The organism is Pseudomonas sp. 10S5, assembly GCF_035019745.1.
Classification (GTDB): Bacteria; Pseudomonadota; Gammaproteobacteria; order Pseudomonadales; family Pseudomonadaceae; genus Aquipseudomonas.
Genome location: NZ_JASJVL010000013.1, coordinates 115,344 through 161,511 on the forward strand (window position 1 = coordinate 115,344; position 46,168 = coordinate 161,511).

Sequence of the window (46,168 nt, forward strand, 5' to 3'; positions counted from 1 at the left end):
GTGACGCGATTTCCGAGGCTTACACCATCACCGTCAAGCACGAGCGTTATTCTCGTCTGGGCGAGTTGCGCGATCAGATCGTTGCCAAGCTATCCGGCGAAGAAGGCCAGCCTTCTTCCAGCGAAGTCAAAGCAGCCTTCGGCGAAATCGAATACCGCACCGTGCGCGAGAATATCGTCAACGGCAAGCCACGTATCGACGGCCGTGACACTCGCACTGTGCGTCCACTGAACATCGAAGTCGGCGTGTTGCCGAAGACTCACGGTTCGGCACTGTTCACCCGTGGCGAAACTCAGGCGCTGGTTGTAGCGACCCTGGGCACCGCACGGGACGCACAGCTGCTCGACACCCTGGAAGGCGAACGCAAAGACCCGTTCATGCTGCACTACAACTTCCCTCCGTTCTCGGTAGGTGAATGTGGTCGCATGGGTGGCGCTGGCCGTCGCGAAATCGGTCACGGTCGTTTGGCTCGTCGCAGCGTACAGGCCATGTTGCCTGCTGCCGACGTGTTCCCTTACACCATCCGCATTGTGTCGGAAATCACCGAATCCAACGGCTCCAGCTCCATGGCGTCGGTGTGCGGTGCTTCCCTGGCATTGATGGACGCTGGCGTACCGATGAAAGCACCGGTGGCCGGTATTGCCATGGGTCTGGTTAAAGAAGGTGACAAGATCGCCATCCTGACCGACATCCTTGGTGACGAAGATCACTTGGGCGACATGGACTTCAAAGTAGCCGGTACCGCCAAGGGTGTTACCGCGCTGCAGATGGACATCAAGATCAAGGGCATCACCGAAGAAATCATGGAAATCGCTCTGGGCCAAGCCCTGGAAGCGCGCCTGAACATCCTTGGCCAGATGAACAAGATCCTTGCCGGTTCGCGTACCGAGTTGTCGGAAAACGCACCGACCATGATCGCGATGAAAATCGACACCGACAAAATCCGTGATGTTATCGGTAAAGGCGGTGCGACTATCCGTGCGATCTGTGAAGAAACCAAAGCTTCTATCGACATTGAAGACGATGGCACCATCAAAATCTTCGGCGAAACCAAAGAAGCGGCTGAGGCAGCACGTCAGCGCGTTCTGGGCATCACTGCTGAGGCTGAAATCGGCAAAATCTACATCGGTAAGGTTGAGCGCATCGTCGACTTCGGCGCATTTGTTAACATTCTGCCAGGCAAAGACGGTCTGGTTCACATCTCCATGCTGAGCGATGCTCGCGTTGAGAAGGTGACCGACGTACTGCAAGAAGGTCAGGAGGTTGAGGTGCTGGTATTGGATGTCGATAATCGCGGCCGTATCAAGCTGTCGATCAAAGACGTAGCAGCAGCAAAAGCTTCCGGGGTTTAACTAACCCGACGCTAAACATGGACTGAAGGCCTGTTGCTAATACGGGCTCTTGGTTCTGCTGAAGAAACCGTTTTCTCTCATGGAGGAAGCGGTTTTTTTTTGATTTTGCGCTGCTATGGGTGGCCTAAGTTTCGCCAGCCACAATGGCGGCATGACTTACTCGCATCGTCAGGAGCTAACCCCCAATGACCGCCCAAACAACATCTACAGTATCAAGCTGGCTAAATAAGGTTCCCGAAGTAACCCTATCGTTTTGGATCATCAAGATCATGTCGACCACTGTCGGTGAAACCGGCGCCGATTATCTGGCTGTCGACGCCGGATGGGGGCAGGGGTTGACGAGCTGGGTGATGGCCGGGCTATTAACTGTCGCCTTGATTCTGCAACTGCGCACACGACGCCATACGCCTTGGACTTACTGGCTGACGGTGGTGTTGGTCAGTGTGGTGGGTACACAGATTACCGATCTGCTGACCGATGGCTTGGGCGTGAGTTTGTACACCAGTACCGGAGTATTTGCCGTGACATTGGCGGCGATTTTCGCGATTTGGTATCAGGTCGAACGAACCCTTTCTATCCACGAGATATCCACACTGCGTAGAGAGCTATTTTACTGGGCAACTATTCTTTGCACGTTCGCGTTGGGCACAGCCGCAGGTGACCTGGCAACTGAGGCGCTAGCGCTCGGGTTCACGCTGGGTGCCATGATATTCGGTGCTTTGATTGCGCTTAGCTACATCGCTTGGCGCCTTGGTGGCAACGCCGTCTTGACGTTCTGGATTGGCTATATTCTGACTCGCCCATTTGGCGCATCTCTCGGCGACCTGCTGACTCAAGCGAAAACCTATGGCGGTTTAGGTATGGGCGCCATGTGGACCAGCGCACTGTTTTTGACCGTAATTGTGATACTGGTGGCAGTAGCGCAAATCACCGTTGGCAGCCGCACCTCTGCAAAAATCACGAAATAACCCACTTAAATTAATTCAGGTAAAAATTATGTACAGTTTTAATTCGCTAGTCCGTTCAGCCTCGATTGCCTCAGCTATTGCTCTTTTAGCCCTTGCTGCCGGATGCTCGAAACCGGACGACAAGGCAAAACTAGGCGCTGTTCCTGCGGCGACGTCGGTTCAGACCTCTTCAACCAGCCAGGCCAAGCTGCCTTCCAAACTGGGCGATTTGTCAGCGTTTCGTAACATCGCCGCCGATGTGGCAGTTATTGTCGACAAGGGTGACCTACCCGCTGCTAAAACGCGCATTAAGGATTTGGAGCTCTCTTGGGACTCCGCCGAAGCAGGTTTGAAACCTCGCGCAGCAGATGATTGGCATCTTATTGATAAGGCTATCGATCGCTCCCTGGAAGCGCTGAGGGCCAATACCCCAAGTCAAACCGACTGCAAAGCAGCGATGACTGATTTGGTTAAGGTGTTTGATTCAGTTCAAGGTAAGTAGGCGCCGCAGCTAGTACTCGCTACTATCGAGTCTGTTGAAAAGACAGGGGCGTAGGTATGCGGGTACTGCTGGTTGAAGATGACGTGATGATCGGAGAAACCATTCAGGCGGCGCTAAAGGATTCGTCCTATGCGGCAGACTGGGTGAAAAATGGTCAGACAGCGCTTACGACACTTGCAAGCCAGCACTACGACTTGGTGCTACTGGACCTAGGGCTGCCTGGTAAGGATGGGTTGGAGGTATTGCGCAGCATCCGCGGCAGTAACAATCCAGTGCCGTTGCTAATTATCACTGCACGAGATGGCCTTGATGATCGGTTAAGTGGTTTGGACGGAGGCGCTGATGATTACGTGCTTAAGCCGTTCGAGATGGCCGAGTTACTTGCACGCATGCGTGCGGTGCTTCGGCGTAAAGGCGGCAGCGCGATTCCTATACTCAGCAACGGCACGCTGTCACTTGACCCGGCTACGCGCGAGTCTGTAGTGAGTAACGGTGCCCCGGTGCAACTTTCCAATCGTGAGTTCGCCCTGCTGCATGCGCTACTGGTGCGGCCGGGTGCGATTCTTTCTCGTAGCGATCTTGAGGACCGCATCTACGGTTGGGGGGAAGAAGTTGAAAGCAACGCGGTTGAATTTCTAATCCACGCCCTGCGTCGCAAACTTGGGAGCGAAGTGATCAAAAACGTCAGGGGGGTTGGATGGATGGTTTCAAAAAGCGCTTAAGTGACTCGGTTCAGCTCAGGCTGTCTTTTTCTTTGGCAGTGGCGATTCTAGTGGTGGCCTTTGCAGCTGGCGTTTTTTCATTTGTGTCCGCGTTTGACGAGGCCCACGAACTGCAAGATGACGTGTTACGTCAGGTGGCGTCGATCTATGACCGGCAGCATCTCCCCATAGCAGGTTTCAGTAAAGACAGCCAGGCCAAGGATGAAGTCGCTGAGTTTCGCGTTATCGTCCAATATCTCGCGGATGGCGACGCCAAGGTTCAGGGAAGTGATGCCTACGCGCCATTACCGTTGCCCACCACTTTGTCGGATGGTTTGCATACCTTAGATGTTGCGGGCGAACCTTTCCGAGTGCTGGTTAAAACCTTGGCCACTAAACAGCGAATTGCACTGGCGCAAGAAACAAGTGTTCGCGATGAAATAGCACGCGACAGCGCGTTGCGCTCTGTTATTCCACTTCTAATTTTGGTGCCGATCTTACTGCTGGTAGTCGCCGACCTTGTACGCAAGATTTTCCGCCCGATTGCGGTCTTGTCCCTTGAAATAGATCAGCGCGCCGAGCAAGAGTTACATCCGGTTAAAGAAAGCCACCTACCGCTAGAGATCCGCCCCTTTGTTATCGCAATCAACCGTTTGCTAAGCCGTGTCGCGCAATCAATGGATTCTCAGCGGCGCTTTGTCGCGGATGCAGCGCACGAACTTCGGTCGCCGTTGACAGCACTTTCGCTGCAGGCTGAACGCTTGGCTGAGGCTGAAATGTCTGCGGAGGCAAAAACGCGGTTGGTGCTGTTACGTCGAGGCATTGAGCGAAGCCGGAACCTTCTCGATCAGCTGCTAACCTTCGCTAAAGCTCAAGCAGCTCTAGACCTGCCAAAGTCTGCGGTCTCTGTTTTAAGCCTTTATCGGCACGTCTTGGAGGATCTGCTTCCTTTGGCCGAAGCCAAGCATATTGATATTGGGGTGGAGGGAGATCAGGACGTATGGGTGATGGTTCATGAATTGGATCTGGTCACTGTGATCAAAAATCTGGTTGATAACGCCATTCGTTACACGCCCGTTGATGGACGAGTCGACTTGTCAGTCTCTTTTGATGGTCATCGTGCGAGGTTGCAAATCAAGGATTCAGGCCCAGGGATTTCGGCTAAGGAAAGGCTTCGAGTATTCGACCCGTTTTACCGAACGCTCGGGAGCGATCAGGTGGGATCAGGTTTGGGCCTTTCCATAGTTAATGCAATCGCGCAGCGGATCGGTGCAGAAGTCCAACTGGAATTCTCTGATCAGAAATCGAAAACGGGATTATGTGTTTCGGTACTTCTGAACGAGGCTGGTCCCTTGCTTGCCTCGGAAATATCAGACTAATTTACTAATACTTTTAGAGAGTTAGGGTTTCAGCCAATAATTCAGCTATGAAAACATGCATCCTGCACGCAAGTTAGGGGTGGAACGTGCAAATTGCATGATTAAAGCCTTTGAATTATTACGTAACTGTATGTTTTTAAGATGCTTTTTTTATATTAAAAAATGGCACAGCGCTTGCGATACAACCTGTAACCCTGCTGTCAGCGAGACTGGCGCAGACTTTGAGAAAAACAGGAGTGACTCGTATGAATATGAATAAGTTCGCTATTGCTGCCGCTGCTGCCACAGCTATTACATTGTCTATGGCTAACTCGGCTTTCGCCCAAACCACAACAACTCAAGCTCCAATGGTTGTTGCTGGCGAAATGACCAAGGCAGGGGAAGCGACATCGGACACTTGGATCACCACCAAGGTTAAATCCGATTTGGTGACTGAGAAAGGCATTCCTGGTACCGACATTAAGGTAGAAACCAACAAAGGCGTGGTCTCCCTTTCATCAACTGTAGCCATCACCCAAACCCAGAAAGATATGGCTGTTGCGATCACTAAGAAAATCAAAGGTGTCAAAGCCGTGTCCGCCGCAGGCCTTAAAGCTGAGTGATGTCCAGCCGCTCGCAATGACTATTGATAGTACCAGCGGATAACGAAGGACGGTGTCCGGTGAGGTATCGAAATTAACGCGAGGCTATACGGGTGTGTTTATTACAGGTCTCGACGTAGTTGTCGGGGCCTGTTCTATTTTAAGTTCAGTCATTGAGCAGCGTCGGAAATCAGTTGCCGCGCTTACTGTTAATTCCTACCAGACGGCCCCCTTCGAATCGCAGGTACTGATACATACCGTTGCTAGGTCCGTATATCCACTCATCAATTTTGACTTCTTCTCGCCGGTTGGGGCTACGTAGATAACCAATTAGGTTACGCGCAGCAGGTTCGCCGCATTTTTGCTGTACCTCAAACTCGTGATCCCCACTATTTATCAGCTGACTCCCACAACGCAGGGAGTCGGCCTGCGCTTGTCCCATCACACCGGCCACTATCAGAAGCAAAACGTTGCTCGTTCGCATGGTTTAATCGCTGTCCAAATGTAATTGGCTGATTACTCGACCATCCGCTTCTGCTTGGCCCAAGCTGGCATCCACAAAGAAAATTCGCTCATCTGCCAGTTTCGCTTTATCAACGAGATAATCCTTGATGCTGCTGGCGCGTGCTTGCCCCAACTGGCGAAGTAGCACCGCGTTGGAACTCCAGGATTTGATCACTGCGGCACGCATTTTTGCCGTACGGTCTTCTTTGCCCTGATTGGTCCACTCAACTGGCGGCTGCTGTTTCAAGCGGTCGCGGTAGATTGCTTCCAGCATTGGCGGTTTTTCACTTTCCGGTACTTGCAGCAGTGATGCCTGTGCTGGAACCTTGTCGCCGCGTCGCTGAAGAATCTTGTAAAAGGTACTTTGGTATTCCCGCTGAAGACGTTGTTCAGCAATTAACGGACCGTCACTGCTTTCCGCGCTGGTGCCCTCTATCTCCAGGCGTAGCGTTGGGCGCTCTTTCAAGGCGGCTGAAAGCTTGTTGAGGGCTGACTGAGCATCTGGGCTCAGGTCTGTGGCGCCAGGCGCAAACGCTACCGTACCGAGGTCTTGAGAGTCGCCGCCACTGATGAGTCCGCCAATGAACTTAAAGGGCGCCTGAGCGGCACGTAATACCAAATTACGCAGTGTTTGCCAGACAATGGGCATCACGCTGAATTGCGGGCTGTTCAAGTCACCGGATATCGGCAGTTCAATGGAGATCTTGCCATCGGTATCCTTGAGCAGGGCGATGGCCAAACGAATGGGTAAATCGACTGCATTTGGGCTGTCGACTTTTTCGCCCAGTTGCAGTCCTTCGACTACCACTTTGTTTTCGGCCTTGAGCTGGCCTTTGGCGATCATGTAATGCAGGTCGAGATTAAGGCGGCCCTTACGGATGCGAAAGCCCGCAAATTTCCCTGAGTACGGTGTCAACGTGGTCAATTCCACGCGCTTGAAGCTGGTGGCAATGTCCAGGCTTGCCAAGGGGTCGAAGGGATTCAGGCTGCCCTTGATGGTGACTGGCGCGTAACGGTCAACCTTGCCGTTGATATCGACGGTCGCAGGCTTTGACTGACGATTATCGAGGGTGCCAATTTTGCCATTGAGCTGCTGAATCGCGGTGGCGAAGTTCGGCGTGAGGCTTAAATCGGCGAAGTTGGCCGAACCGTCTTTGATATTTACCTCGCCGATGCGGATACCCATTGGCTTGACACCTTTCTCTGCAGCGGTTGCCGCAGCATTAGCGACCGTTTTAGCGCTGTCTGCAGGTTGTTTAATCAGCAGGTCATCAATGTTAGTGGTGCGGTCGTCGTTGATCATGAATCGTGCATACGGTTGCAGCAGGTTGACTTTGGCAATCGTCAGGTGATCGCCGAGCTCGAAGTCCAGACCTTCAAGGGCCAGTTGCTGCCATTTTAAAAAGTCGCGCTGTTTGATCGTGTCGAGGGTGTGCAGTTGGTCTATTTGAGCCTTGCCGGTAATACCGAGGGCCAAAGGCTCGGTACTTTTCAGGTTGACCGCTAAATCACTACCGAGCATACCGCTGCGCAATTCAAGGCGGATAAGCGGAGTGATATAGGATTGCGCCAAACGCAGGTCGATGTCTTTGGTATTGACCTGTAGTTTGGCGCTGACCGGGCTCAGATTGACGTCGCCAGTTGCGGTAATGTGCCCTTGCTTACCAAGCCCTGTGTCGAGCTTAAGCGTAAAAGGTGATTTGTTTAGACTGTCGAAATTTTGTATGTCCACATTCAGTGGGCCTACATCTAACATTACCGGCTCTTTTGGGGTGCGGTCTGCCAGATGAATTTGGTAATTGCGTAATTGCGCATCACGTAACAGCACTTGCCAGGGTTTGCTCGGTGCTACAGGTTGTGCTGCGATTTCAGGTGCATTACCTGCCGCGGCGGCGGGTGCCTTTATAGCCGCAGGTGTTGGTTTTTTTGGCTGGCTGGCGAACAGCTTCTGCCAATCGAGTTGGCCGTCGGCTTCGCGAGCGGCCCAGGTTTCGAGTTTATTACTGCGAATATTGCCAATCTTGACGAGCTGCTTAGCCAGATCAATGGACGTGTCGCTTATATCGAGCCGTTCAAGGCGCACCAACGGCCTGCCATCAGGAGTATCTATCGCCAGAGGGGCAATGCTCAGCGCGGTATTGCTTAATAGAAGTTCGGTTTCCTTTGCCAGACTCAGCGTGTAATCGGTGCTGAAATTGAGAACGCCATCCTTTAGCGCCAGCGGCAAGGCGTCGCGTACATACGGCCACCAGACTTTCATTCTGCCGTCAGTGACTTTGAGTTTGCCTTGCGAGGTAATCGGAACCAGGCTGATGTGTCCAACCCAATCAATCTGACCGCCTTCAGGGCCTGCTGCGACCAAGGTCATGTCGGCGTTGTCTTCGGGCAGAGTGCTGAGATTCTTCAATTCGAAGTTGAGCGCGTTATACAAAAATTCGATCGGTTTGCTGGGCCGCAGATCTTGGAAATGAACATAGCCATCGGCAAGTTTGATTTGATCGATGCGGATCGGGAACGGTTTGCTGGGCGTTTTATCCTTGGCAGGTTCACTTGGCGGAAGTTTGAACAGCTGCTCCACGTTCAGCGATCCGTCCTTGGCGAACAGCAACTGGGTCTTGGGTTTATCCAGTTCAATGTCGGACAAGTGCAGGGCGCCGGTCCAGATGCTGTCGATTTGCAGGTTGATGTACAGGCGCTCAAAGCCAATCTGTTCCTGACCCGGCGTACCGATGTTCAGGCCCCACAGGTTCACTTCCAGGCTGAAGGGGTTGAGTTCCAACCGATCCAGCTTTGCTGGAACCGTAGAGTAGTTGGCCAGTTGTTGGTTGACGATACGCAGTGCGATGCCGGGCAAAATCAAAAAGCCCAATACGCTGTAAAGTGCGATGACGGTCAGCAAGGCGCCAATGGCGCGTATCAATCCTTTGGACATGTGAGGCGTCGTCTCTCTATCGGAGGTGTTTGGAGTATGGCACGCGAAACTGGTTCAGAAGAAATAGCCTCGTCTGCTGTAGGAATCGTCCTGGGTTGTGCTTGGTTAAAACTGCAAAATCAACGTTTTGAGTGGCGGTTGCTGGTCCATAGACGGAAAGTCGCTGCCCGGTGTCAGTACTTGCCATTCGCGTACCGGGCGCCCGGCTTTAGTCGCGCAGCGTAGAACCTGTTCGCGCCAATCCTCCATGCTGACTTTCGCCAGGTTATTGCAGCAAATCAGCACCCCATTAGCGGCAGTGGTGAGTACGGCAGGTTTGAGCAAGCTTTGGTAATCACGAAGCAAATCCACGGTGCCGAACGCACTTTTTGCCCACGCAGGCGGATCGAGAAAGACGAAGTCGTATTGTCGCTGTGTTAAACGCGGGTAGTCTGGCAGTTTGTTTGCACGACGGGGCGCGATGGGCAGCCCTGCCAGTTGACGGATGGCAGGAAAATAGTCGGATTGCACGAACTTCATCGGTTTTAGTGCGGGGTTCAACAACCCATTTTCGCGGCCGACGGCGAGATTGCCTTCTGCAAAATCTAGGTTGCACACCTCTCGCGCACCACCGGCAGCCGCACTCAGGCCAACACCGCAGGTGTAGGAAAACAGGTTGAGTACGGTTTTTCCGGCGCTATGGTGTTTGATCCAGCCCCGGGTGTTGCGCAAATCGAGAAACAACAGCGGATCTTGTCCTGGATGGCGCCCGCGTACGCGATAGTTTAATCCCCACTCATGGCCAATCAATTCACCTAGCGCCGCATCTTCTGCTGTAAAGACAGCGTCGTTGCGGTCGATGCGTGAATTGCCGTGTGAGCGGTCGTTGTAGACCAATAGCGTATCGAGCCTCAGACGGGTATTAACGGCGGCATGCAACGCTAGCAGTTCGTCGCGTTCGAGCGTGTGGTGAAAGCTCTGCACCAGTAATTGCGGGCCATAACGGTCGATAGTCAGGCCGCTGGCGCCTTCTTGGCTGCCGTGAAACAAGCGATAGCAATCCGTGCCCTGTTCATGCAGCTCGGCGAGCAATGACTGACGGTTATCGAGGGCGACGCTCAGCGCCTGGTTCAGGGAGGACATACACCGCGCCTTGGATTGGAAATGGGCGCGGCAGTTTAGCAGTTAAGCGACAGATCGCCCCGATGCATCCTGTGGTAGCGATTTCATTTGTGAATGAATTCACTCCCACAGGGGATCAGGATTTGCCTGATCTGAACTCCACAAGTTGGCTCTTTCAGTTGATTTTATTAGCGGGACAATGCCAATGCCACGCCCTGACCACCGCCGATGCACAGGGTTGCCAAGCCTTTTTTGGCATCGCGCTTGATCATCTCGTGCAGCAAGGTCACCAGTACGCGGCAGCCTGACGCGCCAATCGGGTGGCCCAATGCAATGGCGCCGCCGTTAACGTTGACTTTGTTCATGTCCCAGCCCAACTCTTTGGCCACCGACAACGATTGAGCGGCGAAGGCTTCGTTGGCTTCGATGAGGTCCAGTTGGTCAATCGACCAGCCGGCCTTTTCGAGGCAGCGGCGGGTGGCGCTGACTGGGCCAATGCCCATGATTGCCGGGTCGACGCCTGCGTTGGCGTATGCCGCGATGCGTGCAAGCACCGGCAGCCCGAGTTTCTCGGCCTTAGCTGCGCTCATCAAAATGACCGCAGCAGCGCCGTCATTCAGCGACGAAGCATTGCCCGCCGTCACGGTGCCGTCTTTTTTAAACGCAGGCTTGAGTTTGCCCAGCGATTCGGCAGTGGTGCCCGCGCGTGGTTGCTCGTCAGTAGCGAACGATACAGGGTCGCCTTTGCGCTGCGGAATTAGAATCGGGGTGATTTCATCAACGAAACGCCCGGTTTCGATGGCCGCTACGGCTTTCTGCTGCGACGCGGCAGCGAACGCGTCCTGTGCTTCACGGGAGATGCTGTATTTGTCGGCTAGATTTTCGGCGGTAATGCCCATGTGGTAATCATTGAATGCATCCCACAAACCGTCGCTGATCATGGTGTCGATCAAGGTGCTGTGGCCCATTCGCAGACCGGTTCGTGCGCCAGGTATTACGTAGTTGGCCAAGCTCATATTTTCCTGGCCGCCAGCGATTATTACGTCGGCATCGCCACAACGAATGGCCTGGGTTGCTAAATGCAACGCTTTCAATCCCGAGCCGCAGACCTTGTTCAGTGTCATGGCTGGAACGGCGAAGGGAAGCCCTGCCTTGATTGCGGATTGACGGGCAGGATTCTGTCCTGCGCCAGCTGTCAATACGTGCCCCATGATCACCTCGTCGACTTGCGCCGGATCGAGGCCGGTTTGTGCCAGCAGTTGGCGAATGACGGCAGCGCCTAGATCGACTGCGGAAATATTTGCCAAAGCCCCCTGAAATGCACCGACTGCGGTACGGGTAGCGGCAACAATTACGACGTCTTGCATGGCAGGTCCTCACAGTTGATAAATGTGCGTCAGCCCAGGTCTGTTCGGCCCGATTCGCTGCGGTAGCGGCGATGACAACGGTGGCATATGGTGTCACACATCCGCGGGTGGGTTCCAACGATGGCTTAAGTTCGCCTATTTGTAAGCCAGGCCCATTCGCCGATGGGCGCGGTGGACCGAGCTGTCACGCATTGCCCAGCGCAATATCGGCGAACTACGGTTAATGCTTGCGCGGATAAACGAGCGCTGCAATGGATGTTGGCTCAGACCAAGCAGACTGCAGGCCCAGAGCGGCAATAACTCGATACCAGCTTGCATCATCAACACGCCAAATGGCTTGGCCAAGCGGCTTGGTGCGGGCGCGGCCCTTAGTAGCCTTAGCACTTCAAGGCTGCGTTCATCGCATACGAGCTGGGGGCGCATTCGTTCAAGGTAATCGGCAACCGCTTGACGTGAGCGGGGTATGTCACGTGCACCAAGCCGTTCGGCGATGGAGGCGACTTCTGCGTAATACCGATCCTGATCGGCTATGGACAGATCGGGGTTGCGGTAGCGCAAATGGGCACCTAAAAAGCTGCTGACCTCAGCGACATGCACCCATGTCAGCAGGTCAGGGTCACTGGCCGCATACGGCCGTCCGTCGAGCGCGGTTCCGGTCACTTGCAGGTGAATGGTGCGGACCTTCTCAATCAGCCAGTTAGCGTCTTGAGTCGAGCCGAACGTGGTACCGGCGATAAATTGTCCCGTGCGGCGCAAGCGCCCCATCATGTCCTGGCGAAACGTCGAGTGGTCCCAGACCCCGGCCAAGGCTAGCGGGTGCAAAGCTTGCAGTAATAAAGCGCTAATGCCTCCGATCAACATGCTGCTGAAGTCGGCATGTACTTGCCAGCAAATAGCTTGAGGTCCGAACAGACCTGGATCGCCCTTTGGGTTCTCTAGGTCCAATTGGCCAAGAGACAATCCGGTCAGGCTCATGACTTGGGTTTCGATGCGGCTACGAATGAATTCCATGGGTTCTCGTCAAGTCAGCGGTTCAGACGTTTATTAATCAGGTCTTCGACCACGCTCGGCTCGGCTAACGTCGAAGTATCACCCAAGCTGTCGAGTTCATTGCTGGCGATCTTGCGCAGGATGCGACGCATGATTTTGCCCGAGCGAGTTTTCGGCAATGCTGAGACCCACTGAATAAAATCGGGCTTGGCAAAATTGCCAATCTCCTTAGTGACGTGCGCCAGCAATTGTTTCTTCAGTGCATCGTCTGCCTCAACTCCCTTTACGGGCGTGACGAACGCGTAAATGCCTATTCCCTTAATATCGTGGGGATACCCGACCACCGCAGCTTCGGCAATGGTGTCATGCAGCAGCAGAGCGCTTTCAACTTCCGCCGTGCCGATGCGGTGTCCCGACACATTAATGACATCGTCCACACGACCGGTGATCCAGTAATCGCCGTCGTCATCGCGGCGTGCGCCGTCGCCAGTGAAATAGTAACCGGGATAGGGCTTGAAGTAGGTTTCAACCAGGCGCTGTCGGTCACCATAAATACTACGGATCTGCCCCGGCCAACTGGCTTTGATAGCTAAAAGACCGTTGCCAGCGCCACTGATTTCCTTACCTTGCTCATCCAGTAGCACCGGTTGTACGCCAAACATCGGGCGCGTAGCGCAGCCGGGTTTGAGGTATTGAGCGCTGATCAGTGGGCTGAGCATGATGCCGCCGGTTTCGGTCTGCCACCAAGTATCGATGATGGGGCAGCGTTCTTTGCCGACTTTATGGAAATACCATTCCCATGCTTGCGGGTTGATGGGTTCTCCGACGCTACCCAACAGGCGCAGGCTGTCACGGGAAGTGCTTTGCAATGCTGCCGGGCCCTCACGCATTAGTGCGCGCAACGCAGTAGGTGCAGTGTAGAAAATATTGACCTGATGCTTGTCGATGACTTGCCAGAATCGCGAGGCGTCGGGAAAGTTGGGAGTGCCTTCGAAAATCAGCGTGGTCGCGCCGTTGGCCAGTGGGCCGTAAACGAGGTAACTATGGCCGGTGACCCAGCCTACGTCGGCGGTGCACCAGAAGACTTCACCGTCACGGTAGTCGAACACGTATTGAAACGTCATCGCCGCCTGGAGCAGGTAGCCGCCAGTGGTATGCAAGACGCCTTTGGGTTTGCCGGTGCTGCCCGACGTGTAGAGAATAAACAGCGGGTCTTCGGCGTCCATCGGTTCGGGCGGGCAATGGCTACTGATGCCACTAACGGCTTCGTGGTACCAGATATCGCGACCGGTCACCCAGCCGATTTCACCTTGAGTGCGTTCCACCACCAAAACGGTATGAACGTCCGGACAACCCAGCAGCGCAGTGTCGACGTTTTCTTTAAGTCCACTATATTTACCGCCGCGCACGCCTTCATCCGCGGTGATCACCATACGGCAGTCAGCATCTAGTATTCGATCACGCAGGGCATCCGGTGAAAATCCACCAAACACCACTGAGTGCACTGCCCCGATACGCGCGCAGGCCAGCATCGCATAGGCGGCCTCGGGGATCATAGGCATGTAAATACACACCCGATCACCCTTTTGTACACCACGGCCTTTGAGTACGTTAGCCAAGCGCCCAACGTTGTGGTGCAGTTTTTTGTAGGTGATTTCAGCGGACTCGGATGGGTTATCGCCTTCCCAAATGAGCGCTATCTGCTCGGCTCGGTCTTTTAAATGGCGGTCGATGCAGTTATAGCTGACGTTCAGCTCACCGCCCTTGAACCAGATGGCGTCTCCGGTTTTGAAGTCCGCCTGCTGCACCTGTTGCCAGGGTTTTGACCAGTATAGAAAGCGCTTGGCCTGCTCGGCCCAGAATGTATTCGGGCTATCAATCGATTGTTGATACAGCGTCTGATAGTCGTCTTCGCTGAGCTGCGCGGCAATACGCACGGCATTGGCGATAGGGAATTGGCTGATATCGAACATGGGCACATCCTAATTCTTATTGGCCTTACATTTCATCAGGGTGCGCTTTGGTGGGAATGGGTTCAAGGGGCATGGCGCCGCCGTTACGATGCGTCAGACAGCAAAAAACCCGCCGCTTTATCCAGGGGCGGGTTTTTCATTATCGGAGAAAGATCAGCCGCGATGACGACCACGGAAGTAATTGATCAAGCCTTGGGTCGACGCATCGTCGGCGGGCTCTTCGATGGAACCGGTTAAGCGGTTGAAGACGCCTTTACCCAATTCCTTACCCAGTTCAACGCCCCATTGGTCAAATGCGTTGATCCCCCAAATGACGCTCTGTACGAACACCTTATGTTCATACATCGCCACCAAGGCGCCTAAACGACGAGGGCTGATGCGCTCAACGACCAATGTGTTGCTTGGGCGGTTACCCGGGATCACTTTGTGCGGAGCAAGTTTCTGCACGTCCGCCTCGGCCATGCCTTTGTCGCGTAGCTCAGCCTCAGCTTCGGCGTGGGTTTTGCCCATCATCAGTGCCTGGCTTTGTGACAAGCAGTTGGCGTACAGCCACTGATGGTGATCGGCAACCGGGTTGAAGCTGACAATCGGCACGATGAAGTCGGCCGGAATCATTTGGGTGCCTTGGTGCAGCAACTGGTGGTAAGCATGCTGGCCGTTGCAGCCGACGCCGCCCCAGATAACCGGGCCCGTGTCGGTTGATACCGGCGTGCCGTCCTGGCGCACGCTTTTACCGTTGGATTCCATGTCCAACTGTTGCAAATGCTTGGTGATGTTGCGCAGGTAGTGGTCATACGGCAGGATCGCGTGGCTTTTTGCACCCCAGAAGTTCCCGTACCAAACACCAAGCAGCCCCAACAGCACCGGCATGTTTTGTTCAAACGGCGCGCTTTGGAAATGTTGGTCCATGGATGAAGCGCCGGACAGCAATTCTTTGAAGTTGGACATGCCGATGGCCAACGCGATCGGCAAGCCGATGGCTGACCATAGCGAGTAGCGACCGCCAACCCAATCCCACATCGGGAAGATATTTTCTTCGCGGATACCGAAGGCGACGGCTGCGGCGTTGTTGCTGGAAACCGCGATGAAGTGCCGATAAAGCTCTGCCTCTGAGCCACCTTGGGCCAAGTACCAAGCACGAGCAGCTTGTGCGTTCTTCAGGGTTTCCAGGGTGTTGAATGACTTGGAGGACACGATGAAAAGTGTGGTCTCGGCGCGAAGCTTCATCGTCAGTTCATGAAACTCACTGCCGTCGATGTTGGCTAAATAATGGCAGCGCACGCCTTTTTGCGCGTAGGACAACAGCGCTTCGGACACCAACTCAGGGCCGAGGAACGATCCACCGATACCGATGTTTACCACGTCGGTAATCGGTTTTTCGGTATACCCGCGCCATAAACCATCGTGGATACGGCCCACCAGGTCGGTGATTTGATTAAGCACTTTGTGTACTTCGGGCATCACGTTGACGCCGTTCACCGACAGCTTGTCGCCTACTGGTCGGCGCAGCGCGGTGTGCAAGGCTGGACGACCTTCGGATGCGTTAACGATTTGGCCGTCAAACAGCGCTTTGATTGCGCCCTTGAGGTCGACTTCGTTGGCCAGATTTACCAGTAAATTGCGGGTTTCAGGAGTGATCAGGTTTTTAGAGTAATCGAGGAACAGCCCACAGCTACTAAGGGTGAACTCATTAAAACGCTGCGGGTCTGCACTGAACGCTTCACGCATGCTGAAATTCTGCATGGTTTTACGGTGTTCGGTCAGCGCGTGCCAAGCGGGTAGGGTGGTCACGTCGAGAGGAGTGCGGTAGTACGCCATCGCTGCGGATTTCCTTGTACTTAAACTGCCTTTTGGGCACTAAAAAAGCCCGGACGGGATTAATAATCGAAGCACGATTGCTAAGCGCATCCAGGTAGCCGAACACTAACCCCAGTCTGCTCGACTGTCTGCGCTTTGCCTGACCGTTACTCGGTACTATTTCGTACCTCTGTCGCCGGGTTTTCCAGTGGGTTGTGGTCTGTGATTGTTTTTAAACTATCAGGCTACCTGTACCGGTATGGCATTGCTCGTGTGGCTTAGTTCATTGCCGGGCGCCATGTACAGCATGCGCGGCTTGAAAGTGATCAATTCGACTTCACTGTAATGAGCATAAGCGGCGATGATGACACGATCACCTACTTTCGCTTTATGCGCTGCGGCGCCGTTGACTGAAATCATTCGCGAGCCCTCTTCACCTCGAATGGCATAGGTGGTGAAACGTTCGCCGTTGTCGATGTTGTAAATCTGGATTTGTTCGTACTCACGAATTCCCGCAAGGTCGAGCCATTCGCCGTCGATGGCGCAAGAGCCTTCGTAGTCGAGTACCGCGTGCGTAACCTCGGCTCGGTGCAACTTGGCCTTGAGCATGATTGCGTGCATGTTTATTCCTTGGTCAGGTGCAAGTTGTCGATCAATCGGGTGGAGCCTTGGTACGCAGCGGCCATAATCACTAAATCCTGATCTTCGGCGCAGGCGTGGCGCAAGGTGGATGCTTCGCAAATTTCCATATAGTCAAGGCGAAAATGGGCCGCTTCAATGAGCGTCAGCCCTTCAGCACGCAAGCGGTTAAAGTCTTTTTCGCCATTTTGGATGCCGTCGGCGATTAGCTTGATGGCGCGGTACAGGGCTGGTGCCGCAGCGCGTTGGACCTCGCTAAGGTACATATTGCGCGACGATAGCGCTAGGCCATCGGTGGCGCGCACCGTTGGTTCGCCAATGATCTGTATAGGCATGTTTAGGTCGCGAACCAGTGCTTTGATGACCGCCAGTTGCTGAAAATCTTTTTGGCCAAACACTGCTAAATCAGGCTGCACCATGTTGAAGAGTTTGCTGACGACGGTGGCCACGCCGTCAAAATGACCGGGACGACTGCCGCCGCATAAGCCTTCAGATAGATGCGGGACGCTAACTCGGGTCTGGTTGTTCATGCCATGGGGGTACATTTCATCCACCGAGGGCGTGAACAGCAAATGGCAACCTGCTTGCAACAGGGTTTCCTGATCGGCAGGCAAGGTTCGCGGGTAAGTCGCAAGGTCCTCGTTAGGGCCAAATTGCAGTGGATTGACAAAAATGCTCGCCACCACGAAGTCAGCGCGTTGAGCGGCTTTGAGTACCAATGCGGCGTGACCGTTGTGCAGGTTGCCCATGGTTGGTACAAGCCCGACGCGTTTGCCTTCACTGCGCGCCCGAGCTATTGCAGCGCGTAGCTCGCGCACGGTTTTTACTGTGTTCATGCGGAAAATCCGTGTTCTGTTGCCGGGAAACTCACTTCTTTTACCGCAGTGACATAGGCCTGTAACGCCGACTGGATATCCGGCTGTCCAGTCATGAAGTTCCGGACGAACTTGGGCACTCTGCCGGTGATGGAAAGGCCGAGCATGTCGTGCAGGACCAGCACCTGGCCGTCGGTCGCGTTGCCTGCACCAATGCCGATCACCGGCACTTTGACCGCGTGGGTGATTTCCTGTGCCAATTCACTCGGCACGCACTCGAGCAAAATCATCGCCACACCTGCTTGCTCCAGGGCGATGGCATCAGCGCGCATTTGCCGAGCTTGGGCTTCCTGACGGCCCTGCACTTTATAACCACCCAAGATGTTCACCGATTGCGGGGTCAGGCCCATGTGTGCACACACAGGAATACCGCGCTCGGCCAACAACTTGATCGACTCGGCTAACCAGGCTGCGCCCTCGACTTTGATCATGTGCGCACCAGCTTGCATCAACTGCGCACTGTTGGTGAAGGTCTGCTCGAGCGTGGCATAGGCCATAAAGGGCAGGTCGGCGAGAATTAGCGCGCCTTGGTTACCGCGTTTAACGCAGGCAACGTGATAGGCCATTTCGGCATTGGTCACTGGCAGGGTGCTGTTGTGGCCTTGCAAAACCATGCCTAGCGAGTCGCCGACCAGCAATATTTCGACACCGGCCTGGCTGACAGCGTGAGCAAAGGTCGCGTCATAGCAGGTCAGCATGGTGATTTTTTCACCTTTCTGCTTGAGGCTTTGCAAGGTCGTCAGGGTTATGTCTGGCATGAAAAAAATCCTCGTTCAGGCGCTGTGAAACTACTGCGAGCAACGCATGAGATCATCTGGAAAAACAGGCACACCGTCGTATGCGGTGTTTTGCAAAGGCCTGATTCGCGCCCTTTTGCCATGTGATCGGCAGCGGGACGCCTATCTTCGTGATGAGGGGGCGTGAAGTCAATTACAGGTGTTACCGTTTGAGCAGGTGTTACCGCTTATGGATTTCGGGCGGTACCGTAGTTGTCCCTTAGCGCAGAAGTTTGTAGAACCGCTAAAGATGTTCCAGACCAACGAAAGGGCAGTCTGCCAGCAGTTGATCAAGGGAGCGGCCGTCGGCCAATTGCAGGTGGGGCGCGAGTTCAGACAAGGGATACAGGACGAAGGCGCGAGCATGCAGGTGGTAGTGAGGGACTTTGAGTCTAGGTTCGTCTATTAGCCGGTCACCGAAGACGATAATGTCCAGATCCAGCGTTCTTGGACCCCAGCGCTCATGCCGCTCGCGGCCCTGATTACACTCGATAGCCTGTAACGCATCAAGCAATGCCAGCGGCTCAAGCGCCGTATTCAGGGCGGCGATGGCATTGGTAAAGCGCGGCTGGCCGGGTAGTAGCGAGTCGCTGGCATAAAACGACGAAACGCCGACCCATTCGCAAGATGGCAACTGCTCCAGTGCTTTGAGGGCAAGGCGCAATTGGTCGGCCGGGTCAGACAAATTGCTGCCCAGACCAATATAGACGCGTTCCACGATCAGTCGCCTGAGGTAAGCGGCGCGTCGGAGGCATTGCGTTTACGCTTGCTGCCACTGCTGCGACGGCGTTTGCGCGGGGCTGCACCTGTTGCGTCGGGCTTGTTGCCCAGGTCGCGAATCATGTTGCGGCGCTCGCCTTCGTTGCTTTGCTGATAATCGGTCCACCAGTCGCCAAGGCCTTCGGTTTCCTCGCCTGCGAGTTCGCGCAATAGCAGGAAATCGTAGCCGGCACGGAACCTGGGGTTATCGAGCAACAAATCTGCGCGTTTGCCGGTACGCCTTGGCAGACGCTCCTGCATGTCCCAGATCTCACGGATCGGCATGGTAAAGCGTTTGGGAATGGCAATCCGTTGGCATTGCTCAACGATGAGCTCGTGCGCCGCTTCTTGCATGGCCGGAATCGGCGGCATACCGCGTTCCTGCAAGCGAAGGACTTTAGCTGGCAGCGCTGGCCAGAGCATGGCGGCAAACAGGAAGGCCGGGGTGACCGGCTTGTTTTGCGAGATACGTAGATCGGTGTTAGCCAGGGCTTCACTGATCAGCGTATGGGTGTAGGTCGGGTTCATTTCTAGTGAGTTGGCGCTGGCCGGGAATAGCGGCTCGAACAGCTCAAGATCAACCAGCATCTCAAACGTGGGTTCGGCATAACCGGACAAAAACAGCTTCAGCACTTCCTCAAATAGACGTGCAGAAGGAATATCGCGCAGCATTGGCGCTAACTGTTGAATCGGCGTGGCGCTGTGTTTTTCTATACCGAAATCCAGCTTCGCAGCGAAACGCACCGCACGCAGCATCCGCACCGGGTCTTCTTTGTAGCGCTGCTCGGGATCACCGATCAGGCGGATCAGACGATTGCGAATGTCGTGTACGCCGTTGGCATAATCGAGAACGCGTTCAGTGACGGGGTCGTAATACAACGCGTTGATGGTGAAGTCGCGACGTTGGGCGTCCTCTTCAAGGGTGCCGTAGACATTGTCACGCAGGATGCGTCCGCTTTCGTTGCGTGAGGACTGATTGCTGTCCTCTTCTTCATCATCTTGAGGATGATTGGCGCGGAACGTCGCGACCTCAATTATTTCTCGGCCGAAATGAACATGGACCAGTTTGAAGCGCCGACCGATTACTCGGGCATTACGGAACTCGGCACGTACTTGTTCCGGCGTGGCACTAGTGGCAACGTCGAAATCTTTTGGTGTGATATGCAGCATCAAGTCCCGCACGCAGCCGCCGACCAGATATGCCTGGTAACCGGCGGTCTGCAAACGCTCAACGATATTTACCGCGTAACGACTGAACTGGCCGCGCTGCAGCGAATGTTGGCTGCTAGTGAGCACTTCAGGCGTAGTACGTATGTGTTGCGTTTGTTGCGGCCGACGCAATGGGGAGCGGAATGACTGGAACAGCTTTTTCAGCATGGGATGCACTGTTTAAAGGAATATTCGGCCAAAAACGAGAATGACCGCATGATGGGCGGGGATTCTAGCATTTAGTCAGGGGATGGTGTAGGAAGCTGCACAAGCGGCTGGCGTAGTCGGCGCCAGGTGGTAGGGGGAATAGCAGAAGCTACTGGGGGAGCCGAAGCTCCCCCAAAGTTGTTTGCGCTTTTATTTTTATTATTCACTCGGGCTTTTTGTTTTTATTAAGTGCCCCGTTCTCGGGCTTTCGCCTGCGAACCTCCCAAATCGGGAGTCAAGAGCAAACGGATTGCTTTGGTCGCTGCGTTGCAATGATCATTCGATCCAACCAGTTCAGGCGCTACTTTGGGGTAGTTTTTATAATTCTCAGCCTGGTCATGGGGCAAGCCCCAAATACAACTCCTCTCCAAAAGAATCAGTTAGCTGCGCCTCCGCCGTCTTGTTTTTATTATGCGTGAGCCGATTCGTCTTATTTTTATTGTGTTGTTTACACTGCTTTTTATTGTTCTTGTACTAGAGACATAGCAGGAGCTGTGCCAACTTTTAAAAATCCTTTAAAACCGGGGCGTGGGGCGAAATCGAGAGTTTTAACGGGCGTTAAAAAACCGGACTTTCGTTACCTTAAGACCCGGCATTTGTTACGTGATTGATCGGGGTAACAGTTGTTTGGAGCATTCGAGCAGCACGGGCCAGAGCCTCGCGCGCTCGTACTACTCAGCTTTCACTGGCGACACTGGTTTTGCGCCGTGGAATACCTAAGCGCTGACGGCGTTCCCAGAGACATTTACGGCTGACGCCAAGCTTGCGGGCCAGTTCTGTTTCGGTCATATGGTCCTGATGCTCGAGCACGAAGTGCTGGAAGTAGTCTTCCAGCGACAAATCTTCAGTGGGCTCATGACTGGTGGCGCTGGTCGAATTCTGCTGCGGACCCAAACCGACGAAATCCTCGTCATCCAAATCACTCAGCTCGATATCAATACCCAACAGTTCGGCGGAGATTTCCGGGCTCTCGCACAGGATCACGGAGCGTTCGACTGCGTTTTCCAGTTCTCGAACATTACCCGGCCACGTGTAGTGACGAATTGCCTGCTCGGCATCGGGCGCGAACTTCAGGTCCGTGCGGCCAACCTTGGCACTTTGTCGAGCCAAGAACGAATGAGCAATTTCCAGAACGTCGGCGCCACGTTCGCGCAGCGCAGGCAATTTCAGAGCAATTACGTGCAGGCGATAATACAAGTCTTCACGAAACTGGCCGACTTTGGCCAAACTCTTGAGGTCGCGGTGAGTTGCAGCGATTAGACGCACGTCGACTTTTTGCGATTGCACCGAACCGACACGGCGAATTTCACCTTCCTGAAGCACTCGTAGTAATCGCGCCTGGGCTTCGAGCGGGAGTTCACCGATCTCGTCAAGGAACAGCGTGCCACCGTCCGCGGCCTCAACCAAACCTGCGCGGCCAGCGCTGGCTCCGGTAAAAGCACCTTTCTCGTGTCCAAACAGTTCAGATTCTATGAGGGATTCCGGTATCGCGGCGCAGTTGACCGAGATCATCGGTGCCTTGGCCCGTTTGGACAGGTTGTGCAGCGCGCGTGCCACCAGCTCTTTGCCGGTGCCCGACTCGCCTTGGATCAGCACATTGGAATCGGTTGGCGCTACCTTACGGATCTTGACGTACAAATCCTGCATCGGGGGACATGAGCCGATAATACCGATTTCGCCGTTGCTGTTATCCACCACGCCTTTATCGGACACGCTAGCCGGCTTCGCGCCTGCGGCCGAAAGTTCGGCTTGCAGGCTTTGAATCGTTTGCCTGTCGCGCAAAATGCGCGCAACGGCCTGGAGCATTTCGTCGTGGTCAAAAGGTTTGGCGATGTAATCAACCGCGCCCATTTTCATTGAGTCTACGGCAGAGCGCAGGCTGGCATAGCTGGTCATGATCAGGACGGGTTTGCCCTGACCGAGCTTGATCAGTTCAGTGCCAGGCGCACCGGGCAGGCGTAGGTCGCTGACGATCAAGTCAAACGAGGAGATGCTGAAACGTTCCTGTGCTTCCTGCACTGAACCGGCTTCGCTGACCTGATACTGATTTCGTTCAAGGAGGCGTCGCAGGGCCGAGCGAATAATTGTTTCGTCTTCGACGATCAGAATGTGAGGCATGTGATTCGATACTCTCGACGGTCTCAGTTAGTAGCGGACGTCGCTTCGACATGACGCGGCAAAGTCACCCGGATACGGGTGCCGCGTTGATGCTCGGGGTCGGCCGGGCTGTCGATGGTGATTTGTCCATAATGCTCTTCAACGATGGAATAGACCAGTGCAAGGCCCAGTCCGGTACCTTCCCCCGGGTCTTTGGTCGTGAAAAACGGTTCGAATAATCGGTCCATGATTGATTTTGGAATCCCACTGCCTTCGTCTTCTACGATCAGATCGACCGTGTGTTCGGAAATTTCTGTTTTTACCCGCACGGCGCTGCCCGATGGTGAAGCGTCACGGGCGTTGGTAAGCAGGTTTATCAACACCTGCGCGAGTCTTTGTGGGTCTCCGTCCACCCAGTGTTCCGGGTTGCACAGATTGAAGAATTGCACCTCGTAATTGCGTCGATTCAGCGCCAGTAAACCGATAGCATCTTGGGCTACTTCAGCCAGGCATACCGCTTCGTCGGAATGTTGGTGACCGCCGGCATGAGCAAAGCTCATGAGTGACTGAACGATGCGTGAAACACGTTTGGTCTGTTCAAGAATCTGGCTACTGATTTCCGTCAGTTCGCTGTCGTCTTCGCGTTCTTCGCGCAGATTTTGCGCCAGGCATGCGATGCCGGTAATCGGATTACCAATCTCGTGGGCGACGCCCGCTGCAAGGCGACCGATGCTGGCCAAGCGCTCGGAATGCACTAGCTTATCTTCAAGCATCTGGGTATCGGTCAAGTCTTCAACAAGCAACACCAAACCGCTGTTACCCGGCGCGAGGGGTTCGTCGATGGCGGCTTTGTGCAGGTTTAACCAACGTGTCTGGCCATCCAGCCCGAGACGTTGTTTGTGCAAGTGTTCGTCAGGCAGGTCAATAAAGCCCTGCAGCAGTTCTTTCCACGGGTCGGCGATTGTTTCCAGTCGAGAGCCCACCACTCGCTGCGCCCCGATGCCGGTTAACTCTTCCATGGCTTTATTCCACATCAGGATTTCCTGATCCTTGGCCAGTGAGCACACGCCCATGGGCAATTCCTGCAATGTTTGGCGGTGGTAGCGGCGCAACGCATCCAGTTCGGCAGCCAGGCCTGTCAGCCGTGAGTGATAGTCCTCGAGACGACTTTCGATGAAGTGGATGTCTTCGGTGACATAGTTTTCACTGCCGGATTTGTATGGCAGGAAGGTTTCAACCATGTCCTGTGCGACGCTCGGTCCCATCAATCCCGAAAGGTTGGCTTCGATCCGATCACGCAGGCGGCGCAGTGCGTAAGGGCGGCGCTCATCAAACGGCAGGTAAAGGTCGCGCAGTGCTTGTTCGACTTCTTTTTGTGCGGCTTTTGCGCCCAGGGGTTTGGCCAATTGCGTGGCGAATTCCTGAGGGGACGCAGCGTGCAACTCTCGCCGTTGCGGACGTCGCACGTTATCCACAGCGCAGGCTTCCGCGGCGCTGGCTTCTTCCGGGCTGGCGTCACTGAACAACGAGATCAGGGTGAAAATCAAAACGTTGGCCGCCAGTGAGGCGATGGCTGCCATGTGCCAACTGGTGTCGTCAAGCACGTAGATCATGTTCAACATCGGGATATAAAAGCCGTGGAAGTTGCCAATCAAGGGCAACAGCATGCTCACCATCCAGACACCGATCCCCGCTATCAGCCCGGCAATGAAGCCGCGACGGTTAGCGGTGGGCCAGTACAGCACCGACAATACCCCAGGCAGAAACTGCAACGTGGCGACGAAGGCCACGATGCCTAAATTCGCTAAATCCTGCTGTTTACCGAGTAGTAAGTAGAACCCGTAACCCAGCATGATGATGGCGACAATCAAGCCGCGACGGGTCCATTTCAGCCAACGGTAAATATTGCCTTCGGCAGGCGGTTGATACAGCGGCAATACCAAGTGATTGAGTGCCATACCCGATAAGGCCAGCGTAGTGACGATGATCAGTCCGCTCGCCGCTGATAAACCGCCGACATACGCCAACAATGCCAATGCTTTGCTGTTGGCGGCGATACCGACGCCTAACGTGAAGTACTCCGGGCTGGTCTGAGCGCCCAGTTTAAGTCCGGCCCATAGAATCAGTGGCACTGCCAGACTCATCAGCAAAAGGAACAGTGGCAAACCCCAGCTGGCGCTGACCAGCGAGCGCGGATTGAGGTTTTCGGTGAAGGTCATATGGTACATATGCGGCATGACGATGGCTGAGGCGAAAAACACCAACAGCAGCGTGCGCCATGGGCCTTCTTGCAGTGGGGTGTGAAGCGCGGCGAGGGCGGCCTGGTTTTGCAGTAACCACTGCTCTAACTGCGTCGGGCCGTCGAACACCCCATATAGGGCGTACAAACCTACGCCGCCCATGGCCACAAGCTTGATGACTGATTCGAAAGCGATGGCGAATACCAGACCCTCGTGTTTCTCCCGAGTCGCAATATGTCGTGAGCCGAAGAAAATTGTGAACAGCGTGATCAAGGCGCAGAAAGCCAGCGCAACACGGTTCTGCACGGGTTCGTGGGTCAGGATACCGATAGAGTCTGCGACTGACTGAATCTGCAAGGCGAGTAACGGCAACACGCCGATCAGCATGAAAATGGTGGTCAGTGCGCCGGCCCATGTGCTGCGGAAACGAAAGGCAAACAAATCCGCCAACGAAGACAGTTGGTAAGTACGGGTAATCTTGAGAATCGGATAGAGCAGTACCGGTGCCAGCAGAAACGCCCCGGATACGCCCAGGTAGCTGGATAAAAAACCGTAGCCGTATTGATAGGCCAACCCCACAGTGCCGTAAAACGCCCAGGCGCTGGCGTATACGCCAAGCGATAGGGTGTAGGTCAGCGGGTGGCGAATGATCCAGCGTGGGACTAGGCCACGCTCACTGACCCAGGCGACGCCGAACAGCACCAGCAAATAGGCGGCGCTGATCAGTATCATCTGGGTCAGGCTAAAGCTCATCGGCATCTCGTTGACTCTGCAGGATAAAGGTCACGACGATCAGAATCAGCCAGAGCAAATAGGGGCGATACCACGCGCCTGTTGGTTCAATCCACCAGTCCATAATGGCTGGGGAAAACAGGTATATCCCTACCACCAGGAGCAGGACCAATCGATAGATGTACATGCTGGCCTCACTAAAAAGGTCGGGCGATGGTACTGGATGGCGGCGAAGCTGCAAGCGGCGTTTTACGGGCTGCCATCGCGGCACTGCGCCGAAGGCTCTAACTCAGCTTAATTTAGCTTCTTCAAGGCTCTGGATTCTTGGGATCAAGGTTGCATCCCACTGCTCGATTCCCCACTTCAATACCTCGCGAGGGCTTGCGTAGTTAAGCCCATCGTCCGTTGGTTGGCCCAAGGCCCGTAAAGCACGAAGCAACAACAAGGTCGCTTGATCGTTTTGCAGCGGCGCAGATCGATACGATTTGCCTAGCTTGTTGCCGTCTGGTTGGGTGATCAGAGGCACGTGCAAATAGCGAGGTTGTGGCAGGCCGAGCAGCTCCTGAAGATAGAGCTGGCGGGGGGTAGAATCGAGCAAGTCCGCGCCACGAACAATATCGGTAATACCTTGCCAGGCATCGTCAATGATTACCGCCAGCTGATACGCATACAGACCGTCGCGACGACGGATAACGAAATCGCCGACATCGCGTCCCAAGTGTTGGGCAAAGAGGCCTTGTACCCGATCCTCAAAACGATAGTCCAGTTCGGGTACGCGTATGCGTATTGCGGCGTTTTCAGTAGTGTGTCCGAGGTTGCGGCACCTGCCGGGATACACCCCATTTGAGCCTTCCAATTGTTTGCGCGAACAGGTGCAGGCATAAGCCAGGCCGTGACTCAACCAGCGACGGATGACCTGCTCGTAGTCTTCGTGCCTTTGGCTTTGGCTGATCAGTTCGCCGTCCCACTCGAATCCGTAGCTTTCCAGCGTTCGCAAAATAGCTGTTTGCGCGCCAGCGACCTCGCGCGGGGGGTCAAGGTCTTCCATGCGCATCAGCCATTTTCCGCCCACCGAGCGGGCGTCGAGATACGACGCCAGTGCCGCAACCAATGATCCGAAGTGCAGATAACCGCTGGGAGTTGGCGCAAAGCGCCCGATATATGAGGGGGAATTCATGGTGCGATGGTAATGGAACAGTCAGCAATGATATACGGGATATTTGCGCTCCAGAACTGTAGGAGGGGCCGCTGGCATTGACGCTTTCGTCGGCAACCAACTCTCACAGAGACTTTGGCAGACACGAAAGGGAAGGCACTGAAAAATCTTTATCGCACGCTCCGACAGTAAGGTTCAATGCTGCTACGCCGCGCGTTAGAAACAACAAGGGGCGCCGAGGCGCCCCTTGTTGAAGATCATTTACCGACCTGTTTTTCTTTAATTTCGGCCAACGTTTTGCAGTCGATGCAAAGGTCAGCGGTAGGGCGGGCTTCAAGCCGGCGAATGCCGATCTCTACGCCACAGGACTCGCACCAGCCATATTCTTCTGCTTCTATCAATTGCAACGTCTTGTCTATCTTCTTGATCAGCTTTCGCTCGCGATCGCGGGCGCGCAGTTCCAGGTTGAATTCTTCTTCCTGGCTTGCACGATCTGCGGGATCGGGAAAGTTGGCTGCTTCGTCCTTCATGTGATCCATGGTCCGATCGACCTCTTGCATCAACTGCAGCTTCCACTTGTTGAGGATGCCGATGAAGTGGAAACGCATAGGCTCGCTCATGTATTCCTCACCCTTACTGATTACGTAAGGTTCGAAGTCACGAACGGGCTGGCTGCTTTGCTGCTTTTCTTGGGTGGGCATGAATGGACCGCCTCTCGCTTTTCTCTATCCATTGCGCAGGATTTTTTCTTCACCGACACCTGCCGGCCCTGCGGCTGCAAGCGGGCGAACTTACCAGATCAAATCGGAGCGCGCTACTCCCGGTTGTCGAGCCTGTTAGCACCTTTTTATCTTTGTAGGCTGTGATACTTGAGCAGGGTATGAAAAATCGTTCGCAAAAGTTGATTTTAGTCTTGGCGAAAGTACCCGTTCGATTTTTTTTGCGCAGGGGGTTGTTGGCAAGCGTAAGCGTCATAAACCGGACTGTAAGACCGCAGGTTGGGTAGAATCAGGCGATTGATACTCCGACTCTCCTTTAAGGAAGGCTCATGGCTCACCCCTACAGTGCGCGTAGTCGCGCTATCGAACCCTTTCATGTCATGGCCTTGTTGGCGCGGGCAAACGAGTTGCAGGCGGCAGGCCATGATGTCATCCACCTTGAAATCGGCGAGCCAGATTTCACGACCGCTGAGCCCATCATCGCCGCAGGTCAGGCCGCGTTGGCGGCAGGTAAAACTCGATACACCGCTGCTCGGGGATTGCCTGAACTGCGTGAAGCTATTGCCGGATTTTACGCTCAGCGTTACCGGGTGACCGTGGATCCAGATCGGATTCTGATTACGCCCGGTGGCTCTGGCGCTTTGCTGCTCGCCACCAGCTTGTTGGTAGACCCTGGTAAACATTGGTTATTGGCCGATCCGGGTTACCCCTGCAATCGCCATTTTTTACGACTGATAGAAGGCTCCGCGCAATTAGTGCCGGCTGGACCGGACGTACGCTATCAGTTGACGCCGGACCTTGTGGCCCGGCATTGGGATAAAGACAGCGTCGGCGCATTGGTTGCTTCACCTGCCAATCCTACCGGCACGATGTTGAGCCGTGATGAGTTGGCGGCGTTGTCTGCGGCATTGAAAATCCGCCATGGACATTTGGTGGTGGATGAGATTTATCACGGACTAACCTATGGCTGTGATGCGGCAAGCGTGCTCGAAGTTGATGACGATGCCTTCGTGCTGAACAGTTTTTCCAAATACTTTGGCATGACCGGCTGGCGGTTGGGCTGGATAGTCGCGCCGCAAGATGCGGTAGCAGACCTGGAGAAGCTTGCGCAGAATCTCTATATCAGTGCCCCGAGCATGGCTCAACACGCTGCGCTCGCGTGTTTTGAACCGCAGACCCTGGAGATTCTCGAAGAACGGCGCGCAGAATTTGGGCGACGACGCGACTTTTTGTTACCCGCGCTGCGCGAATTGGGTTTCGGCATTGCAGTCGAGCCGCAAGGTGCGTTCTACCTCTACGCAGACATCACCGCGTTTGGCGGCGACGCATTTGCTTTCTGTCGGCATTTTCTTGAAGTCGAACACGTCGCAATCACCCCTGGACTAGACTTTGGCCGCTTCCAGGCCGGTCATCATGTTCGGTTTGCTTACACTCAAAGTCTGCCGCGGTTGCAGGAAGCGATTGAGCGAATTGCCAAGGGTTTGCGGAGTTGGCAAGGCTGATGCGCTTCTCTCCTGAGCTTGAAAATGGTCGTCTGCTGGTCCGCTACAAACGCTTTCTTGCCGACATTGAAACCCCAGGCGGTGAAAAGCTGACTATTCATTGCCCTAATACCGGGTCGATGTTTAATTGCATGGCGCCAGGCGGGCGCGTTTGGTTCAGTCGTTCCAGCGATCCAAAGCGCAAGCTTCCTGGAACTTGGGAAATTGCCGAAACTCCACAGGGGCGTTTGGCCTGCGTCAATACCGGTCGGGCGAATAATTTAGTAGAAGAAGCCCTGCGCGCGGGTGTGATTACTGAATTAAGTGGTTTCACGGCGCTCAAGCGCGAAGTGCCCTATGGGCAAGAAAACAGTCGTGTGGATTTTCGCTTGGACTATCCGAGCGGGCCAGCATTCGTGGAGGTCAAAAGTGTCACTCTGGGATTTGACGAGTCCACGATCGCTGCTTTTCCGGACTCAGTGACACAACGGGGTGCGCGACATCTTCGCGAGTTGGCCAGCCTTGCGCGCAATGGCGTGCGTGGGGTGTTGGTATATTGCGTCAACTTGACGGGTATCGACGCGGTACGCCCGGCCGAAGAAATAGACCCGGTTTATGCGGCGGCCCTGCGTGAAGCCGTGGCGGCCGGCGTAGAGGTTTTGGCTTACGGCGTGCAGCTGACTCCGGAAGAAATTCGCATTGATCGTCGGCTTGACGTGCATCTGGCGCCAGTCAAGCCTATTTGTCAGAAGGCGGGCTGATCCAGATTCCGCTTGAATCTTCGCGGCAAGGGATTGCACGCAGTGACTGACCGGCGCAAGGTCCAGCCACACACTCCCCGCTTTCAATAAGAAACAGTGCGCCGTGTGTGGCGCACTGGATAAGGCTTGCACTCGGATCGAGAAATTGATCTGCCTGCCATTCAAGCGGCACCCCACGATGCGGACAGCGGTTGTGGTACACAAATACCTGCCCCTCTCTGCGTATTGCCAGTAGCTCAAGCCCCTCGATTTCGAAACCCCGGCTTTGTGCTTCGGTCAGATACTCTGCGTTGCAGAGAAATTTCATGCTTGGCTCCATCGCCATTACGTGGCTAGTGAGTGTCGCAGATCCGGCAGCTGGACGCTGCCCATCGCGGAAATTGACGCCGTGTGTCACTTCGGCACTTAAATTCAAGAAGTTGCCGACCAAGGGCGCTGTGGTGGCAATCATCCCGCATGACGTGAGTCTTGCGGCACGTTAATGTGGCCGTGTGCTGCTACAGAACTATTCGCATGGGTTAGCACTGTTATGCGACGGAGTTGGCAGGCACTCGCTGAGGCAGATCCATTGATTCGTTTGCAGTTGATAGCACTGCGGGTGGGGTGGGGGGCGTCGGGCACTTGCAGTGCGGCCTCTCGGTCAAAAAATATACCGGCTTGGCAAAGTCCTCTTGGGCATGAGCGTGTGGATGTAGGCATGATCCGTGATTTAAACAGTGGGCAAAAACTGACGGCGCAGCAACTGGGTGACCGTCTCGCGCAGGCCCCCCGGGTGTTGGTCGGCGAGCAACATGACAACCCAGACCATCACGCGTTGGAGTTATGGGTTTTACAGGTACTGGCTGATCGACGCTCCCAGGGAAGCCTGCTCTTGGAAATGCTTGATCCGAATCAACAATCCAGGGTCGATGAGGTCAAAGCGGCGTTCAAATCTGTTGCGCCGGCTGATCTTCCTGCTCAATTGGCCTGGCGGGATGGTTGGGACTGGGCGTTATACGGCCCCATCGTTCGTTATGCATTGGGACAGTCATATCCCTTATTGGCTGCAAATTTGGCCCCTGAAGAAGTCGCTACAATTTATAAGCAACAGCCCCCGCTCACGGGAACCCATTCTACGTGTCTGGCTGTACGTGAGCAGTTATTGGCGCACATTCGCGATTCTCATTGTGGACAGCTCCCAGAAGAGCACATACCCGCGATGCTGGCGGTCCAGCAACAGCGTGATCGACGTATGGCTCATCAGCTACTCGCCGCTCCGGTTCCGGCGCTGTTGTTTGCCGGGGCGTACCGCGTGCGTAAGGACATCGGCGTGCCAACACACCTTCGCGATCTGGGCACGGGAGACGGTACCGTTGTTCTGCTCCTTGCAGAAGTAGGTGTCCATGTAACCTCTGCTTTTGCCGATTACGTTTGGTACACCGGCGCAATGTCCAGAAAGAACTGACGCACTCAGTGGCTTAATAACGCCTTGTAGACTCGCGTCCCCCTTAGGACACTTCCTGCAAATGCGTAGTCCCTTTCTCTGTTCTACGGCCGGAAACATTTGTTGCTTCGGTCTCGTTTACTGTCTGTCCTGTTACTGAGCGGTCGAACGGGATGAGAGACATGAATTCGCAAGAGGAGCAGTTAGCGCTTCAAATGATAGGGTTACTGGATTTAACCTCGCTTAATACAGATGATAACGAAGCGCGCGTCATTACCCTTTGCCGACGAGCCATCACGCCCGTTGGCGAAGTCGCCGCAGTGTGTGTTTTTCCACATTTTGTTAAATTGGCGCGCCGCACGCTGGACGATTTGCGTGCCGATGCTGTACGCGTCTCTAGTGTCGCCAATTACCCCTATGGTGGGTCTAATCTTTTGTCGGCTGTGTCTGAAACTCGCGCCGCTTTGGCATCGGGCGCTGATGAAATCAGTCTGGTGTATCCCTATCGCTTGCACCTCACTGGCAACAAGCAGGGGACGAAGGATCTGGTGGCGGCCTGCAAAGAAACATGTGGAGATCGGGCTGTACTCAAAGTTATTTTGGAAACCGGCGAGTTGAGAGACCCGCAGATCATCCGTAATGTGTGCATGGACATGTTTGCGGCGGGTGCAGACTTTGTCGAAACCAGCACGGGCAAGGTCATCGTCAACGCCACGCCGCAAGCCGCGCGGATAATTCTGGAAGTGATCGCAGAAGCAGGTGGACAGGGGGGATTCAAAGCCGCTGGTGGTATTCGAACGTTCGATGAGGCGAGGGTCTATCTTGACTTGGCGAAGGCCCGTTTTGGCCCGCATTGGGTTAGTGTCAATAGCGTAAGGTTGGGCGCAGGAAGCTTGCTTGACGATCTGCTCACTCACTTGGGTGTATTAGCGCCGGGTCGTTGACCGTTGCCCGGGGAGCGCAGGTCGCACAAAGGTCGCGTATCGTCACGGAGTTAACTGTTCGATGCTTGTATTCCTGCACCCATTTCCCGGCTTGGTACAGGCATAACTCGCTTGTGGCGCATGAATTTTTCGAAGCAGTCGGGCCAAGCGCTCAGCTGAAGATGAGGTTGCTAAAATCCAGCGAAACCAGCAACGGGTCAGAAATCTTCTGCCCGGCCTCGTCGTAGGCAAAGATACGACGTTGAGTCGGCATCATCAGGCCCTGCACCTCGCGGTAATCACTAACGTAATTGGCACCTGTCGCACCGCCAAGAATGTCTACGGTGTAATCATGGCGGCGCATGAGGCCGTCTGGGCCGAAGTGCGTGATCTGCTTGCGAGTGTGGCTCTCGATATAGTCAGGAAAGATGACTTCCAAACGGCGCCACTGCTCGCCGTTTTCCTGCCATGGTTCAATTTCTCTGCACTGGAAACCCCGGTAGGTGTAGAGGAAAGGCGAGGTCAGGTATGTCCACAACGCTTCGCTGGCAAAGTAAGCCACATGTACTAAGTCCCAAGGGCTTTCCCGTGTATGAGAAGCGAAGGAGTCGGCTGGGTGGTCGCGTTGCTCGGTAACTATTGCGTCCACAGGCAACTCCCCAAGGAGCAGTGATATCGCCGTAACTGGCAATATCTACCTTCTCCACGGTTTTGGATCTGTGGGCAAGGCAGTGGCTTTAACGCCACTCCGGTGGCGATGTGATTGTTTAACTTCCCGGGTTTCACACGCTGTTGTAGTTCCAACAGTAACCTTGGCTTCAAATACTGCGTCTGTTTAGCGGATTTCGTTTAACGGTGTGCCTTCTCTGGCGGCAAGTACTCGAGCGACGCAGTCTGCGAAATAGACTTCAATGGTCCCTTAGACCTATCAGGAGAAATCTAAGATTGCGAAATCATGGTCCTTCAAATCTCAGACCAGTCTGGCCAATCGTAGAGTTTCTCCCGTTTGCATATCGGCGCCATCATTCACGTTTTTACTGGGCTGACCTAGCGTCTATATCCAACGCCTTTGGTCGCAGCGAAAGAGCATCCAGTTCCTCATTCAACGCTTCTTTACGTTCGGCAGATATGTCGCTCCAGTGGATGTCCAAAAGTGCCCCCTCAATGGCATAAAGCAAAACTTTTGATGCGCGGAATCCTCGCCTCCGCACCGCCCGGTAAGCACCCACTGCGCCCAGCCGACGTAAGTCGGAAACGCTATGAATACCCACTGCGTGTAACCACTGCGAAGACGTTTTGCCGAGATTTTTCAAATGTTGCAGTTCATCGTTCATCCTGCCTCCTTGCTATGGCTGAGCACTGCACTGCGCTTGCTGTGTTGGCAAACATTAAAGAAGTGTAGCGGGGAGTGAAAAAAGCGCTCAAAGCGCTAATGAACTGACACTGCTAATGCGGGAATGTTGCTAAAGCGAGTTCAACCTCGCTGGAGTTTTCGGTCGACGCGCTGCGACCTGCCCCGCGCGTCAGAACGGGCGGGGCAAACTGTGACTTGGACAGAGGCGTCGTCTATTTTGTTCGGTAGCGTAGGCGCGTACCGAAATTCACCGACATTAGAATTTCGTCCGCCGAAAGTTCTACCGGGAAAAAGGCCCCAGAGATTTGTGCATGGCCAAGGCTTGCACCCTCCATAGCGGTATGCCGCAAATCTAGTCCCCGCAAATCGGCTGCACGAAAATACGCGTCGGTGAAGTCAATGCCAACGGCATCCAGCTTTCTCAGGTCTAGTCCGCGGAAATCACCGCCGGTCAAATCGATGGTGCCCGTTCTGGGTTTTTGAAGATTGAAGTCTTCAACTTTTTCGTGATGCAACAATACATAAAGGTGGGAGTCGAGCTGCTTGGGGTGGCTCATGAGGCTTCTCCAGTTATATTTATGACGCCATTATAGTGCCACTATTTTTGAGCCGTGAAGCGTTAAGTGCGACACAGCTCAAAAAGAGTCTTAAAGACCCGGCAAGCGTTGGCGGAGATGGGCAACTAGACCATCTATATCGCTGCTGTTGTTAGTTTCGACACGTTTGCTGCGCAGGATTTCATCGGCACCCAACGGTTCGCGATTGGCTTGTTGAGCTTCAATCACTTTCAAGGTGGCATCGGACGGATCATTATTCTGCGCTTGACGGAGTGCAAGCCAACCTTCGATCACGGCCTGCGGCGCATTGCAGTCGAGGATCAAGAATGGCGCGCCAGAAGCTTCGGCAACTTTGGCAGCGGCGTCACGTTGCTCGCGCTTCAGGTAAGTGGCATCGATGACCACCGGGAAACCGGCGCGCAGTATGCCATCCGCCAGTTGATTCAATCGTGTGTAGGTGGCGGTGCTGGCATCAGCGCCATATAGATCTCCGCTCTCGCTGCTATTGGCGAAAAGGCGCTTGCGTTCAACGTCAGAGCGCAAACGAATCGCCCCCAGTGCTTCCACTAAACGCATTGCTACGCGGCTTTTGCCTACTGCGGACACCCCGTGGGTGATCACAAGAAAGCGTGACGGAATTGCGCTATAGCTTTCTGCCAAATTGGCGTAGTTGCGATATTGACGCAGCGTAGTCGCTCGCTGGACGGGATCAGCGTCTGTAGGCAGGCTAAACAGCGCGATTTTTGCGCGAACGAGCGCACGGTACGCTTTATAGAAGTTAAGCAGTTCAAGGCCCTGATAGTCGCCAGTCAGTTCGAGATATTGGCTGATCAGACGTCGAGATAAGGACTTCAGGCCCCGGTCTTCAAGGTCCATCGCTAGGAAGCCGATGTCTGCATAGACGTCCGTAAATCGGAAAGGCTCGTTAAATTCGATACAGTCGAAAATAACGACATTGCCGTCGATCAGCGTGATGTTACCTAAATGGATGTCGCCGTGACATTCGCGAATGAATCCATCGGTTTTGCGCAGGGACAGCAGGCCTTTGAGTCGTTCGAAACTACACTGCGCCCAGGCTTCCAATGCATCCAGCTGTTGTAAGTCGGCTGTGTCGTTGATCAGGGCGCGAATTTGCTCGAAATTTTGCAAGACCGGCGCCATTACGGACTCAGGTGTGCCTTGCGCATGCTCCAGAGGCACATGAGGGGCGACGAGGTGGAATTCAGCAATCTGTTTGGCCATTTCGTCGATGTGCGATGTGGTCAGTTCGCCGTTCGCCTGTAAGGTGCTGAGCAGTTGGCTTTGTGGGAACTGACGCATTTTCAAGGCATATTCGATCACTTCGCCGTCACCGCCTATCTTCGGTGCGTCGATCGTGCCCGTAATGGGCAAAACTTCCAGATAAAGATTATTTGTCAGGCGCTGATTCAAGCGCAATTCTTCGCCGCAAAAGTGCTCGCGGGCTGAAAGCGTGGTGAAATCCAGAAAGCCGAAATTCACCGACTTCTTGAACTTATAAGCATAAGGACCGGTTAGCAGCACCCAGGAAATATGCGTCTCAATGACCTGAAAACTGTCGACCGGGTGTGGAAATAAAGCCGGGTTTTGCATCGCGGTTATCAGGGATTGGCTCACAGGCGATCCTTCAAGGGGTTAAAAAATCAGGTCGCTATTATGGCGATTGATCGCAGTACTGCAAACCGCTAGAAGCGTGTCTTTCGATCATTGATAAAGTGCGTATAATCCGCCGCCATGACTCGTACCCGCACTTCTCGTAGCCCAAAAAAACGCGCCTCTGGCGGTCTTCGTCCCTGGTTAGGCTGGGCGCTGAAGCTCGGTCTGGTCGGCTTGGTCGTGCTCGCTGGCTTCGCGGTTTATCTCGATGCCGTTGTTCAGGAGAAGTTTTCTGGCAAGCGTTGGACCATCCCGGCAAAGGTTTACGCACGTCCGCTGGAGCTGTTCGTCGGGCAAAAGTTATCTGAGGTTGACTTTCTGACTGAACTCGATGCGTTGGGCTATCGCCGTGAAGCAGTGGCGAACGGTCCCGGCGCGGCGGCGGTCAGCGGCACAACTGTTGATCTCAATACCCGGGGTTTCCAATTTTACGAGGGCACGGAGCCGGCTCAGCAGATTCGTGTGCGGTTTGCGGGTAACTCGGTCGCTGCTTTATCTGCGATCAACGGTTCGAAGTTGTCGGTGGCTCGGCTTGAGCCGCTAATGATCGGCGGCCTTTACCCGAAGAACCTCGAAGATCGCATCCTGATAAAGCTTGATCAGGCGCCGCCTTATCTGCTCGACACATTGGTGACGGTTGAGGACCGGGATTATTACCACCACTTTGGTGTGTCACCCAAGTCAATCGCGCGAGCTTTCTGGGTCAATGCGTCTTCCGGTCAAATGCGTCAGGGTGGGAGTACGCTTACGCAACAGTTGGTCAAAAACTTTTACCTCACTAACGAACGCAGCCTCAGCCGTAAGCTGACTGAAGCAATGATGTCGGTGCTGCTGGAGATTCATTACAGTAAGAAGGAAATTTTGGAGGCTTACCTCAATGAGGTTTTCCTCGGTCAGGATGGTCAAAGGGCCGTCCATGGTTTCGGGCTCGCTAGCCAGTATTTTTTCAGTCAGCCGCTGTCTGAACTTAAATTGCATCAAGTTGCGCTGTTGGTAGGGATGGTCAAGGGGCCTTCCTATTACAACCCGCGCCGTTATCCAGAAAGGGCAATGGAGCGCCGCAATTTGGTCCTTGATCTGTTAGAGCAGCAAGGCGTAGCGACGGCGGACGTGGTTGCCGCTGCAAAGAAAATGCCATTGGGCGTGAGCAAGGTAGGCAGCCTGGCAGATAGCTCTTTCCCGGACTTCCTCGATCTGGTCAAGCGACAGTTACGAGAAGACTATCGCAACGAAGATTTGACTGAAGAAGGTTTGCGTATCTTTACCAGTTTCGATCCCATCCTGCAGATGAAGTCAGAAGCCGCAGTGAGCGAAGCGTTCAAGAAGTTGGACGGGCGCAAGGGAGGGGAGGATGTGGAAACTGCCATGGTCGTGACCAATCCGGAAACCGGCGAAGTCCAAGCCTTGGTCGGCAGTCGCCAGGCCGGATATGCCGGGTTCAACCGGGCGCTGGATGCCGTGCGCCCGATCGGATCACTGGTTAAGCCTGCGATATATCTGACGGCACTCGAACAGCCAAGTAAGTACACCTTGACCAGTTGGATCGCCGATGAACAGTTTTCTGTTAAAGGCGCTGACGGTCAAGTCTGGAAGCCACAGAACTTCGATCATAAATCCCACGGCAATATATTTCTGTATCAAGGATTGGCGCACTCCTACAATTTGTCCTCGGCGAAGTTGGGTCTCGAACTGGGTGTGCCCAACGTACTAAAAACGTTGGCAAAGTTGGGCATCTCCCGAGAATGGCCAGCCTACCCATCGATGCTATTGGGTGCAGGTAGTCTGACTCCGATTGAGGTGGCGACCATGTATCAGACCATCGCCAACGGCGGTTTTAATACACCCATGCGAGGCATCCGCAGCGTGTTGACCGCTGAAGGTGAGCCGCTTAAACGTTATCCATTCCAGATTCAGCAGCGCTTCGATCCGGGCTCCATTTATCTGCTACAAAATGCCATGCAGCGCGTCATGCGTGAAGGTACGGGCAAGTCGGCTTATAACCAATTGCCTGGTACGCTGAATCTTGCAGGGAAAAGCGGTACTACCAATGATTCGCGTGACAGCTGGTTTGCCGGTTTTAGCCAAGATTTGTTGGCGGTAGTCTGGATAGGCCGTGACGATAACGGCCAAACACCGTTTACTGGCGCGACCGGTGCGTTGCAAATATGGACCAGCTTCATGCGCCGGGCCGAGCCTCTTTCGCTAGAAACCGCGAAGCCCGATAACGTGGTCCAAGCGTGGATCAACGCTAGCACCGGCCAAGGCTCCGATTCGACCTGCCCGAACGCGGTGCAGATGCCGTATATTCGTGGCAGTGAGCCAGCGCCCGGCACTGCTTGCGGGGGTGTCCCCGCCGCAGCCGATTCCGTAATGGATTGGGTCAAGGGCTGGTTGAAATAAGCAAAGAGGATGTGACGTGAATAAGTGGTTGATTCCTGCTTTAACAGCGGTGGCTTTGCTTAATGGCTGCGCGAGTGTGCAGCGCGGTTCCATTCCGGTCGAAGATTCCGGTAGCAAAGTCTCCAACAGCGAGCGCGTTCAGGGTAATCGGGCAGGCGGCTATCGTCAGACCGCGCCTCAGCAGCAAGGCGTGCCACAAAATTCGGGTGTCACAGTGATGATCCCGAGTGGCAGTGGCTCGACGCCGATCCAGAGTTACCCTGCATCAACGGGTGCTCCTCAGTTCAATACCAATCCGATCGATACCACACCTATTGACACGGCACCCATCAATTCAGCCCCAATGAATACGGCGCCGATCAGCAACAGCTATAACTCCACAGCTCCGACTGGGATTCCCAGCAGTAACAACAGCGGCGGCGGCTTATCTGCGGATGAACAGCTTGATGGCGCAGTGCTTTCGTTGCTCACCACCGCACAGCAACAGCAATCCAGTGGCGATCTCAATGGTGCGTCGTCGAGTCTGGAGCGTGCCCAGCGTGTAGCACCACGCGAACCGCAAGTACTTTTCCGTCTGGCACAAGTGCGATTGGCTCAAGGTGACGCCCCTCAGGCTGAGCAACTCGCTCGTCGCGGTTTGACCTATTCCAATGGCCGCCCGGACTTGCAGGCCAGTCTGTGGGGATTGATTGCTCAATCTCGCGCAAAGCAGGGTGATGCGGCGGGTGCTGCGTTGGCACGGCAAAAAGCAGGAACTGGTTCCTGATGGATAAACGCTTCCCTCAAGTGGCTGAGCAGTTGCTGCTGATTGAGCGCGAGTTGCGCGTACTGGGATGGTGGCGCGAGTCGCCGCCCAGTATGGAGGCCTTGTCCAGTCGTGAACCGTTTTGTGTTGATCTGCTGGCATTTGATCAGTGGTTGCAGTGGATTTTTCTGCCGAGAATGAAAGACATCCTTGAGCAAAATCTGCCACTGCCCAACGCGTCTGGCATTGTGGAAATGGCCGAGATGGTTTACTCAGGTTGTCCGCAGGAGACTCATACACTTCAGCAATTGCTGGCGAAATTTGACCGGTTAATTACTGAAACTCACTAACAATAACGCCGGTCGGGCGCCGGTGTGATTTTATTGGCAATTGTCCGCTATCGCTTTTTCAGTTTCGGCGATTCGGGTTTGACGTTCCTCCTCAGTCAAGCGCCTCATCACGCCACTGACCTCCAGGCGTACCCGCGGGTTGTTTCGAAACTGAGCAAGATTGGTCCTCACGTCCTCGCAATAGGCCGCACGTTTAGCCTCTTGTACGGCTACCTGCTTTTTGACCTTGGCGTCTATTGCATCCTGATTGCCATGGCCACTGTCAGGCAAAGGCGCCTGCGGCACCGCTCGGGCTGGCATTGGCGGCGATTGCTTAATGTCTATCTGCTGTGCCGCCTGGTTAGGCGGCGGCTGAGCATCAAAATGAGTTTGGCCTTGAGCATCGACCCACTTGTAGATCTGGCCTGCCTGGCATACGGCATTCAGCGAGCACAACAGGGCCGCCGCTAAAATCATGCAACGCATAGTGCTTCCTTCGATGTTTGTGCACGCGGCAAAACTACCATAAGTGCGGGGTTAGAGCCGTTATTCAGTGACTTTCCATGCTCTTAATCGCAAGAAAACGCACGGATGACTTGACTTGAGCAGGTGTAATCACAACAATCCAAAGTTCGCTGAAGACGTACTGCCAGAAGCAGGCCGTCTCGGTAGATCATGAGGTGCACATCCGCGCCGACCTGTAACACCCGCAACGCGTTACCTCGCGCTGGGTGGGAAAGCCCCGCAAAACTTGGGGAGCTCCCAATACTTGCTCAGTCAGTGCTGACGTAGTCGGCGACCACCGTCGCTCATGCTCTGCTAGCAGTAAACCTAATTAAGATCCGTCCCGCGTGTGGGCGGAATTCTGGCGTTTAGAGGTGAACAACGTGGAGCTTTTATCTGGCGCTGAAATGGTCGTCCGCTTTTTGCGCGACGAAGGCGTTAAGCATATTTATGGGTACCCCGGCGGTGCCCTCCTGCATATCTATGACGCCCTGTTCAAAGAACCAGCAGTAACGCACATCCTGGTTAGGCATGAACAAGCCGCAACGCACATGGCTGATGGCTATGCTCGGGCAACTGGCAAGGCTGGAGTTGTGCTTGTGACGTCCGGTCCGGGCGCAACCAACGCCATTACCGGCATCGCGACCGCTTATATGGACTCGATCCCGATGGTAATTCTGTCGGGTCAGGTCCCGAGTAATATGGTCGGCACCGATGCTTTTCAGGAAACCGACATGATCGGTATTTCCAGGCCCATTGTGAAGCATAGCTTCATGATCAAAAATGCCGCGGAAATTCCAGAAGTGCTAAAAAAAGCCTTCTACCTCGCGCAATCCGGTCGGCCAGGTCCGGTTGTGGTCGATATCCCGAAAGATATGACCAACCCGGCCGAAAAGTTCGAATATATCTTTCCGAAAAAAGCCAAGCTTCGTTCTTATAGCCCAGCTGTTCGTGGTCATTCGGGTCAGATTCGCAAGGCTGTGGAAATGTTGTTGGCCGCTAAGCGCCCCATCATTTATGCCGGCGGTGGTGTGATTCTGGGTAACGGCTCAGCACCGTTAACCGAGTTGGCGCATTTGCTCAACGTGCCGGTGACCAATACCTTGATGGGCCTTGGTGCTTATCCTGGCAACGATCGCCAGTTCCTGGGCATGTTGGGCATGCACGGTAGCTACACCGCTAACTTGGCGATGCACCACGCCGATGTGATTTTGGCCGTCGGGGCGCGGTTCGATGATCGGGTAATCAATGGTCCGGCCAAGTTCTGTCCGAGCGCCAAGATTATCCATATCGATATCGATCCGGCTTCGATCTCCAAGACCATCAAGGCTGACGTACCCATTGTCGGCCCGGTTGAAAGCGTGTTGACCGAAATGGTTGCTACCCTGAAGGAAATCGGCGAAACACCGAACAAGGAAATCGTCGCCAGTTGGTGGAAGCAGGTTGAAGAATGGCGCGGAGACCGTGCCATGTTCCCGTACAACCGGGGCGACGGTAGCATCATCAAACCGCAAACTGTTATTGAGACGCTCAGTGAAGTCACTCGTGGCGACGCGTATGTGACGTCCGACGTAGGCCAGCATCAAATGTTTGCCGCGCAATATTATAGATTCAATAAGCCCAATCGCTGGATCAACTCCGGCGGTCTGGGCACGATGGGCTTCGGTTTCCCGGCAGCGATGGGCGTCAAGCTCAGCTTCCCGGAATCAGACGTTGCCTGCGTGACCGGCGAAGGCAGTATCCAGATGAACATCCAGGAGCTGTCGACCTGCTTGCAGTACGACTTGCCGGTGAAGATCATCAACCTGAACAACGGTGCGCTGGGTATGGTGCGTCAGTGGCAGGACATGAACTACGGCGCTCGTCACTCGCATTCCTATATGGAGTCGTTGCCGAACTTCGTCAAATTGGCTGAAGCCTACGGTCACGTGGGTATGCGCATCACTGAGCTGAAAGATTTGAAGCCGATGATGGAAGAAGCGTTTGCCATGAAGGATCGTCTGGTATTCCTGGATATCAAGGTCGATACCAGCGAGCACGTCTATCCAATGCAGATCAAAGACGGCTCCATGCGCGATATGTGGCTGAGCAAGACGGAGCGGACTTAATCATGCGGCACATCATTTCCTTATTGCTGGAAAATGAACCCGGCGCCTTGTCGCGGGTGGTTGGTCTGTTTTCTCAGCGCAACTACAACATCGAAAGCCTGACCGTAGCGCCAACCGAGGACCCGACGTTGTCGCGTCTGACGCTGACTACGGTTGGACACGATGAAGTCATCGAGCAGATCACCAAAAACCTCAACAAATTGATTGAGGTAGTCAAGCTGGTAGATCTATCCGAGAGCGCCCATATCGAGCGCGAGCTGATGCTGGTCAAGGTTAAGGCGACGGGTGCTCAGCGGGCTGAGATCAAGCGCACGACGGATATCTTCCGTGGGCAAATCGTTGACGTATCCAGTAGCGTTTACACTGTGCAACTGGCAGGGACAAGCGACAAACTGGATAGCTTCATCCAGGCCATAGGCACTTCAGCCATCCTGGAAACAGTACGCAGTGGCGTAACGGGCATTGCCCGTGGCGACAAAGTACTGAGCATCTAACTCAATTTTGATAATGGCCCGAGAGGCCAGGATAACAGGGGAACTTCATGAAAGTTTATTACGACAAAGACTGCGACCTTTCGATCATCCAGGGCAAAAAAGTGGCCATCATCGGTTACGGTTCCCAGGGCCACGCTCAAGCGTGCAACCTGAAAGACTCCGGCGTAGATGTCACTGTTGGCTTGCGTAAAGGTTCGTCTACTGTCGCCAAGGCTGAAGCTCATGGCTTGAAAGTGACTGACGTTGCTTCTGCCGTGGCCGCTGCTGACTTAGTCATGATTCTGACTCCAGACGAATTCCAGTCCCAACTGTACCGGGATGAAATCGAGCCTAACCTGAAGAACGGCGCGACTCTGGCCTTTTCCCACGGTTTCGCCATCCATTACAATCAGGTTGTTCCTCGTGCCGACCTCGACGTGATCATGATCGCGCCGAAAGCACCGGGCCACACCGTTCGCTCCGAGTTCGTTAAAGGCGCAGGTATTCCTGACCTGATCGCGATCTACCAGGATGCTTCCGGCAACGCTAAAAACGTCGCACTGTCCTATGCTTCGGGCGTTGGTGGCGGTCGTACTGGTATCATCGAAACCACTTTCAAAGACGAAACCGAAACCGATCTGTTCGGCGAGCAAGCCGTACTCTGCGGCGGTACCGTTGAGCTGGTTAAAGCGGGCTTCGAAACCTTGGTTGAAGCCGGTTATGCGCCGGAAATGGCCTACTTCGAGTGCCTGCACGAGTTGAAGCTGATCGTCGACCTCATGTACGAAGGCGGCATCGCCAACATGAACTACTCGATCTCTAACAACGCTGAGTACGGCGAATACGTGACCGGTCCTGAGGTCATCAACGCTGAGTCGCGTCAAGCTATGCGCAATGCCCTGAAGCGTATTCAGGACGGTGAGTACGCCAAAATGTTCATCAGCGAAGGCGCTACTGGCTACCCTTCGATGACTGCTAAGCGTCGTAACAATGCCAACCACGGCATCGAAATCATTGGCGAGAAGCTGCGTTCGATGATGCCATGGATCGGGGCTAACAAAATCGTCGACAGAACCAAGAACTGATTTCAGCTCTTACGGTTTTCGTTTTAGGAAAACGCGGCCTCGGCCGCGTTTTTTCGTTTTGGCGGCACGCTTCTGGTATAAAGCTGCATCGTTTGATAACGAACCCTCGTTACAAACCTCTATTGAAACTTTCCACACCGTTGCAAGGTATTGTCCATGAGCGAACGTCCCGAAGAGCCAGCCCAGGCCTCTGACGCCGAAAGCCTGTTACCCATTGATGAGCATGTTGAAGAAGGCCATGACGCCGAAGGGCATAAAGTCCGTCACCGCGGGATCTATCTGCTGCCTAATTTGTTCACAACGGCGAATTTGTTTGCCGGGTTTTATTCCATTATTAGCTCAATGAGCGCGCAAAGCGCGCTGAGTGCCGGAGATCCGGCTGAAGCGAGCAAGTATTTTGGTTTCTCTGCCATCGCAATTTTTATAGCGATGGTGCTCGACGGCCTTGATGGTCGAGTAGCACGTATGACTAACACGCAAAGCGCTTTTGGCGCTGAGTACGATTCCCTGGCTGACATGGTTGCGTTTGGCGTTGCTCCGGCTTTGCTGGCCTTTGGTTGGGCGCTGGGCGATATGGGCAAAGTCGGCTGGATGGTTGCATTTATCTATGTCGCTGGCGCTGCATTGCGACTTGCTCGCTTTAACACTCAAGTTGGTAAAGCGGATAAGCGCTATTTCATCGGCCTGGCCAGCCCTGCTGCTGCGGGCGTTGTCGCGGGTCTCGTCTGGGCGTTCAGCGATTACGGGATCCAAGGATCGAAGATGTCGTTTCTAGTTGCGTTGCTGGTTGCCGCGGCCGGCATGCTGATGGTGAGCAATATCAAATACAACAGCTTCAAAGAACTGGACCTCAAAGGGCGCGTCCCGTTTGTAGCCATTCTTGCCGTAGTGCTGGTGTTTGCGGTGGTGTTCAGTGATCCGCCACGTATCTTATTGCTGATATTCCTCGCTTACGCAGCGTCCGGTCCGTTTCAAAATTTATTGAAGCTGCGTCGTCATAAATCCCCTGAGTGATTTGTAATTTCCGCCATACTCCACGGTCTATTGGTGCACTCGTCCCCAATGCTGTGGAGCCATCATGCTAATCAAGCTGCCTTCGGTATCTGACTGCAATGAGTCGGGTGTCACGCCTGAATCTGTTTACTTCTCTCGTCGCACGCTGTTGGGTGGCTCTGTCGCCGCCCTTGCGGCCAGCGCATTGCCGCGTTGGGCCGATGCTGCTGACCCTACTCCTTATGCGGATGTCGAGCCGGGTGCCGCGCCTAATTGGTTCAAGGCGAAGCTGCCGGATACGAAATGGCAGGCTGTCACCGTTAAAGGTGAGGCGATCACGCCGTTCAAAGATGCGACCCACTACAATAATTTTTATGAGTTCGGCTCTGATAAAGGTGACCCTGCGCAAAATGCGGGGTCTCTGAAAACCGAGCCTTGGACGGTGGTCATTGACGGTGAGGTGGGAAAGCCGGGTCGTTATGCGCTTGAAGACTTCATGAAACCGTATCAATTGGAGGAGCGGATCTATCGATTGCGCTGTGTCGAGGCGTGGTCGATGGTTATTCCCTGGGTGGGCTTTCCTCTGTCTGCGCTACTTAATCGCGTAGAACCTAATGCCAGCGCTAAGTACATCCGCTTCGAAACGCTTCAGGATCCTAAATCGATGCCAGGTCAGCGCTCCAACTTTGCATTGATCGATTGGCCTTACGCTGAAGGTCTGCGTCTGGATGAAGCGATGAACCCTTTGACGATTCTCGCGGTGGGGATGTATGGCCGCGAGCTGCCCAATCAGAACGGAGCGCCGTTGCGTCTGATAGTGCCATGGAAGTATGGTTTCAAGAGCGCGAAGTCTATCGTGCGAATCAGTCTGGTCAGCGAGCAGCCTAAAACTACTTGGCAAAGCATAGCCGCGCGTGAGTATGGTTTTTACGCCAACGTGAATCCGACCGTCGACCACCCGCGCTGGACGCAAGCACATGAGCGTCGTTTACCCAGTGGGTTGTTCAGTCCCAACATTCGGCAGACGGAGATGTTCAACGGGTATGGGGAGCAGGTTGCCTCTTTGTATACCGGTATGGATCTGCGGAAGAACTATTGATGCGCTATCCATTTTGGCGAATTGGTGTTTTTGCCGCAGCCTGCATCGCACCTGTACTTTGGCTATACCAAGCCTGGATTCTTGCTTTAGGGCCTGATCCCGGCAAGGTTATGGTGGACCGCCTTGGTTTGGGTACTTTGATCTTGTTGTTGATTACCTTGGCGATGACTCCTTTGCAGCGTTGGAGCGGATGGCCAGGCTGGATTGCAGTGCGCAGGCAGCTAGGGCTGTGGTGCTTTGCTTATGTCGTTTTGCACATGAGCGCTTACGCCGTCTTTATTCTGGGATTGGATTGGTCCCAATTGAGCGTCGAGTTGGTCAAGCGGCCCTACATTATCGTGGGTAGTTTGGCGTTCCTGTGTTTGCTCTCGCTGGCGATAACGTCCAATCGCTATAGTCAGCGTCGGTTGGGTGGGCGTTGGAAGAAGCTTCATCGCCTTATTTACGTGATTCTCGGGCTTGGACTGCTTCATATGTTCTGGATCGTCCGGGCTGATCTGAAGGAGTGGGCGCTGTATGCCGGGATCGGTGCATTGTTGTTATTACTGCGGGTTCCAGTGATTGCTAGGCGAATCCCCCGGTTGGTCGGTCCAAAAGCGATTCATGTTACGAAATCATGAATTAGACCTTGACGTAACTTTCTCTGAGCCTATAATTCGCACCTCTTCCGGAGCAGATGAAACGAAAACTCCTTGTTAATCAATGAGTTAACCAGTTTTGTTAG

42 protein-coding genes (1 of these 42 running past the window's edge) are annotated in these 46,168 nt (G+C 54.4%); 19 read left to right on the forward strand and 23 right to left on the reverse strand.

Annotated features, from left to right (window positions below; all coding sequences use genetic code 11):
* The 6 genes from pnp to QN378_RS15695 all read left to right on the forward strand — a co-directional run.
* Positions 1 to 1,352: the 3' portion of a polyribonucleotide nucleotidyltransferase gene (gene pnp, locus QN378_RS15670; RefSeq protein ID WP_323549578.1), read on the forward strand. It extends 754 nt beyond the left edge of the window; the window shows 1,352 of its 2,106 coding nt (coding positions 755–2,106); the start codon falls outside the window, past its left edge; it ends in the stop codon at positions 1,350 to 1,352.
* 185 nt (positions 1,353 to 1,537) lie between these two features.
* Complete coding sequence (locus QN378_RS15675; protein WP_322206768.1) at positions 1,538 to 2,320, forward strand: hypothetical protein; 783 nt, start codon at positions 1,538 to 1,540, stop codon at positions 2,318 to 2,320.
* 28 nt (positions 2,321 to 2,348) lie between these two features.
* Positions 2,349 to 2,801 carry a hypothetical protein gene (locus QN378_RS15680; protein WP_322206769.1) on the forward strand — a complete coding sequence of 151 codons (453 nt, stop codon included), beginning with the start codon at positions 2,349 to 2,351 and terminating at the stop codon, positions 2,799 to 2,801.
* Between the two features lie 56 nt (positions 2,802 to 2,857).
* Positions 2,858 to 3,523, forward strand: coding sequence for a response regulator transcription factor (locus tag QN378_RS15685; protein WP_322206770.1), 666 nt, complete (start codon positions 2,858 to 2,860; stop codon positions 3,521 to 3,523).
* Complete coding sequence (locus QN378_RS15690) at positions 3,499 to 4,881, forward strand: sensor histidine kinase (RefSeq protein ID WP_323549581.1); 1,383 nt, start codon at positions 3,499 to 3,501, stop codon at positions 4,879 to 4,881. The genes QN378_RS15685 and QN378_RS15690 overlap by 25 nt, the downstream gene beginning before the upstream one ends.
* Positions 4,882 to 5,132: 251 nt before the next feature.
* On the forward strand, positions 5,133 to 5,483 hold the full coding sequence (locus QN378_RS15695; protein WP_322207004.1) for a BON domain-containing protein: 351 nt from the start codon (positions 5,133 to 5,135) through the stop codon (positions 5,481 to 5,483).
* A gap of 169 nt (positions 5,484 to 5,652) precedes the next feature.
* Here the strand turns inward: QN378_RS15695 and QN378_RS15700 are convergent, their stop codons facing one another.
* The 17 genes from QN378_RS15700 to dksA form a co-directional block, all read right to left on the reverse strand.
* Entirely contained in the window at positions 5,653 to 5,946 is a 294-nt protein-coding gene (locus QN378_RS15700; RefSeq protein ID WP_322206772.1) for a DUF2845 domain-containing protein, read from the reverse strand.
* A gap of 3 nt (positions 5,947 to 5,949) precedes the next feature.
* Complete coding sequence (locus tag QN378_RS15705; protein WP_323549583.1) at positions 5,950 to 8,898, reverse strand: DUF748 domain-containing protein; 2,949 nt, start codon at positions 8,896 to 8,898, stop codon at positions 5,950 to 5,952.
* Positions 8,899 to 9,003: 105 nt separating this feature from the next.
* On the reverse strand, positions 9,004 to 10,020 hold the full coding sequence (locus QN378_RS15710) for a class I SAM-dependent rRNA methyltransferase (protein WP_323549585.1): 1,017 nt from the start codon (positions 10,018 to 10,020) through the stop codon (positions 9,004 to 9,006).
* Between the two features lie 167 nt (positions 10,021 to 10,187).
* Positions 10,188 to 11,366, reverse strand: coding sequence for an acetyl-CoA C-acetyltransferase (locus QN378_RS15715; protein ID WP_322206777.1), 1,179 nt, complete (start codon positions 11,364 to 11,366; stop codon positions 10,188 to 10,190).
* Between the two features lie 135 nt (positions 11,367 to 11,501).
* On the reverse strand, positions 11,502 to 12,377 hold the full coding sequence (locus QN378_RS15720) for an oxygenase MpaB family protein (RefSeq protein ID WP_323549587.1): 876 nt from the start codon (positions 12,375 to 12,377) through the stop codon (positions 11,502 to 11,504).
* 14 nt (positions 12,378 to 12,391) lie between these two features.
* Complete coding sequence (gene acs / locus QN378_RS15725) at positions 12,392 to 14,329, reverse strand: acetate--CoA ligase (protein WP_323549589.1); 1,938 nt, start codon at positions 14,327 to 14,329, stop codon at positions 12,392 to 12,394.
* Between the two features lie 153 nt (positions 14,330 to 14,482).
* Entirely contained in the window at positions 14,483 to 16,147 is a 1,665-nt protein-coding gene (gene pgi / locus QN378_RS15730; protein WP_322206781.1) for a glucose-6-phosphate isomerase, read from the reverse strand.
* Positions 16,148 to 16,366: 219 nt separating this feature from the next.
* Positions 16,367 to 16,747, reverse strand: a complete 381-nt coding sequence (gene panD / locus QN378_RS15735; RefSeq protein ID WP_322206782.1) for an aspartate 1-decarboxylase — start codon at positions 16,745 to 16,747, stop codon at positions 16,367 to 16,369.
* A gap of 2 nt (positions 16,748 to 16,749) precedes the next feature.
* The gene (panC, locus tag QN378_RS15740) at positions 16,750 to 17,601 is read right to left on the reverse strand and encodes a pantoate--beta-alanine ligase (RefSeq protein WP_322206783.1); all 852 of its coding nucleotides are present in this window, start codon (positions 17,599 to 17,601) and stop codon (positions 16,750 to 16,752) included.
* Positions 17,598 to 18,398: a 3-methyl-2-oxobutanoate hydroxymethyltransferase gene (gene panB / locus QN378_RS15745; RefSeq protein ID WP_322206784.1), complete on the reverse strand. Its 801-nt coding sequence runs from the start codon at positions 18,396 to 18,398 to the stop codon at positions 17,598 to 17,600. The genes panC and panB overlap by 4 nt, the downstream gene beginning before the upstream one ends.
* Positions 18,399 to 18,660: 262 nt before the next feature.
* Positions 18,661 to 19,140, reverse strand: coding sequence for a 2-amino-4-hydroxy-6-hydroxymethyldihydropteridine diphosphokinase (gene folK / locus QN378_RS15750; protein WP_407074128.1), 480 nt, complete (start codon positions 19,138 to 19,140; stop codon positions 18,661 to 18,663).
* The gene (locus QN378_RS15755; protein ID WP_322206786.1) at positions 19,137 to 20,552 is read right to left on the reverse strand and encodes a polynucleotide adenylyltransferase PcnB; all 1,416 of its coding nucleotides are present in this window, start codon (positions 20,550 to 20,552) and stop codon (positions 19,137 to 19,139) included. The genes folK and QN378_RS15755 overlap by 4 nt, the downstream gene beginning before the upstream one ends.
* A gap of 714 nt (positions 20,553 to 21,266) precedes the next feature.
* Entirely contained in the window at positions 21,267 to 22,709 is a 1,443-nt protein-coding gene (locus tag QN378_RS15760; protein WP_322206787.1) for a sigma-54 dependent transcriptional regulator, read from the reverse strand.
* Positions 22,710 to 22,732: 23 nt separating this feature from the next.
* The gene (locus tag QN378_RS15765) at positions 22,733 to 25,687 is read right to left on the reverse strand and encodes a sensor histidine kinase (RefSeq protein ID WP_322206788.1); all 2,955 of its coding nucleotides are present in this window, start codon (positions 25,685 to 25,687) and stop codon (positions 22,733 to 22,735) included.
* The gene (locus QN378_RS15770) at positions 25,671 to 25,847 is read right to left on the reverse strand and encodes a hypothetical protein (protein ID WP_003250005.1); all 177 of its coding nucleotides are present in this window, start codon (positions 25,845 to 25,847) and stop codon (positions 25,671 to 25,673) included. The genes QN378_RS15765 and QN378_RS15770 overlap by 17 nt, the downstream gene beginning before the upstream one ends.
* Positions 25,848 to 25,949: 102 nt before the next feature.
* Complete coding sequence (gluQRS, locus tag QN378_RS15775) at positions 25,950 to 26,837, reverse strand: tRNA glutamyl-Q(34) synthetase GluQRS (protein WP_322206789.1); 888 nt, start codon at positions 26,835 to 26,837, stop codon at positions 25,950 to 25,952.
* Between the two features lie 236 nt (positions 26,838 to 27,073).
* Positions 27,074 to 27,517 (reverse strand): RNA polymerase-binding protein DksA, encoded by a 444-nt coding sequence (gene dksA / locus QN378_RS15780; RefSeq protein WP_322206791.1) that lies wholly within the window; start codon positions 27,515 to 27,517, stop codon positions 27,074 to 27,076.
* A 347-nt stretch (positions 27,518 to 27,864) separates the two neighbouring features.
* Here dksA and QN378_RS15785 point away from each other — a divergent pair, with 347 nt between their 5' ends.
* The gene (locus QN378_RS15785) at positions 27,865 to 29,037 is read left to right on the forward strand and encodes a pyridoxal phosphate-dependent aminotransferase (RefSeq protein WP_322206793.1); all 1,173 of its coding nucleotides are present in this window, start codon (positions 27,865 to 27,867) and stop codon (positions 29,035 to 29,037) included.
* Positions 29,037 to 29,777, forward strand: a complete 741-nt coding sequence (gene sfsA / locus QN378_RS15790; protein ID WP_322206795.1) for a DNA/RNA nuclease SfsA — start codon at positions 29,037 to 29,039, stop codon at positions 29,775 to 29,777. Before QN378_RS15785 ends, sfsA begins: the two co-directional genes overlap by 1 nt.
* Here sfsA and QN378_RS15795 read toward each other — a convergent pair.
* Positions 29,755 to 30,084 carry a Rieske (2Fe-2S) protein gene (locus QN378_RS15795; protein ID WP_322206797.1) on the reverse strand — a complete coding sequence of 110 codons (330 nt, stop codon included), beginning with the start codon at positions 30,082 to 30,084 and terminating at the stop codon, positions 29,755 to 29,757. The two genes, sfsA and QN378_RS15795, sit on opposite strands and share 23 nt — an antisense overlap.
* A gap of 264 nt (positions 30,085 to 30,348) precedes the next feature.
* Here QN378_RS15795 and QN378_RS15800 point away from each other — a divergent pair, with 264 nt between their 5' ends.
* Complete coding sequence (locus QN378_RS15800) at positions 30,349 to 31,221, forward strand: ChaN family lipoprotein (RefSeq protein ID WP_407074121.1); 873 nt, start codon at positions 30,349 to 30,351, stop codon at positions 31,219 to 31,221.
* Between the two features lie 152 nt (positions 31,222 to 31,373).
* Positions 31,374 to 32,144 carry a deoxyribose-phosphate aldolase gene (deoC, locus tag QN378_RS15805; protein ID WP_322206799.1) on the forward strand — a complete coding sequence of 257 codons (771 nt, stop codon included), beginning with the start codon at positions 31,374 to 31,376 and terminating at the stop codon, positions 32,142 to 32,144.
* Positions 32,145 to 32,295: 151 nt separating this feature from the next.
* On the opposite strand, the gene QN378_RS15810 is transcribed toward deoC, so the two are convergent.
* From QN378_RS15810 to QN378_RS15825, 4 genes are all read right to left on the reverse strand, one after another.
* Positions 32,296 to 32,772 carry a hypothetical protein gene (locus QN378_RS15810; protein WP_322206800.1) on the reverse strand — a complete coding sequence of 159 codons (477 nt, stop codon included), beginning with the start codon at positions 32,770 to 32,772 and terminating at the stop codon, positions 32,296 to 32,298.
* Between the two features lie 385 nt (positions 32,773 to 33,157).
* A complete protein-coding gene (locus QN378_RS15815) occupies positions 33,158 to 33,457 on the reverse strand; it encodes a TfoX/Sxy family protein (protein ID WP_322206801.1) in 300 nt (99 codons plus the stop codon).
* 232 nt (positions 33,458 to 33,689) lie between these two features.
* The gene (locus QN378_RS15820; RefSeq protein WP_322206802.1) at positions 33,690 to 34,034 is read right to left on the reverse strand and encodes a pentapeptide repeat-containing protein; all 345 of its coding nucleotides are present in this window, start codon (positions 34,032 to 34,034) and stop codon (positions 33,690 to 33,692) included.
* A 90-nt stretch (positions 34,035 to 34,124) separates the two neighbouring features.
* The gene (locus QN378_RS15825; RefSeq protein WP_322206803.1) at positions 34,125 to 35,669 is read right to left on the reverse strand and encodes a bifunctional aminoglycoside phosphotransferase/ATP-binding protein; all 1,545 of its coding nucleotides are present in this window, start codon (positions 35,667 to 35,669) and stop codon (positions 34,125 to 34,127) included.
* A 117-nt stretch (positions 35,670 to 35,786) separates the two neighbouring features.
* Between QN378_RS15825 and mrcB the strand changes: the two genes are divergently transcribed.
* From mrcB to QN378_RS15840, 3 genes are read left to right on the forward strand one after another with little or no spacing between them, the layout of a single operon-like run.
* Positions 35,787 to 38,108, forward strand: a complete 2,322-nt coding sequence (gene mrcB, locus QN378_RS15830; protein ID WP_322206804.1) for a penicillin-binding protein 1B — start codon at positions 35,787 to 35,789, stop codon at positions 38,106 to 38,108.
* A gap of 16 nt (positions 38,109 to 38,124) precedes the next feature.
* Positions 38,125 to 38,874: a hypothetical protein gene (locus QN378_RS15835; protein ID WP_322206805.1), complete on the forward strand. Its 750-nt coding sequence runs from the start codon at positions 38,125 to 38,127 to the stop codon at positions 38,872 to 38,874.
* Positions 38,874 to 39,203, forward strand: a complete 330-nt coding sequence (locus QN378_RS15840; RefSeq protein WP_322206806.1) for a YqcC family protein — start codon at positions 38,874 to 38,876, stop codon at positions 39,201 to 39,203. Before QN378_RS15835 ends, QN378_RS15840 begins: the two co-directional genes overlap by 1 nt.
* A 30-nt stretch (positions 39,204 to 39,233) precedes the next feature.
* Here the strand turns inward: QN378_RS15840 and QN378_RS15845 are convergent, their stop codons facing one another.
* Complete coding sequence (locus QN378_RS15845; protein ID WP_322206807.1) at positions 39,234 to 39,668, reverse strand: DUF4124 domain-containing protein; 435 nt, start codon at positions 39,666 to 39,668, stop codon at positions 39,234 to 39,236.
* 401 nt (positions 39,669 to 40,069) lie between these two features.
* Here QN378_RS15845 and QN378_RS15850 point away from each other — a divergent pair, with 401 nt between their 5' ends.
* The 6 genes from QN378_RS15850 to msrQ all read left to right on the forward strand — a co-directional run bounded on the left by QN378_RS15850 (position 40,070) and on the right by msrQ (position 46,064).
* The gene (locus QN378_RS15850) at positions 40,070 to 41,794 is read left to right on the forward strand and encodes an acetolactate synthase 3 large subunit (protein WP_322206808.1); all 1,725 of its coding nucleotides are present in this window, start codon (positions 40,070 to 40,072) and stop codon (positions 41,792 to 41,794) included.
* A gap of 2 nt (positions 41,795 to 41,796) precedes the next feature.
* A complete protein-coding gene (gene ilvN, locus QN378_RS15855) occupies positions 41,797 to 42,288 on the forward strand; it encodes an acetolactate synthase small subunit (RefSeq protein WP_322206809.1) in 492 nt (163 codons plus the stop codon).
* 47 nt (positions 42,289 to 42,335) lie between these two features.
* Positions 42,336 to 43,352 (forward strand): ketol-acid reductoisomerase, encoded by a 1,017-nt coding sequence (gene ilvC, locus QN378_RS15860; RefSeq protein ID WP_299835451.1) that lies wholly within the window; start codon positions 42,336 to 42,338, stop codon positions 43,350 to 43,352.
* 156 nt (positions 43,353 to 43,508) lie between these two features.
* Positions 43,509 to 44,366, forward strand: coding sequence for a CDP-diacylglycerol--serine O-phosphatidyltransferase (gene pssA, locus QN378_RS15865; protein WP_322206811.1), 858 nt, complete (start codon positions 43,509 to 43,511; stop codon positions 44,364 to 44,366).
* A 64-nt stretch (positions 44,367 to 44,430) separates the two neighbouring features.
* Positions 44,431 to 45,444, forward strand: a complete 1,014-nt coding sequence (gene msrP / locus QN378_RS15870; RefSeq protein ID WP_323549769.1) for a protein-methionine-sulfoxide reductase catalytic subunit MsrP — start codon at positions 44,431 to 44,433, stop codon at positions 45,442 to 45,444.
* Entirely contained in the window at positions 45,444 to 46,064 is a 621-nt protein-coding gene (gene msrQ / locus QN378_RS15875; protein WP_322206813.1) for a protein-methionine-sulfoxide reductase heme-binding subunit MsrQ, read from the forward strand. The genes msrP and msrQ overlap by 1 nt, the downstream gene beginning before the upstream one ends.
* Positions 46,065 to 46,168 lie beyond the last annotated feature (104 nt).

Bases quoted from the DNA above. Each gene is read 5' to 3' on its own strand.
- QN378_RS15675 (WP_322206768.1), top strand. From the start codon at position 1,538: ATGACCGCCCAAACAACATCTACAGTATCAAGCTGGCTAAATAAGGTT.
- QN378_RS15680 (WP_322206769.1), top strand. From the start codon at position 2,349: ATGTACAGTTTTAATTCGCTAGTCCGTTCAGCCTCGATTGCCTCAGCT.
- QN378_RS15685 (WP_322206770.1), top strand. From the start codon at position 2,858: ATGCGGGTACTGCTGGTTGAAGATGACGTGATGATCGGAGAAACCATT.
- QN378_RS15690 (WP_323549581.1), top strand. From the start codon at position 3,499: ATGGATGGTTTCAAAAAGCGCTTAAGTGACTCGGTTCAGCTCAGGCTG.
- QN378_RS15695 (WP_322207004.1), top strand. From the start codon at position 5,133: ATGAATAAGTTCGCTATTGCTGCCGCTGCTGCCACAGCTATTACATTG.
- QN378_RS15700 (WP_322206772.1), bottom strand. From the start codon at position 5,946: ATGCGAACGAGCAACGTTTTGCTTCTGATAGTGGCCGGTGTGATGGGA.
- QN378_RS15705 (WP_323549583.1), bottom strand. From the start codon at position 8,898: ATGTCCAAAGGATTGATACGCGCCATTGGCGCCTTGCTGACCGTCATC.
- QN378_RS15710 (WP_323549585.1), bottom strand. From the start codon at position 10,020: ATGTCCTCCCTGAACCAGGCGCTGAGCGTCGCCCTCGATAACCGTCAG.
- QN378_RS15715 (WP_322206777.1), bottom strand. From the start codon at position 11,366: ATGCAAGACGTCGTAATTGTTGCCGCTACCCGTACCGCAGTCGGTGCA.
- QN378_RS15720 (WP_323549587.1), bottom strand. From the start codon at position 12,377: ATGGAATTCATTCGTAGCCGCATCGAAACCCAAGTCATGAGCCTGACC.
- acs (WP_323549589.1), bottom strand. From the start codon at position 14,329: ATGTTCGATATCAGCCAATTCCCTATCGCCAATGCCGTGCGTATTGCC.
- pgi (WP_322206781.1), bottom strand. From the start codon at position 16,147: ATGGCGTACTACCGCACTCCTCTCGACGTGACCACCCTACCCGCTTGG.
- panD (WP_322206782.1), bottom strand. From the start codon at position 16,747: ATGCACGCAATCATGCTCAAGGCCAAGTTGCACCGAGCCGAGGTTACG.
- panC (WP_322206783.1), bottom strand. From the start codon at position 17,601: ATGAACACAGTAAAAACCGTGCGCGAGCTACGCGCTGCAATAGCTCGG.
- panB (WP_322206784.1), bottom strand. From the start codon at position 18,398: ATGCCAGACATAACCCTGACGACCTTGCAAAGCCTCAAGCAGAAAGGT.
- QN378_RS15755 (WP_322206786.1), bottom strand. From the start codon at position 20,552: ATGCTGAAAAAGCTGTTCCAGTCATTCCGCTCCCCATTGCGTCGGCCG.
- QN378_RS15760 (WP_322206787.1), bottom strand. From the start codon at position 22,709: ATGCCTCACATTCTGATCGTCGAAGACGAAACAATTATTCGCTCGGCC.
- QN378_RS15765 (WP_322206788.1), bottom strand. From the start codon at position 25,687: ATGCCGATGAGCTTTAGCCTGACCCAGATGATACTGATCAGCGCCGCC.
- QN378_RS15770 (WP_003250005.1), bottom strand. From the start codon at position 25,847: ATGTACATCTATCGATTGGTCCTGCTCCTGGTGGTAGGGATATACCTG.
- gluQRS (WP_322206789.1), bottom strand. From the start codon at position 26,837: ATGAATTCCCCCTCATATATCGGGCGCTTTGCGCCAACTCCCAGCGGT.
- dksA (WP_322206791.1), bottom strand. From the start codon at position 27,517: ATGCCCACCCAAGAAAAGCAGCAAAGCAGCCAGCCCGTTCGTGACTTC.
- QN378_RS15785 (WP_322206793.1), top strand. From the start codon at position 27,865: ATGGCTCACCCCTACAGTGCGCGTAGTCGCGCTATCGAACCCTTTCAT.
- sfsA (WP_322206795.1), top strand. From the start codon at position 29,037: ATGCGCTTCTCTCCTGAGCTTGAAAATGGTCGTCTGCTGGTCCGCTAC.
- QN378_RS15795 (WP_322206797.1), bottom strand. From the start codon at position 30,084: ATGAAATTTCTCTGCAACGCAGAGTATCTGACCGAAGCACAAAGCCGG.
- deoC (WP_322206799.1), top strand. From the start codon at position 31,374: ATGAGAGACATGAATTCGCAAGAGGAGCAGTTAGCGCTTCAAATGATA.
- QN378_RS15815 (WP_322206801.1), bottom strand. From the start codon at position 33,457: ATGAACGATGAACTGCAACATTTGAAAAATCTCGGCAAAACGTCTTCG.
- QN378_RS15820 (WP_322206802.1), bottom strand. From the start codon at position 34,034: ATGAGCCACCCCAAGCAGCTCGACTCCCACCTTTATGTATTGTTGCAT.
- mrcB (WP_322206804.1), top strand. From the start codon at position 35,787: ATGACTCGTACCCGCACTTCTCGTAGCCCAAAAAAACGCGCCTCTGGC.
- QN378_RS15840 (WP_322206806.1), top strand. From the start codon at position 38,874: ATGGATAAACGCTTCCCTCAAGTGGCTGAGCAGTTGCTGCTGATTGAG.
- QN378_RS15845 (WP_322206807.1), bottom strand. From the start codon at position 39,668: ATGCGTTGCATGATTTTAGCGGCGGCCCTGTTGTGCTCGCTGAATGCC.
- ilvN (WP_322206809.1), top strand. From the start codon at position 41,797: ATGCGGCACATCATTTCCTTATTGCTGGAAAATGAACCCGGCGCCTTG.
- ilvC (WP_299835451.1), top strand. From the start codon at position 42,336: ATGAAAGTTTATTACGACAAAGACTGCGACCTTTCGATCATCCAGGGC.
- pssA (WP_322206811.1), top strand. From the start codon at position 43,509: ATGAGCGAACGTCCCGAAGAGCCAGCCCAGGCCTCTGACGCCGAAAGC.
- msrP (WP_323549769.1), top strand. From the start codon at position 44,431: ATGCTAATCAAGCTGCCTTCGGTATCTGACTGCAATGAGTCGGGTGTC.
- msrQ (WP_322206813.1), top strand. From the start codon at position 45,444: ATGCGCTATCCATTTTGGCGAATTGGTGTTTTTGCCGCAGCCTGCATC.